Source organism: Pseudomonas sp. UFMG81, assembly GCF_015354575.1.
Taxonomy (GTDB): Bacteria; Pseudomonadota; Gammaproteobacteria; order Pseudomonadales; family Pseudomonadaceae; genus Aquipseudomonas.
The window spans coordinates 57672-114592 of sequence record NZ_JACAFQ010000017.1 but is presented as its reverse complement, the minus strand read 5'-3'; the positions used below and the strand labels follow the sequence as shown (position 1 = coordinate 114592).

Below are 56921 nucleotides of genomic sequence, written 5' to 3'. Positions count from 1 at the left end.
ATCGCCAATGGATATTCACCCATCAACAAAACCCACACGCTAAAAATCGACCTCGACCTCGACCTCGACCCGAACCTACTCCCCCGGCACCTTGCGAAAGGCAAACATATGCCGCACATAGTCCGCCTTGCCCAGCGCCACCCCCTGGCTACGCAAGATGTCGTAAGCCGTAACCAGGTGAAAATAGAACTGCGGCACCACCCAGTTGACCACGTACTGCTCCTTGCTCATCTCGAATACCAGGTCGCCCGGCAGGGTGATGGTCAGTGGCCGCTCGGGCGCATCGTCGATAGCCAGTCGATCAGCCTCGTGCAATGCCTTGCGCGCCCGCTGAATCAGCGCACGCGCCTGGGCAAAGTCGGTGGGGGCATCCACCGGTAGCAGGGCCTGGCCGCTGAGGCGGGTGACGGCCTCCATGGCCTGGGTACAACTGAACTGTACCTGCGAAGCCAGCGGGTGCATGTCCGGTGCCAGGCGCGCCTGCAACAGGGCATTGGCATCGCCCCCCTGCGCCAGCACATGGTGCTCGCCCTTTTCGAGAAACCCCTCCAGGGCCTCGAGCATCTGGGCGAACGCAGGAATGGTGGCGGCGAAGATCGACATGGCGGGCTCCAGTCCGAAGGGCATGACTGGCAGTGTAGCCCCCGCTATTGCAGGCGGCCGAACAGGTCGTCGAGCGGTTCCAGGCTGGCGAGCCTGCCTTGTAGCTCGGCGATGCACTGCTGATGCCAGGCGATGCGCGCGCGGTGCTCGTCGATCTGCGTTTGCACGCTGGCCGCATCGTCCTCACTTGCCGGGTCGCGGGTGCTGCCCAGCAGCCGGCTCAGCTTGCCGGTCAGGGCGAGTTTGCGTTCCACGGCCAGGCGCGCCGGTTCGTCCATCAGCGCCACCAGCGCCTGCAGGTCGGCGGCCGCCTGGAGGGTGTGGAACTGTGCGTGCGGGTACAGGTACAGCAATGATTTCTTGTTGCGCCCGAGCAGCTCGATGACATTGCTCAGCGTGCCGGGGCTCTTGCCGTCCCAGACCATCAAGCCATAGTCGCAGTCGTCGGCCATGCGCACATCCTTGGCGGTGTGCAGCGCCCGGCCCCGGGCGCCTGCCGGGGGCTCGACGTGCAGCTGCGGCCAGCCACCGAGGTTGTGCCGCGCCGTGTCACTGCTGCAGTAGACAGTGACGGCGGCGTAGTCATGGGTGCGGAAGTAGCGCTGGATGGCGCTGTCCACGCCGGCCGCATCACCGACCAGCACCTGCAGCCCAGCGGCCCGGATGTTGTCGAGCCGGGCCTCGACCTGCGGGGCGAGCTGCTTGATGGTGATGGAGCCGGAGATGAAGACCTTGGGCATTACTGTCTCCGTGTCAGGGCGACGACCGAAATGCCGCGGATGCTAGCGCATTCGCGCAAGGCGGTACAGGCAGCCTGCAGCGACGCACCGGTGTCGAACAGGTCGTCCAGCACCAGCACATCGCAGGGAGGGGCGACGGTGTTGTTGACGGTGAAGCAACCGGCCAGCGCCTTGGCCCGCGCTTCATGGCCATCGAGGTCTTTCATCGTGCTGGTGCTCCAGGTCTTGATCAGTACCTGGTCGGTGTAGGTGCTGCCCAGCAGCGTCGCGACTTGCCGTGCGACCTCGTGTACCGGTTGGCGCGTGCGCTGGCGGCTGGCGGGCATGGGTATGACGCGGTCGAAACGCTGACCCGCCAACGCTGTGGCCACGGCCTGGGCGAGATAACCGACCTGCTGGTAGTCGTCGCGGTACTTGAGACGGAACACGGCTTCACCGACGGCGGTACGCTGGGTGTCGAACTGCATGTGGCCGTATTCGTTCGGGCCGATGGGGGTGCTGCTGATGGTGTGCTTGTCCAGGCTGATGCCACAGTCCCAGGCGGGGTTGGCGGGGAGGGGCTGGATGACCATTGCGTGCTTCCTTGTACCAGAGTCGAGGGGTGGGACGGTTGTCCCAGCGGCGCTTCGTAGGCCGCGAGGACATGTTGCGTCCGACGCTGGTTGGAATCGACTTCATGGTTTCCGTAATTGATGTAGTCCTTTTCTGAGGATCAAGGGCGGGAGGGTGGTTGCCGGGAATGGTATTGCTCGCCCGGGTTCGGCTGACAGCACCCTTGTTGATGTGGGCCACGGCATGATTCACGGCGAGGTGGGCGCGATACCAGATGTGGCATACCGGCAGTTCGCGCAGGCGCCGCAAAGTGTCCGGCGAGAACCTTACATCGCCCTCATGCGATAGCCGTCAGGCGCTTGAAAGGCATGGGGTTCAGAGCGGCCACATCAACTCACCCGCAACCAGATTGCCGAGGCGTCGTCGCTCATCTTGAAGCGCGGGTAGCGCAGGCAAGCCGCATCCTCTTGTTCGATATCGCGCAAGGTGCGCGCCAGATCGGCCAGGCCGTGGCTGTGCAGGCGCTCGAAGAAACCGGCGGGGTCACAGGCCTGGTAGGTGTCGAACAACGCGGCGAAGCCATCACTCATCAGCAGCACCTCGTCCCCCTTGGCCACTGCCGCACGGTGGTAGAGGGTGCCGGCACGAGACGCGTGTGGGTCCACGCCGAGCACCGCGCGCGGCCGTTCGCGCGCGACGCGACGGTCGGCCAGCACCGCCGGGGTGCGCACGCCATGGGCACCGGTGCCGGGGCCCAGGGCCATGGCTTCGCCGCGTTCGGTTTCGCGGTCGGGGGCGGGGGTGAGAAACGCGATACCGCTGCTGCTGCGGTGCAGCACCACGCAGTCGGCCAGGTGCGCGCACACCAGCTCTTCACCCTCCAGGGCTACGGCGGCGAAAGCGGCGCGCGGCAACTCCCAATGGGCCAGCGGCTCGCGCTGGCGTGCCTTGGCATAGTCGCTCGCCAACCTGTCGAAGACCTGCTCGCAGATCCCCTGCAGTGCCCCATCGGCACTGGCGAATGCACGCTGCGCGGCACTCGCCAGCCAGGCTGCGCCGCCCCGCTCGCCAAGCAGGCCAGGCGGGCCCAGGTCGGTGGCGCCGTCGATGACCCAGGCATGGCGCTCGGCGCAGCCGATGCGGTCGTCGTTGGCAACATCGGCTTTACCGGCCAGGCTCAGGGTCTGGATCAGGTCGAAATGCATGGTGTTCTCCGCAGCAGGATGGATCGCAGCTCGAAACGCCGACCTTGAACCTTGTGGCGCCGCGCGTCAAACCGCTTGCCGGGGCGTGGTCACTTGGGCAGCGGCTTGTCCCAGCAATTGCTGTACACCTGGCAGATCTTGTACTGCCGGTCCATCAACGCCATGCGTTGCAGGTGGGCATCGAGGGTGACCAGCGCGCCCTTGTTGTCCGCCTGCATGTAGGTCAGGAAACGCTCGACCATGCGCTGTGTCCAGGCACGGCTGGTGGCCTTGTCCAGTTTGTCCGGTGCGCTGGCCAGCCGTTGCAGTGTCTGGTCGTCGGCACGGTTGAGCTGGTCGGTGTAGGTAACGACGTAGGCGGCGCGCACGCGCTGCTTCTGGCGCAGCATGTCGGCGCGCAGGGTTTCCATGTTCTGCTTGTACAGCGCCCAGTAGTCATCGCCGACCGGCAGCTTGCGCTCCTCGCGCAGCTCGGCCACCAGGGCGTCGGTGCTGGGGGTGGCGATCGCCTTGTCCACGGTGCTGGCGACCGTGTCCCGGGCCAGGGCTTGCTCGATCCAGGCACTGCGTTCGGCGGTGGCCGGCAATACCGGGCCGAGCGGCGGAATGGGGGCTGGGGCCGAAGCACAGGCGCCCAGCAGCAAAGTGGCCGACAGGGTCAGGATGGCCGGGATGGTGCGCAACAACATGATTCCTCCTTGGAAAGTGGGCAATGCGCCATGGCGGCTGTATCGGCGCCCACACCGCGAGCTTGAGCGGTTTGTGCTTTGACCTGCGTCACCGCTCGAGGGGTTTGGCCATCTCGGCGGTGGCCATCCAGCCGAGGCCTTGATAGACCGGCCTGCCGGCATCGGTGGCATGCAGCACGGCGAACGTCAGCCCGCGCTGGCCGAACTCCGCCTCGGCCAGGCGCATCAATTGCGAGGCCAGGCCGCGGCGGCGGTGGCTGGGCTCGACATACACGTTGAGCACATAGCCGCGCTGATCCTGCTCGGGGTGGGCCGGGTGCGGGGGCCAGTCGATGGCCATCAGGCCGATCGCCGCGATGGGCTGGCCAGCATCCAGTAGCGCGAAGCCATAGTAGCGACCATCGGCCAGGCGCGGTTGCAGCCAGGGGCCGAAGTGCGTGGTCATGGCCCGCAACCGCGCGGGGTCGCCGCCGGCCTCGAGGAACATCGCTTCGCGGTGGGCGCAGATCATCGCCTGGTCGGCGGGGTGCAGGCGGCGCACGGTCAGCGCGCCGAAGTCGAGATTGCCGGGGATCGCGTGCATGGTGGGTCACCTGGACGGAGCTGTCGATGCTAGGCCCGCGGGCACGCGCACGGCAGACACAGATCGCCCCCGTTTACGCCATACAGTGCGCTTGTCGGCGTGAACGATTGCAGTGATGATCCGCCAGCAAAGGCCACTCACATCGACGAGGTCAGCATGCCCATTGCCTTGCTTCTGCGTTGCTCCGAACTGGAAAGTACCCGTGCCTATTACCGCGACGTGCTCGGCTTCAGCGTCAGCGACACTGCGCAAACGACCCTCACCGCGCGCCTGCACGATTGCAGCCTGGTGTTCACCGCCGAGGACCTCTGGCAACAGCCGGTGGCCTGCTCCGGCACGTTCTATCTGATCGTCGAGGATGTCGATCGCTATTACCAGCAAGTGCGCGATCGTGCAGAGATTATCTGGCCGCTGCAGGACATGGACCACGGTTCGCGAGAGTTCGGCGTACGAGACTGCAACGGTTACCACCTCGCCTTCAGCCAGTTACGGGACCAGTGACAGCCCACTGGTGCTGGTCGCCTCAGGTCGAGGCGCGCAAGAACGATCAAGTCGGGTGCGGCCACCCTTGCTAGGGTAGCCCTGCTGACTGAGGAGCAATGGAATGCGTGGTATCGAGCACATCCTGTGGTACATCGAATCGGCCCTGGACACCGACCTGGACCTGGGCCGTGTCGCCCGGCATTTCCAGCTGTCACCCTTCGCCTTGTCGCGGCAGTTCGCCGCCGCCACTGGCTGGCCGGTGATGCGCTACGTCCGTGCCCGGCGCCTCAGCCGCGCCGCGCAAGCCCTGCGCAGCGGCAGCCCGGACATCCTGGCAGTGGCGCTGGCGGCGGGCTACGGCTCCCATGAAGCCTTCACCCGGGCCTTCTGCGACCTGTTCGGCATGGCGCCGAGCCAGGTGCGCGGCCAGCCCCACGACCCGATTGCCCTGCTGGAGCCTTTGCGCATGAAAACCCTGGACTTCATCCCCCTCGCCGAACCCCGCTTCGAACATCGCGGCGACTTCATCATCGCCGGCCTTGGCGGGCGTTTCACCTTCGAACGCAACGAAGGCATCCCAGGCCTGTGGCAGGTCTTCGACCCCTATGTCGGGCGCGTGCCCGGCCAGGTTGGCGGCGCCACCTTCGGGGTGTGCTGCAACCCTGGCGATGACGGCAGTTTCGAATACATCGCCGGGGTCGAGGTGGCCCGCAGCGACGACCTGCCGCCGGGCTTTCGCTACTTCAAGGTGCCCGCGCGGGACTATGCGGTGTTCCGCCACCAAGGGCATGTGTCGATGATCCACCAGACGGTGCATACCGTGTTCCACCAGTGGCTGCCCGCGTCGGGCCACCAGGCGGCCGATGCGCCCGAGTTCGAGCTGTACAGCCCGGATTTCGACCCGCTGCGCGGCCTGGGCTACGTCGATTTGTGGATCCCCCTGGCCAGCCGTTGATCGCAGGCGGCGGTCGAGGCGGGCAGGGGGGCTAGACTCGTGGGACCCCGGCAACCCCAGGAGCCCGCACATGGCCCCGAAGAACAGCATCTGCCTCTGGTTCGAGCATGACGCCGAACAGGCCGCCAACTTCTACGCCAGTACCTTCCCCGACAGCCGCGTGACGGCGGTGCACAAGGCCCCCGGCGACTACCCGTCGGGCAAGGCGGGGGATGTGATCACCGTCGAGTTCACGGTGATGGGCATCCCCTGCATCGGCCTCAACGGCGGCCCTATGTTCAAGCACAGCGAGGCGTTCTCGTTTCAGGTGGCCACTGACGATCAGGAAGAAACCGACCGCTATTGGAACGCCATCGTCGGCAATGGTGGCGAGGCCAGTGTCTGCGGTTGGTGCAAGGACAAGTGGGGGCTGTCGTGGCAGATCAGCCCGCGGGTGCTCACCCAGGCTGTCGCCGGCAACGACCGGGCGGCGGCCAAGCGGGCATGGGACGCGATGATGGAGATGGGCAAGATCGACATCGCGGCGATCGAGAAAGCCATCAGGGGCTGAGCACCTGGCCACTGGTCTGAATTCGCGCGGGCGGCCAATAAAAACATATTTTGCTGCTTAAATTACCCTTGTTGGGTCATCCACTTCGAGGGTGTCGTCATGAACATCAAGATTGCAGCAATCGTGCTGCTCGCCCTGTGCGCGCAGCCTGCCTGGAACCAGGCCCTGGCCGCCACCAGCAGCGCACCCGCCACGGACGCAGCGGCGTTGACCACCCGCCTGGCACTGCGCGACCTGTGGGTCGAGCATGTCTTCTGGGTTCGCAACTACGCCGTGGCCAACCAGGCGGGTAATCGGCCGCAGGCCGACACGGCGGCCAAGCAGGTGGTGAGCAACGCCACCCTCATTGCCAACAGCATTGCGCCGTTGTATGGCCAGCCGGCCGCCGACCAGCTGTTCAAGCTGCTGGGCGGGCACTGGGGGGCGGTCAAGCATTACAGCGATGCCACCGTTACCAAGGACAACGCCGCTCAGCAGGCGGCGGTCAATGAGCTGTCGGCCAATGCCAAGGCCATCGCCGCGTTCCTGGCCAAGGCCAACCCCTACCTGCCCGAACCGACTCTGCTGACCCTGCTCAGCGCCCACGGCGGTCACCATGTGGCGCAGGTCGACCAGCTCGCTGCCGCAGACTACACCGGCGAAGCGCAAACCTGGCAGATGATGCGCCAGCACATGCTGGTGCTTGCCGACGCCTTGGCCGGGGCGCTGGTCAAGCAGTTCCCCGACAAGTTCTGAACTGGAGGGCCATGGCGATGCTCGAAGGATTGGGCCGTACCCAGCGCGACCTGCTCTACGCGCTTTTGCGTCAACCTGCGGGCATGAGCATCGACGACCTGGCCCAGGCGCTGGCGATCACCCGCACCGCGGTGCGACAGCACCTGGCGGCGCTGGAGCGTGACGGCCTGGTCGAGCGCGGCGCCACCCGGCCCACCGGGCGTCGACCGGAGCAGTTGCACCAGCTTACCGACCACGCTCGGGAGCTGTTCCCACGTCAGTACCCGTTGCTGGCCAATCTACTGATCGATCAGGTTGCCGGGTTGCTCGGCAACGACGCGCTACTGGCCTTGCTGCGTGGCCTGGGGCGCAAATTGGCCGCGGACCTGGAGCAGCAAGTGGTCGATGAGGCGCGGATCGTCCAGCACATGAACCAGGCCGGTTATGAAGCGGCGGTGTTCTTTCGCTCATCCGGTGAACCGGAGATCGTTGCCCACAATTGTGTGTTCCATCATCTCGCCAAGGTCCACCCGCAGGTGTGCGAGCTGGACCTGGCGCTGATCGGCACCCTGGGCGGCGGCGAGGCCCAGCATCTGGAGTGCATGCTGCGTGGCGGGCAGGTGTGCCGTTTTGCGGTCAGGCGCTCGCTCGAGGCTGGCGAGTCGCCTGCCAGCACAGCAGCGAACCCAGGGTAACCAGCAGTGCGCCCTGCCAAAACTGCAAGGCCAGATGCGCACCCAGCCACAGCGCGGCAAAGGCCGAGGACAGCACGGGAGCGAAGTACGAGGCAGTGGCCAGCAGGGTCAGGTTGCCGCGCAGGATGCCGAGGTTCCACAACGCGTAGCCACCGGCCATGGCCAGGCCTGCGGCCAGCAGTTCGAGGCTGGCGCCGGAGGTGAAGGCCGGTAGGGCTTCGGGGCTGAAGGTGTACTTCACCCACAACACCCCGGCGGTGAGCAGGAAGAACAGCGTCACATGGTTCTGCCCGTCGGCGTAGCGGCGGGTGACGTTGCAGTACAGCGCGAAGCTGACCGCACAGGTGGCCGCCAGACCGTAGCCAAGCGGATTGGAGTGGACATTGGCGAGCACGCTGTGCAGCGCCAGGCCGTCGCTGCCGACCACCCAGAGAATACCCAACAGCGCCAGCGCCGTGCCGGGCACGATGTACCAGCGCGCCGGCTGGCGGTTCATCACGATCGCCAGCAGCACGGTCAGGCTCGGCCACAGGTAGTTGACCACCATCAGCTGGATCGCCTGGGTACTGTCCAGGGCGTAGCCCAGGGCCAGCGACAGGCAGATCTCGTAGGTGACGAACAGCGCCGAGCCGGTCACCAGGTAGAAAGGCGAAGCCTTGCGCAGGCGAGGGCGCCCCAACAGTACAAGTAATAGCAAGGCGCCGAGGCTATAGATCAGTGCCGCGCCGCCGATCGCGCCGAAGTGCTGGCTGACACTGCGGATCAGGCCCGAAGCGGTGCTCCATAGCAGGATGGCGGCGAGGCCGCAGAGTGTGGCGTTGCGTGCGGTGATCCTGGCCATGGTCGATATCCGCTGGAAAAAGTGCGGAGTCTAGCCGGATAGACAGTTTGTATACAAGGCGGGAGGGGCGCGTCCATGCGCCAGGAGGCGGGTCAGAAGCTGTACTTGGCGGTCAGCATGAAGTTGCGTGGGTCGCCGAAGGTGTCGCCACCGTAGTCCACGGACTTGGAGATCGACGAGTAGTAGTGCTTGTCGAACACGTTGTTGGCGTTGAGCTGCAGGTCCAGATTCTGGCTGACCTGGTAGCCGGCCATCAGGTCGGTGACCGCATAGGCCCCCTGGATCAGGCGGTAGCTGCTGCCGTCGTCCAGCGCGATGTCGTTGTACATGCGGCTCTGCCAGGTCACGCCGCCGCCGACGCGCAGTTTTTCCAGCGGGCCCTGGAAGCGGTAGGTGGTGTACAGCTTGAACTGGTGCTCGGGGGTGTCGCTGTTGAGCGGCTTGTTGATCTTGCTCGGGTTGTTGTCGTCCTTGATGGTGTGCACGCGGGCGTAGGTGTAGCCGCCACCGACCTGCCAGTGATCGGTCAGTGCGCCCTGCAGTTCGAAGTCGATACCCTGGCTGCGCACTTCACCGGAGGCCTGGAAGCAGGACAGTTGCGGGCAGTCCGGCAATTTCACCTCGACCTGGCGGTTCTCCTGGTCGATGCGGAACACCGCCAGGCTGGCGTTGAGCGCGCCATCGAAGTACTCGCCCTTGATGCCGATCTCGTAGTTCTTGCCAACGATCGGCTTCACCGGCTTGCCCGAGCCGTCGCGGCCGTCCTGCGGGGTGAAGATGTCGGTGTAGCTGGCATACACCGAGTGGTGCTCGTCCAGGTCGTAGATCAGGCCACCATAGCGGGTGACGTTGCGGGTCACCTTGTAGTCGCCTGCGTCGTTGTCGCGCTGGTCGTAGTCGTACCAGTCCAGGCGCCCGCCGAGGATCAGCTTGAGCGGGTCGGCCAGGCTCAGGCGGGTGGTGGCGTACACGCCTTCCTGATTGATCAGGTAGCGGTTGTTGCTGGTGTGCACGAAGTCGGGCTTGCCGCCATTGAGCGGGTAGTTGGTGTCGTACGGGCTGTAGTTGTCCTCGTTCATGTCGTACAGCCGCTTGCTGGCGCCGACCACCAGCTCGTGGGTACGGCCCAGGGCCTCGAACGGGCCACTGGCGAAGGCATCCAGGCCCAGCTGGTTCTCGTCGTGCTTGGACTGGTAGACCGTGCGGGTCAGGGTCTTGGCCGCGTTCCAGCGCGACTGGTACGAGCCGCGGAACAATGCGTTCTGTTCGCTGTAGTTGGCGTTGACCTGCAGCTTCCAGTCATTGGCCAGGCGGTGGCGCAGCTCGGCGAACAGGGTGTTGATCTCCTGGTCCTTGTTCTCCCAGTCGGTGCCCGGGTTGTACGAGCGCGACACGTCCAGGTGGTGGCCGGTGAGGTCGGTGGGGATGGCGCCCCAGAAGAAGTTGGTCTTGTCCTTCTGGTGGGAGAAACCGAGGGTGAGGGTGGTGTCTTCGCTCAGGTCGGCTTCGGTGACTGCGTAGAACAGGCCGTGGTCGTCTTCCTGGCCGTCACGAAACGAGTTGGCGTCCTGGTACGAGGTGACTACCCGGCCGCGCAGGGTGCCGCTGTCGTTGAGCGGGCTGGAGGCGTCGACCTCGCCACGGTAGTTGTCCCAGCTGCCGGCGGCGCCGGTCAGGGTGACCTTCTGCTCGGCCAGCGGGCGCTTGCGCACCAGGTTGATGGCCGCCGACGGGGTGCCGGCACCAGTGACCAGGCCGGTGGACCCGCGTACCACCTCCACGCGGTCGAACATCGCCAGGTTGGGCTGGGCGCCGACCACCCAACCGGTGTACGAACTGGGGATGCCGTCGTACATGATGTTGTCGACGTCGAAACCGCGGGCGGTGTAGGTCTGCCGGCCGGGGCCGTTGGACTGGTTGAGGAACAGCCCAGGGGTGTACCTGGCCACGTCGTTGATGCTGGTCATGTTCTGGTCGTCCATGCGCTGGCGGGTGATCACCGTCACCGCCTGGGGCGTTTCGCGCATGGTCAGGGGCAGTTTGGTGGCAGTGGACATGGCGCCGGTGGTGTACGACTGCGAGCCTTCGGTGGTGCTGCCCAGGCGGCTGTCGTTGATGGCCGTCGCCCCCAGTTCGAGCACCGTCGGTGCGTCGGCTTGGGCCTGTTCGGCGGCGATGGCCGGGCTGAGTGTCGCCATGCAGATGGCCATGGCCAGCAGGTTGCGCGGGGGCGTGAAGCGGTGGGGTGAAGGAAGCGGTGACATGCCGGGCTTTGTCCTTATTGCTAGTGCTTATGAGAACGATTAGCAATAAGTGTGTCAGGATTCGTCGCGCCGTAACAGTCTGGTATGCCAGATTTCTCACAAATTTTTCACATTTATCTGACAGAGCGATGGGCCGGTCACCCCATCGCCATCAGGCCTGGCGCGGTCTCTGCGGGCTGGCTTGCCTGCGATTGAGCGGCATCAACGCTTGGCGACGATCCGCTTGCCACCGAGCAACCCTACCGCCAACGCCTGCCCATCGCGCTGCTTGCCCTGGCGCGCCTGGCCGACCAGTTCGGGAATCAACGGCCCCTCCGGCAGGTACCGCCAGAACCGGCCCGGCAAGTGCTGGCGCAGGGCATCGGGGTTGAGGCGGGCAGGGTTGAAGGTGTGCCGGTAGTAGGTGAGCCACAGCTCGGCGCCGGGGTCTTCGGCATTGCGCGCCCATGCCTGCCAAGCCTCGGGGCAGTGCCGTTGATAGTCGAGCGTTTGCCCGTCGTGGCGAATCCCGTCACGTGGTGTCGCGATCAGCCAACGCTGCTTGCCCAGGCGTTCGGCGAAATGGCCACTGGCGCAGTCGAGAATGTCGTGAGCGGGCTCGTGATAGGCCACCAGGTCCAGTTGCAGCTGATCCGCCAGCGTTGCCGGCAGTGGCACGAAACGCACGAAGGCGTGCAGGTGGTGGGCCTCACGCTGTACCTGCTTGATTCGCCGTTGCAGCTCGCTGCCCAGGCGGTCGCCGGCGAGCATGGCGGTGCGGTCGCCGTGGGCGACGCGCCAGAGCACTTCGTACAGCAGGTTCCAGCGTTGTTCGCCGCGGTAGCGACCGGCCTGTTCCAGTTGCGCCAGCAGCGCTGCCGGTACCCGCGCGTGGAACGGCCCCGGCCCTTCGGGCAGTGCGCCGGGCATGGCCAGCAGGTCGCCGATCGGGCCTTGGCCCCAGGTCACTTCGGCCGGGTCGATGCCATGGCCGAGCAAGCGGCGGGCTTGCTCGCGCCAGGTGGCGAAGCAGTCATCGCAGTCGAGTGCGATCATCCCCACAAGCCCATCTGCACAGGCGCCTGGGGTTCGCGCAGGCGGGCGCGCAGCAGGCCACTGCGCAGTTCGGCCTGGGCCGGGCGGTAGTCGCTGGTGACGATGAACGGGCGAGCCTTTTCCAGCACGCAACGCAGCTGGATCAGGTCGTCGTAGCGGATCCGCCGTTCACGGCGCAGGGCGACCATGCGCTGCACGCTGCGCAGGCCGATGCCGGGGATGCGTGCCAGCAGCGCAGGCTCGGCGCGGTTCACGTCGAGCGGGAACACCTCGCGGTTGGCCAGTGCCCAGGCCAGCTTGGGGTCGATGTCCAGCGCCAGGTTGGCGTGCTCGGCCAGCAGTTCACCGGCCTTGTAGCCATAGCCGCGCAGCAGGAAGTCGGCCTGGTACAGGCGATGCTCGCGCAGCAGCGGTGGGGCGGCCAGGGGCACGCTGCCGGGGCTGTCGGGGATCGGGCTGAAGGCGGAGTAGTAGACGCGCTTGAGGCCGTAGCCGTGGTACAGCGACTCGGCATTGCGCAGCAGGGTGCTGTCGTCGGTGGTGTCGGCGCCGACGATCACCTGGGTGCTCTGCCCGGCGGGGGTGAAGCGCGGCGCACGTGGCTCGCCGGCCACCGCCTGCTGGCCCTGGTGGATCACGGCCATGGCCTGGCGGATGGTGCTGGCCTGTTTTTCCGGGGCCAGGCGCTTGAGGCTGGCGTCGGTGGGCAGTTCGATATTGACGCTGAGGCGGTCGGCGAGGCGCCCGGCCTCTTCGATCAGCAGCGGGTCGGCGTCGGGGATGGTCTTGAGGTGGATGTAGCCACGGAAGTTGTGCTCCTCGCGCAGCAGCCGCGCGACACGGATCAGTTGCTCCATGGTGTAGTCGGCCGAGCGGATGATGCCGGAGCTGAGGAACAGCCCGCTGATGCAGTTGCGCCGGTAGAAATCCAGGGTCAGGCGCACCACCTCCTCGGGGGTGAAGCGCGCCCGTGGCACATTGCTGGAGCGACGATTGACGCAGTACTGGCAGTCGTACAGGCAGAAGTTGGTGAGCAGCACTTTGAGCAGGGAGACGCAGCGGCCATCGGGGGTGTAGCTGTGGCAGATGCCCATGCCGTCGGTGGCGCCCAGCCCGTCGCGGCCGCGCGAGCTGCGCTTGGGTGCGCCACTGCTGGCGCAGGAGGCGTCGTACTTGGCGGCGTCGGCGAGGATGCCGAGTTTGGCGATCAGTTGCATGGGGGTGGCTCGCAATGCTGTGTATTCATACAGTATTTGCAGATTCGTCCTAAGGCAAGTGCGCTCGATCTCAAGAGCACTGCAAAACTGTCGGCGAGCACCTTGTGGCCCATACACGAACACTTACCCGACCCTTTCAGTCGACTAAGCTTGATTCCAGTTTGTTCGAGCAAAGGGAGCGCACATGAAGATCCTCAGCAAGTCCCCCTGGGCCCTTGCGGCCCTGTGCCTGGCCATGGGCATGGCCCAGGCTGCCGAAAGCAAGAAGGTCGACGTGATGCTGGTGGGCGGCGGCATCATGAGCTCGACACTCGCCGTATGGCTCAACGAACTGGAGCCAGGCTGGTCGATGGAGATGGTCGAGCGCCTGGACAAGGTCGCCGAGGAAAGCTCCAACGGCTGGAACAACGCCGGCACCGGGCACTCGGCCCTGGCCGAACTCAACTACACCCCGGAGAAGGATGGCAAGATCGACATCAGCAAGGCGGTGGAGATCAACGAGTCGTTCCAGATCACCCGGCAGTTCCTCGCCTGGCAGGTGAAGCAAGGGGTGCTGAAGAACCCGCGCTCGTTCATCAACACCACGCCGCACATGAGTTTCGTCTGGGGCGACGACAACATCCGCTTCCTCAAGAAGCGCTACGAGGCGCTGCAGGCCAGCCCGCTGTTCAAGCCCATGCAGTACTCCGAGGACCACGCGCAGATCGCCAAGTGGGTACCGCTGATGATGGAAGGGCGCGATCCCAACCAGAAGCTCGCCGTAACCTGGACGCCGATCGGCACCGACGTCAACTTCGGCGAGATCACCCGCCAGTACGTGGGCTACCTGCAAACCCGGCCCAACTTCGACCTCAAACTGTCCACCGAGGTCGAGAACATCACCCGCAACGACGATGGCAGCTGGCACGTCGAGTACAAGAACCTCAAGGATGGCAGCACCGCCGCCACCGACGCCAAGTTCCTGTTCATCGGTGCCGGTGGCGCGGCGCTGCCGTTGCTGCAGAAGTCCGGCATCGACGAGGCCAAGGACTACGCCGGCTTCCCGGTGGGCGGCTCGTTCCTGGTCACCGACAACCCGGCTCTCGCCCAGCGCCATATGGCCAAGGCCTACGGCATCGCGGCCACCGGCGCGCCACCGATGTCGGTGCCGCACCTCGACACCCGGGTGCTCGATGGCAAGCGCATGATCCTGTTCGGGCCGTTCGCCACCTTTTCCACCAAGTTCCTCAAGCAAGGCTCGCTGTTCGACCTGATGGCCAGCATGTCGCTGCACAACACCTGGCCGATGGTGCGGGTCGGGGTGCGCGAGTTCGACCTGGTGCAATACCTGATCGGCCAAGTGCTGCAATCCGACGATGACCGTTTCGTCGCCCTGCAGACTTACTTCCCCGAGGCCAAACAGCAGGACTGGCGCCTGTGGCAGGCCGGGCAGCGGGTGCAGATCATCAAGAAGGACGAGAACCAGGGCGGAGTACTCAAGCTGGGCACCGAAATCGTCGCCTCGAAGGACGGCAGCATCGCCGGCCTGCTGGGCGCCTCGCCGGGGGCCTCGACCGCGCCGCCGATCATGCTCGACCTGCTGGGCAAGGTGTTCAAGGACAAGCTGGCCACCCCTGAGTGGCAGGCCAAGGTCAGGCAGATCATTCCGTCGTACGGGATTCGCCTGAACGAGCACCCGGACAAGGTGCAGGAGGAGTGGACCTACACCAACGAGTGGCTGCAGCTGGCGCCGGCCAGCGAGTGATGCCGGCTGCTCAGCCCATTGCGCGGCGATGGCGCTTGTTGCGGTACATCGCGTCGTCGGCATGGCTGAGCAGGGCGTCGGCGTCGCTGCCGTCGGCGGGGTAGCAGGCCACGCCGATGCTGCAGCTGGGCATGCCGATGCCGTCGAGCTCCGGGCCCAGTGGTTCGGCCATGGCCGCGAGGATCTGCGCGATCTTTTCCGCGACGGCGGCGGGCGAGGCGATATCCGGCAGCAGCACGGTGAACTCGTCGCCGCCCATGCGCGCCACCGTGTCACTGCCATCCACGCAGCCTTGCAGGCGCCGGGCCACCGTGCACAGCACCCGGTCGCCCGCCGCGTGCCCGTGCATATCGTTGATGCCCTTGAAGTCATTGATGTCCAGGAACAGCAGCGCCAGCTGGCGACCGTCGCGTCGGGCCGCATCCAGTGCCGATTGCAGGCGGTCGTTGAACAGCGAACGGTTGTACAGCTTGGTCAACGGGTCGTGATGGGCGAGGTAGCGCAGCTCCTGCTCGGCGTGGGCGAGGGCGGTAATATTGCGTGCCACGCCAATCCGCGCGCCGACTTCGTCGGACCAGAACGCCGCCCAGAGAATGTGCACCACACCGCCATCCTTGCGGATGTAGCGGTTGCGAAAATCGAAATGGGCATGGCCGTTCATGATGCGGATGATCGAGGCCCGGGTCGCTTCCAGGTCGTCCGGGTGCATGTAGCGGGTGATCGGGGTGCCGGTGAGTTCGTCGGCGCGGTAGCCGAGCAAGGCTTCGCAGGCGTTGCTGACGAAAACGATGGTGTTGTCCCGGTCGACCACGAACACGGTGTCCAGCATCAGCTGGATCAGCTTGGGGTAGAGCGCTTGAAGGTCAACGGGCATGGGTCGGGGAGTCCGCTACGGTGGGCTCGGTCGCGAGGGCTGCGGCGGGGGTGCCAGGCAACGGTTCGCGGCGCCAGCCAGCATACACAGTGGTTAGCGGCTGTCACCAGTAGCGGTGGAGGAAATGGACGGGCGTGCGCACGTGCGTGACGTTCACGATGGGGGCGTGCAGGGCGGGACAGGCCAGGACACTCGTAGGTACCCTGGCCTGGATCATCAGGCGGGTACGCCGAGGATGATGTGCGAGGCTTTGATCACCGCGGTGGCGCTGACGCCGGGGGCCAGGCCCAGCTCCTGCACGGCATCGCGGGTGACGATGGCGTAGACCTGGGTGCCACCGGCGAGCTCCAGGGTCACTTCGGCGTTGACCGCACCCTCGGTGACCTTCACCACCTTGCCGTTCAGGCAGTTGCGAGCAGACAGGCGAATATCGCTGGCTTCAGTCATCAGCATCACCCAGGGCGCCTTGATCAAGGCCAGCGCTTCGGCGCCGGGCTTGAGCCCCAGGCTGCTGACGCTCTGCACGGTGACCACCGCCACCAGCGTTTCGCCGCCGGCCAGCTCGAGGGTGACCTCGCTGTTGACGGCACCGGGCTGCACATCGCGCACCTTGCCTTTGAAGACGTTGCGGGCACTGACTTTCATGACATTCTCCATAACGATGAAAAAACCTGACCACGGTGTTAGGTTTCGTTGTATAGATACCACCGCAGCGCCACCATTTGAGTGTTTTTTGTATACAGGAATCTGCAATTCTGCTTACATTGTTCCGCGCCTACGACAGCGGCACTCGCCGATGCGTATTGCGACGGTCCAACACCATGCTACACCCACAGCGGCTCGACCCCATCGAGCGATATGCGCCCAACCCGTTCAACGCCGATACACCACTGCGCGTACCCACGAACGACGGATCCGCCTCCCTGCCGTTACCCCCTGACACCCGTCGGAGCCTTTCGCCGCCCTTGGCCCGTGCCTTGCGCCGACTGGGTTCACCCGGTGCGCGGTATCGCCTGGCTGCACAGACACACTGAATTCATCCGCCTGGTCGCTCGACCGCATCGCCCCTGGCGAAACCGGCGGCCTGTGCAACCCTCAAGTTGAACGCAAACCCCAAGCGGGGAGAGGAACACCCATGCCCAAGACATTGCTGGTCAAGAACGCCGAACTGCTGGTGACCATGGACGGCGAGCGCCGCGAGATCAAACGCGGCGGCCTGTATATCGAAGACAACATCATCAAGCAGGTCGGCCCCAGCGACACCCTGCCACAGACCGCCGACGTGGTCCTGGACATGACCGGCAAGGTGGTCATCCCCGGCCTGGTCAACACCCACCACCACATGTACCAGAGCCTCACCCGCGTGGTGCCGGCAGCCCAGGACGGCGAGCTGTTCAATTGGCTGACCAACCTGTACCCGATCTGGGCGCGGTTGACCCCCGAGATGATCGCGGTATCGACCCAGACCGCGATGGCCGAGCTGATCCTGTCCGGCTGCACCACCTCCAGCGACCACCTGTACATCTACCCCAACGGCTGCAAGCTTGACGACAGCATTCATGCCGCCGGCGAGATCGGCATGCGTTTCCACGCCGCGCGCGGCAGCATGAGCGTGGGCCGTAGCCAGGGCGGCTTGCCACCGGATTCGGTGGTGGAGAAGGAGAGCGACATCCTCAAGGAGTCGCAGCGCTTGATCGAGGACTACCACGACGCCAGCCATGGTTCGATGCTGCGGGTGGTGGTGGCGCCGTGCTCGCCGTTCTCGGTGAGCCGCGACCTGATGCGCGAAGCCGCGGTGCTGGCGCGCGAACATGGCGTGTCGCTGCACACCCACCTGGCCGAGAACGTCAACGATATCGCCTACAGCCGCGAGAAGTTCGGCATGACCCCAGCCGAGTACGCCGAGGACCTGGGCTGGGTCGGGCATGACGTATGGCATGCCCACTGTGTGCAGCTCGACCAGCACGGTATCGAACTGTTCGCCCGCACCGGCACCGGCGTGGCCCACTGCCCCTGCTCGAACATGCGCCTGGCCTCGGGCATAGCGCCGATCCGCAAGATGCGTGACCACGGCGTGCCGGTGGGCTTGGGCGTGGATGGCTCGGCCTCCAACGACGGCGCCAGCATGATCGGTGAGGTGCGCCAGGCGCTGCTGCTGCAACGGGTCGGTTTCGGCCCCGATGCGATGACCGCCCGCGAGGCGCTGGAAATCGCCACCCTCGGCGGTGCCAAGGTGCTCAACCGCAATGACATCGGCGCCTTGGCCCCGGGCATGGTCGCCGACTTCGTTGCCTTCGACCTGGGCCATGTGGCTTACGCCGGCGCCCTGCACGACCCGCTGGCGGCCCTGGTGTTCTGCACCCCTACCCATGTCGACACCAGCGTGATCAACGGCAAGGTGGTGGTCGAGAAAGGCCGCATCACCACTGTGGACCTGCCTCTGGTGCTGGAACGGCACAACCAGCTGGCCCGCCAGTTGGTGCTCGGCGAGTAAAGCGGCAGGCCATTGCGCCCGGGTGGGGCGCAATGGCATTGACCTGAGCCGCGATGCGCCGCCCTTGCGCAGGGCGCAACGTGGCCCATGTATCATCACCGCACATTTCATCAGCAAGGATTCAGGCATGCCATTGACTGGCGACATTCACCGGTTCGATGCCACGGACAATGTGTTCATGGGCCTGGCACTGGCCCAAGGCAGGCAGGCGCTGCCGAGCTGTCTGCCCAACCCACCGGTGGGCTGTGTGATCGTGCACAAGGGGATGGTCGTTGCCAGCGGTTTCACCCAGTCACCTGGGCAGCACCATGCAGAGGCAATGGCCCTTGCACAACTGCAGGCCGGCCTCGATAGCCTGACGGCTTATGTGACGCTGGAGCCTTGTTCGTTTGCAGGCCGCACACCTTCATGCGCCTTGGCCTTGGTAAGCGCGGGCATCGCACACGTGCATGTGGCGATGCTCGACCCCGACCCCCGCAACGCCGGCGCAGGTATCGAGATCCTGCGCAAAGCCGGCATCAAGGTAACGGTTGGCCTGCTTGACGAACAGGCTCGCCACGACCTGCACCCGTACCTTCATGGCGCGCCCTGAAGAGGCAGTCTGCGAACCTAGCCGACGCGCGCGCGTGCTTCAGCCATGGACGGGAGCACGCGGGGCAGGCTGACTTCGAACATCATCCCGCCCTGCGCGCCACGCCGTGCGGTGATCTCGCCGCCATGGGCGGTGCAGATGGCCTGTGCGATGGAAAGCCCCAGCCCGCTCCCGCCCGCGTGGCGGCTACGTGACGGCTCTTGCCGCCAGAAGCGCTGAAACACGCGCTGCAGCGACTCCTCGGACAACCCCGGACCGCGATCACTGAAGACCAGGCCGATGCGTTGCGGATCCACGAACCCATGAATCTCCAGGTCGCCGCCCGCCGAGGCGTAACGCAGGTAGTTGTCCAGCAGGATGTTGATCAGCTGGCCGATGCGATTCCGGTCAGCGCTGACCGGTTCCGCTGGCAGCTCGCTCACCCTGACCTCACGTCCAGCACCGGCCAGTTGTGGCCTGAACCAATCGATGCGCTCTTGCAGCAGCTGCCAGAGGCTGAACGGGGTTTTGCTCAGGGGTAATTGCCCCGCCTGGGCCAGGGACAGCAAGAGCAAGTCATCGACCAGCAGGTTCAGGTGCTCGAGTTGATGCAGCACCAGGCCCAGTTGCTGCGCATCGGTGGGGAACACCGCGTCCATCATCCCGTTCACCCGGCCCATGGCGGCATTGAGGGGGGTGCGCAGTTCGTGGGCGAGCACGGCGCTGGAGGCCTGCACCTCCTGTTCGTACAGCCTGAGCCGGCGGGTCATGCTGTTGAAGTCAGAGGTCAGGCGCTGCATCTCCAGCGGCATGCTCTCGCTGACAGGCAGGTTCACATGAAGGTTGCCGCCAGCGACCTTTTGCGCGGCCGCGGCGATTTCGATCAGGCGCCTCGACAGCGGGCGTACCAGCAAAAAACCGGTGACGACCATCAGCGGCAGCGCGGCGGTGAGCAGCAGCGCCACGGTCCACCAGTCGGCACCGGTGATGCCGGGGCGGATGTCTTCTGGGTGGTAGTACTGCGAGAGGTAGGCCCACAGCTCGGCTTCCCGGCCGGTGGGGTGCTCGATGAGTGAGGCGAACTGCTCCCGCACCTGCTGGGGAATCGTGGCGTTGACCTCATGCTGCCACCAGAGGTAGCGGACCCACATGATCATCGCCATCGACACGACGGCGGTGCCGGCGATGATGCCCATGCGCCAACCGACCCATTTCCAGAAGCTGACCGGCTTTTTCATGGCAGCCTTCACTGGAAGCGGTAACCGATCGAGCGGACCGTCACCAGCACATTGCTGATCCCATGCGGCTCGAGTTTGCGGCGCACATTGTGAATGTGCGTGTCGACCACGCGCGTCAGGGCATCGCTATCCGGCAGGCAGCGGGCCAGCAGGTCTTCGCGGCTGAACGCCTTCTGTGGCGAGCCCAGGAGGATGGCCAGTAAATTGAACTCGGTTGGCGTCAGCTCGACGGGCAGGTCCGTGCCATCTGCCTGAACCACGCCGACCGCACGGCTGTCCCGGTCCAGCCACAGGGCCTGGAAACGCAGGCGCGCCTCGGCCTTGACGCTGGGTTGGGCCCGACGCAGCACCGCCTGGACGCGGGCGACGACCTCTTTCGGGTTGCAGGGTTTGACCACGTAGTCGTCCGCACCATACCTGAGGGCGCCGAGCTTTTCCGGCTCGTCGCCGATGGCGGTGACCATGATCACGGGCGTATCGCCACGCTGGCGCAGGGTCTTGAGCACCTCGGGCCCGCTCATCAACGGCAGCATCATGTCCAGCAGCACCAGGTCTGGTTTGAGCCGGTGGTGAAGCTCCACCCCCATCAGGCCGTCGCGGGCAATTGCTACATCGAAGCAGTCTCGTTTCAGGTAAGCCTCGAGGATACTCGCGCTGTCGGCGTCATCTTCGACGATGAGGATCAGTTTGCTGGTCATGCGGGCCTCGAAAGCATTCCTTGCCGGGGCGTCGGCTGGCGACGGCAAGGTGCTGGCCTGCCGTCAAAACGCGTAGTTTACACCGACATAGCTCAAGGCCGTGGTGTCCTTGGTAACGATCGGGCTGTCGCGGACCTGGTCGGTGTAATGGGTCAACTCGATGCCAACGACGGTCGACCAGTGCTTATCGAACGCGTGCAGCCAGGACAGCTCGGAGGAGTAGGCGTAGATGCCCTGGTCGGCCTTGTAACGGGTAAAGCGAGAGGTGGCGCTCTGCTGGTCGGTCACGCCGAAGTAGGTCTGGTTGAAGCGCGCGTTGCCCGCGTGCGCATCGAAGCCCCAGGTGATCGTGTCGCGATCGGTATCGAGCAGTTTGCCCTCCAGGCCCAGGGCGTACTGATCGCCACGCTGTTCGCCACCCATGCGCAGCTCGGCCCTGGCCCTGACCGCCAGCCAGGTGGTGAGCTGCTGTGCGGCGTGCAGGTTGAGCACGGTGGCACCGCCGATCTCGCCCATGCCTTTCAGTTTGTCCGAGCCTGTGCGGTAGCTGCTGTCGCCGTCGGCGCGGCCGGCGTCCTGGCCGATCGAGGCACTGGCGCTGAAGCCAGAGGGCGATTGCCATTGCAGGCCCAGGCCGTCCTTGACGTCCAGGAAAAAGATGCCGCGTTCGATGCGCAGCATCGGCATGGCCGCCGCGGTGGAGTTTTCCGAACCCAGGTAGCGTGGGCCATAGGTGGCACCCAGCCCCAGGTTGACGTGGGTGGTATCACCCCAGATGTCGCCATCATCGGATCGCTGTTCTTCAGCGTGCACCAGAGCGGCGGTGAGAGTCAGGGGAAAGACCAGGCCTTTATTTAGTCCATTGATGACGCGCACGCGGGTATTCCTTTGGATTCAGGGGGACGTTGAAACGGCTGCCGAGAGGGCGCTTGTTCGGTTCGGTCTGTCGCTGGAACGAGCAGACGAGCAGAGGTTACGGGCGCATTCACAAGGCCTGTTCAAGGCTTTTTCAAGATTTGATCAAGATGGGCAAAACAATCAGGTTTGGTGGCCTGATGCGGGGGCTGCGCCCAGAGCGGGTGATTTTTTTCGAGCCGTGCATCCAGATTGCCAGCTGGCGGGTAGTGCTTATGGGCGGCCAATGGCTGCCCAGCCAAACGACCTGTCAGGAGCACTGCCCATGAACATCAAGTCCACCGCCTGCCTGCTCGCCTGCGGCCTCGCCCTGGTATTGCAGCCTGCCCACGCCCAGTCCACGCTGCCGGATGCCGTCAAGGTCCCCGATGGCCACACGGTCATGCTCGAAACCGTCGGCGTCGGCGAGATCACCTACGCGTGCCGCGACAAGGCCAACGCCCCCGGCCAGACCGAATGGACCTTCGTCGGCCCCAAGGCGGTGCTCAACGACCGTGCCGGCAAGCCGGTGGGCCAGTACTTCGGCCCGCCAGCCACCTGGCAGGCCAAGGATGGCTCGACAGTGACCGGCACCCAGCTGGCGGTGGCCCCGGCAGCCAAGGGCGACTTGCCCTACCAGCTGGTCAAGGCCAACCCAGCCGAAGGGCAGGGCGCCATGCAGGGCGTCAGCTATATCCAGCGCCTGGCCACCCGCGGCGGCGTGGCGCCGACGAGCGACTGCACGGCACAGAACAAGGGCGCGCAGCAGATCGTCAAGTACCAGGCCGACTATGTGTTCTGGACGGCCAAATGACGCGGGCCTGAGCAGACACCTTGCACTCGGTCATCTACGCTGGTTGGCAAGCCCCCGGCCGGATGGCCGGGGAACCTTGCCGGATACAAGGAAGCCGCACACGTTGAACTCGCCTGTCGTTGCCTTCGACTACCAACGCTGCCTGGCGGCTTGCGCGCAGGGCGACCGGCGAGCCTTGCAGGCGCTCTACGATCATGAAGGCGCACGCCTGCTGGGTGTTGCCCGGCGCATCGCCCGTGACGATGGCATGGCGCAAGATATCGTCCACGACGCGATCATCCGCATCTGGACGCGCGCAGCGAGCTTCGACCCCGCACGCGGCACGGCCCGGGGCTGGATCTACAGCATCACCCGCCACCTGGCGCTGAACGCGATACGCGATACCCGCCGTGAAAGCCTGCTCGACGAAGCAGGCATCGATGCGTCCTCCTTCGTGCACGCGGCACCCGACGAAAGCGAACTCTGGTCAGGCTCGGCGAAGCTCTACCGTTGCCTTGACCAACTGCAGCCCGCACCGCGGCGCAGCATCCTGCATGCGTATGTGGACGGCTGCAGCCACGCCGAGATCGCCGGCTTGCTGGGTGCGCCACTGGGTACCGTCAAAGCCTGGATCAAGCGCAGCCTCAAGGCGCTGCGGGAGTGCCTGGAATGAAGCCGGATGCTGCCGAAGAATTGGACACCCTGGCCGGGGAGTATGTGCTGGGGGCTTTGCCGGCGGATCAGCATGCCGAGCTGACAGCGCGGCTGGATACCGACCCAGCCCTGCGCGCCGCCGTGGATGCCTGGGAGGCCCGCTTGCTGGAGTTGAATGCGCTGGTTTCTCCCGTGCCACCGGATGCCCGCCTGTGGCGCCGTATCCAGCGCAGCCTTGACGAGCTGCCCGCACCGTCCACACGGGCGCAGGTTGGCGGGTGGCAACGCCTGGGCCTGTGGCAAGGGCTCAGTGCCGCAGGGCTCGCCGCAAGCCTGGTGCTGGCGTTCATCTTGCTGGCAACGCCCGCTCCTGCGACCCGGTACGTGGTGGTACTGGTGGCGCCGAACAGCCAGGCCCCCGGTTGGGTGGTGCAGGCCAGCGACAGCCGCATGATCGAGCTGATTCCGCTGGGGCTGGACGCGGTCCCCGACGGCATGGCCCTGCAGTTCTGGACCAAGGGCGAGCAGTGGCGCGCGCCGGTTTCGCTGGGCCTGGTCAAGCCTGGCGAGCCCTATCGCGTTCCGCTGCAGAGCTTGCCACCGCTTGAGGCCAACCAGTTGTTCGAGCTGACCCTGGAGAAAGCCGGCGGTTCACCCACCGGGCTGCCGACTGGGCCGGTGAAGTTCATCGGTCGCGCAGTGAAAGTGATCTGACGCTCAAAGCGGCACACTGGCCGCCTTGAGCTGGCGCAGCACGAAGCTCGAAACCGAATGCCGCAGGCCAGGGATCTTGTACAGCTTCTCGCGCAGCAGCCGCTCATAATCGCGGGTGTCCTTCACCGCCAGGCGCAGGCAGTAGTCGTATTCACCGGACACCAGGTAGGCCTCCATCACCTCGGGAATTTCGGCCAGCACCCGCTCGAACATGTCGAGAATCTCGTCGCTGTGGTGCTCGAGGGTGAGCATGACGATCAGCCCGTCGCCGTAGCCGAGTTCGGTCAGGTCGATGCGCGCCCCGTAGCCCTGGATGACCCCCGCTTCCTCCATCCGCTTGATCCGTTGCCAGCAAGGGCTGGGCGATAGCCCGACCTGCCTGCCCACCTCCTGCATGCTGGCGCGGCCATCCTTGCTCAGCACCTGAAGAATGCGGCGATCCATGTCGTCAAGATTGTTTTTTTGCATATTTTGTTTTCTACGAAAGGATTTGCTGAATGTTAGGGCGATTCTCCTGAAATTCAAAAGCACATTCGGCGTTGTACCGATCAGAATGAACTTCTGCCTTCGCGATCAACACCGATCGCAACGCGGCGCCGGAGCGATTCGCCGGCGCGACGTCAGGGAGGCTGATGCCGATGAGAGAGCGCCATGTACCAAGTGAAATACGAAATGCCCGAAGCGCAGACAAGCCTGGAGTACATCCTCGAACAGGTCATCCACGGCGCCGAGATCATTATCGTCCGTCACGGTATCGAGGTTGCCCGCATCACCGCTGCCCAGGGCCTGAGCAAGGGCGCGACCACCGTGATGAGCACCCCCTATGAACAGCGATAAGCCAACACCGCTTGCGGTGTGCACCCAGCAACGGCTTCAGCCCGGCGCCTATCCGCGCCACAGCGTCGTGGATGACCTCTACGGCTTGTTCATCGGGGTGTCGCTTGCCGCCACTGGCATCGCCATCCTCGGCAAGAGCGGCCTGATCACGGGCGGCATCGCCGGTATGGCACTGCTGGGCGCGTACATCGTGCCGCTCACGCCGTCCGTGCTGGTGCCGCTGATCAATATCCCGTTCCTGCTGTTTGCCTGGTTCACCATGGGCCGCGCGTTCACCCTCAAAAGTATCGGAGTCAGCATTTCGCTGGGCCTGGGTGTCGGCTGGGTCAGCCCCATGCTCAACCTGTCAGGCATCGCCCCCGGGCATGGCTGGCTGTTGGGGGGCACGCTCCTGGGCATGGGCATCCTGTGCCTGGCCCGGCATAACGCCTCCATGGGCGGCACCGGTGCCCTGGTGCTGTGGGTGCAGCGGCGGTTTTCCATCAACGCGGGCTTGTCGCAGCTGGCCTGTGACGCCGTACTGTTCTTGTTGGCCAGCCTGAGCCTACCGCTGGACAAGCTGTTGTGGTCGTTGATCGGCACAATGGCCATGAACGCCATCCTGATCAGCTGGCACAAGCCGGGGCGCTATCGCGGTTGAGCGCCCGGGGCTGCGTGCACGGCCGTAGCGCCGGCAATCGCGCGGTTTGTTGAGAAAAGGGTCGCCGCTGAAGGTGACCCGATCAGCTCGCAGTGCCTTGACCTTGGACATCTCCATGCGCCTTGCTGGGTGTGGAGCCGGGGTAGCTTTCGCGCATGATCAGTGCCAATACCAAGGCAGCGGCCAGGGCGATCAGCAGCGGTTCGGCGGCATACTCGGCCAGTGCCAGGGTGTGCTCGGCCAGGCCCGCACTTTCGCCGGAGACCACGCGCGCGCCAGGGGCGGCGATCATGAAACCACCGGCGATGAAGGCCAGGCCGTTGACGAAGGCGGCCGAGGTACCGATCAACTGCGGTGGCACCACATCGGCGGCCGAGCTGAAGGTGAGCATATGTGCCGAGTTGGCGAAGCCGAACACGAAGTTGATGGCCATCGCCAGCGGCACCGGGATGCCGGGCACGTACAGCAGGGCCGCCGCGCAGGCCAGCTGCACCAGGCAGCCCACCACGATCAGCGGCTTGCGCCGCCGGGTGCGGTCGGACAGTGCCGGCAGCACCAGGCAGCCGGCGGCCAGGCCCAGCCACAACAGCGACGAACTGAACGCCGCCGTGCCGGCGCTGGCGCCCAGTGTCAGCATCAGTTTCGGCGTCCACACCACGCCCGCCGCCAGCAGGCTGCCGAACAGCGCCGAGCAGATCAGCGCGCTGAGCCACACATGGGGGATCTTCGCCACCTCCAGCAGTGCCCCGAGTACCGAGCCGATGAAGCGTGCGGCGCCACCGCCATCACCTGCATCCAGCGGGGTGGGGTTGCGCAGGAACAGGAAGGCCAGCACCGTCAGGCCGATACCGGCCACGCCCACATAGTTGAACAGCTCGCGCCAGGGCAGGGCGCCCAGGGCGTACTGCAGGGCGTTGACCGAAAACGCCGAGGACAGCGAGGCGCAGAACTGCACCAGGCCGAACATCAGGCTGAACTTGGCCATGCCGAACCACTGCCCGCCGATGTAGCCGGCGCCGACGAAGCCGGTGCAGGCGCCCAGCGCCATGACGAATTGCGAGGCGATCAGCATGCCGTAGGAGGTGGCGTTGGCGAAGATGAACACACCCAGGGTCACCAGCGCCACCGAGGCCGGCAGCACCTTGTGCGCGCCGAGACGGTCGAGCAGCGCGCCACCGAAGAACTGGCAGATGGCGAATACCCAGGTGTAGGTGGCGGCGATGGCGGCCACCTGGGTGACCGACAGCGCCACGCTTTGCTGGATGTTCGGGTTGACGATCGAATAGCCGGTCTGAACGCTGAACAGATACACCACGAATACGACGGCGAGTGCCCACACCCACCACGCTCTCGCGCCGCCTGGCTGGAATGCTGAATTGGCCACGGGGTTCCCCTACCTTTTGTCCATACATGAGTCCAACCATGTACGTCGGGGTAAGGGGCCATCGTCAATGCCTGAGCATCCTTACTCACACCATGGGCTGTTTGCCACTGGCGATGAGGCTAGCAGAGAAACCGGCGCTTCCAAGTCGCCGACGGTGTCACAGTGTGCCGATGCGCAGCAGTTCGCGTTGCAGCTGCTCGCGGTCGAGCGCCCCGAAGGGCAGGGCAAGGAATGCCCGGCAACGTAGCTCGATGCGTGCCAGCGTGGCGCGGAACGCGGCATCCACTCGCTGTTCATCGCCCACTGTCTCGGAGGGGTCTTCAAGCCCCCAGTGAGCCTTGAGCGCCGGGCCGAAGTACACCGGGCACGCCTCGCCCGCGGCCTTGTCGCACACGGTAATGACGATATCCGGCGGGTTGTCTTCGAAGGCTTCGTTGCCCTTGCTGCTCAAATCATCGGTGGCGATGCCCGCCTGTTGCAGGGTGGTCAGGCTACGCGGCAGCACTTGCCCCTTGGGGAAGCTGCCGGCGCTCACCGCCGTCATGCCTGCTGGCGCCAGGTGGTTGAACATGGCCTCGCTGAGGATGCTGCGGCAACTGTTGGCCGTGCACATGAACAGGACTCGCATGGGGGCTCCTTGGGGTGGGTGGTTTCACAGGCTCAGGCGTAGTGCCAGCGCCGACAGGGTGATCAGCAGCACGGGCACGGTCAGCAAGATGCCGACCTTGAAGTAATAGCCCCAGCGGATGCGCACGCCCTTGCGCTCCAGCACATGCAGCCACAACAGGGTGGCCAGGCTGCCGATGGGGGTGAGCTTCGGTCCCAGGTCGCAACCGATGACGTTGGCGTAGATCATCGCCTCGCGAATCACGCCCTCGGCGCCGCTGGCCTGGATCGACAGCGCGCCGACCAGCACGCTGGGCATGTTGTTCATCACCGACGACAACCCGGCCGCCAGCAGCCCGGTGCCGAGGGTGGCGCTCCACAGGCCCTGCGCCGCCAGCTGGTCGAGCAGGCGGGCGAGCAGGTCGGTCAGGCCGGCGTTCTTCAGGCCGTACACCACCAGGTACATGCCCAGGGAGAAGATCACCACCTGCCAGGGCGCCTCGCGCAGCACACGGCGGGTTGAGATACGCCGGCCCCGTGCGGCGACCGCGAACAGCAGCGCCGCGCAGGCACCGGCCACCACGCTGACCGGTATCCCCAAGGGTTCGAGGATGAACAGGCCGGCCAGCAACAGCAGCAGGGTGCAGCCGCCGACGACGAACGTGGCCGGGTCGCGCACCGCCGTGCGCGGGTCGGGGACCGCCTCGCAGGGGTAGCGCGCAGGCAGGTCGCGACGGAAGAACAGCCACAGCACCAGCAGCGTGGCGGCGATGCTCACCAGGTTCACCGGCACCATCACTGCGGCGTAGTCGGTGAAGCCCAGGCCGAAATAGTCCGCCGAAACGATGTTCACCAGGTTCGACACCACCAGCGGCAGGCTGGCCGTGTCGGCGATGAACCCGGCGGCCATGACGAACGCCAGGGTCGCGGCGGGGGAGAAGCGCAGCGCCAGCAACAGCGACATGACGATGGGGGTGAGGATCAGCGCCGCGCCATCGTTGGCGAACACCGCCGACACCAGCGCCCCCAGCAGGATGCAGAAACTGAACAGGCGATAGCCGCTGCCGTTGGCCCAGCGCGCTACGTGCAGGGCGGCCCAGGCGAAGAAACCAGCCTCGTCGAGCAAGAGGCTGATGATGATCAGGGCGATGAAGGTCGCCGTGGCGTTCCACACGATGGCCCATACCACGGGAATGTCATGCAGCGACACCGCGCCCACGGCCAGGGCGATCAGTGCGCCCAGCGCGGCGCTCCAGCCCACGCCGAGGCCCTTGGGTTGCCAGATGACCAGGACCAAGGTGAACAGGAAAATGGCAATAGCGACCAGCATGGCGACCTCGTGAGGTGGGTGTTCAGCAGCAGGAGGCCGCGCGCACCGGGCGCCCGTCCATATCGAGCAGGCGCGCGGTGCTCACCTGCAGCCAGGCGGTGTTGGCATGCGCGGTGACTTGCAGCACCTCGTCCACCCAGGCAGGCAGTTGCGGGTTGATACGGTAGTACACCCACTGGCCCTGGCGCCGGTCCAGCAGCAGGCCGCTGCTGCGCAACTGGGCGAGGTGGCGGCTGATCTTGGGCTGGCTTTCGCCCAGCGCACACACTAGCTCGCAGACGCACAGCTCGCCCTGGTGAGCGATCAGCAGTGTGGCGCGGGCGCGGGTTTCGTCGGCCAGGGCCTTGAACAGTGCAGGAGGGGTGAGCATGGGGCGTTTCGGCTGAATATATGGATTGGCGAATATATGGTTTTTCGTATGTATGGGCAAGCACCTGCCGGATTTTGCCCGTGCCCTTGCAGGTGCAGCCGCCGCCAGTGGTGCGCGCAGGCACTAATTGGTAGGCTCGTGCTTGCTCAGCAGTCAACAGCGGAACGCACCATGACCTCCGTGAACGGATTCCCTCCTCAGACCCCTTCCACCCTTGCCACGGCTACCCCTGCCGAATCGTCCGATATCGACCTGCTGCACGGCATCAGCGTCGCCCTGATCGGCGAACAGGACAGCGCGGCCCTGTACGGCCGTATCATCGATGCCGCCATCGCCATCACCGGTTCCCATTTCGCCACCATGCAGTTGCACAGCCCTGAGGGCGGCGGGTCGCTCAAGCTCCTGTGCTCCCGCGGCCTGGCGGAGGACGCGGTGCGCTTCTGGCAATGGGTGAGCCCGACCGCCCTGAGCAGTTGTGCGCTGGCACTGCGCCAGGGCCGGCGGGCGGTCATTGCCGACTTCGAACAATGGGCCGAGATCGCCGGCACCGAAGAGTTGCAGGCGTTCCGCCGTGCCGGTATCCGCGCCGCGCAGACCACGCCGCTGCTGTCACGCGACGGCCGTCTGCTGGGGATGATCTCCAACCATTGGCGCGAACCGCACCACCCTTCGGAGCGGGTGCTGCGCCTGCTCGACATCCTGGCGCGCACCGCCGCCGACCTGCTCGAACGGACCATCGCCGAAGAGCAGCAGCGCCGCACGGCGGCTGAACTGCGCACGCTCAATGACACCCTCGAACAGCGCGTCACTGAGCGTACCCGCGAGCTGATGCAGGTCGAGGAGCGGCTGCGCCAGTCGCAGAAGATGGAAGCCGTGGGCCAGCTGACCGGTGGCCTGGCCCACGACTTCAACAACTTGCTGGGCAATATCTCTGGCGCGCTGGAACTGCTGCAGCAGCGCCTCGCCGAGGGGCGCGCGGGTGAGGCCGGGCGTTACCTGGGCGAAGCCCAAGGCTCGGTACGCCGCGCCGCGGCGCTGACCCATCGGTTGCTGGCGTTCTCCCGGCGCCAGACCCTCGAGCCACGCCCACTCGATATCAACGCCCTGATGCATGGCCTCGGCGAGATGGTCCAGCGCACCATCGGGCCTGGCATCGTCTTGGAAACCATCGACAACACCGCGCTATGGCCGGCCCTGGTCGATGCCGGGCAGCTGGAGAACGCGCTGCTCAACCTGTGCCTGAACGCCCGCGACGCCATGCCCGAGGGCGGGCGCATTACCCTGCGGGCGGTCAACCGCTCGCTGGCCGACAGTGTCGATGAGCTGCCGGCGGGCGACTATCTGTGCCTGAGCGTGGCCGACACCGGCAGCGGCATGCCGCCGGAGGTCCTGGCCCATGTGTTCGAACCCTTCTACACCACCAAGCCGATCGGCCAGGGCACCGGCCTTGGGCTGTCGATGATCTATGGCTTCGCCCAGCAGTCGGGCGGGCAGGTGCGCATCGAGTCGCGGGTGGGCGAGGGCACCACGGTGTTTCTCTACCTGCCTCGGCATCAGGGTGAGGCGCTGGTGCCTGTGCCGTCGGATGAAGCGGCGGTACAAGCGGGGCGGCAGGGGCAGACCATCCTGCTGGTGGAAGACGAACCAACCCTGCGCATGCTCACCGCCGAGGTGCTGCGCGAGCACGGCTATCGGGTGCTCGAAGCCGGTGACAGCACCCTCGGTTTGCAGGTGCTGCGCGGTACCGAGCACCTCGACCTGCTGCTGACCGATGTCGGGTTGCCGGGTGGCATGAACGGCCGGCAGCTGGCCGATGCCGGGCGCGAACTGCGGCCTGGGTTGCGAACGCTGTTCATCACCGGGTACGTGCAGCACACCGTGGGTGAGGATGGTTTGCTGGCGCCGGGGATGCAGGTGTTGACCAAGCCGTTTTCGCTGGAGGCTCTTGTCAGGCGGGTGGGGGTGATGTTGGTGGTTGATCACGGTGGGTCTTGAGGACATCGGGTTATCGCGTGAGGGCGGCTATGGGCTTGTCGAAAATTTTGTGGCGCCCTTGAGATCGAGCGCCGCCCGCGCGGCGCATCGCTGGCAAGCCAGCTCCCACATCTGTTTCGGGCCAGTTATTCCTGGCCCATCTCCACTGTCCGCCCTGTTTGTACGACGCTGTTTCTGTGTGGACGCTACCGTCGCCCCACATGACTCAAGGCATGCACCAAGGCGGACAGTGGAGACCTCACAGACATAATTGGCCCGAAACAGATGTGGGAGCTGGCTTGCCAGCGATGCGCCGCNCGNGCGGCGCTCGATCTCAAGAGCACTACAAGAGCACCGGCAAGCACCAAGCGGCTCATACGCACTAGCCCCACGCCCCCTCACTTGCTCACCAACAGCTCCGGCCCCAGGTAATCATTGACCTGCTCGATATCATCATCCCCCAGGCTGCCCACCGAAGACGCCAGGCGCAGGCGCGACATCAGGTAGCGCAGCTTGGCCTCGAACAGGTCGTGACGGGCCACGAACAACAACTCCTCGGCATTGAGCACATCGGCATTGGTGCTGGTGCCACCCTCCTTGAACCCCTTGCGCGTCGACAGCAGCGAACGCTCGTTGGACGCCACGGCCTTCTCCAGCGCGCGCACGCGCAGGGCGCCACTCTGCACCCCGCGGAACTCGCGGGTGGTGCCGGTGATGACTTCCTGGCGGGTGGCGTCGAGCTCGTCCAGCGCCTTCGAGCTGTTGGCGCTGGCCTGGCGGCTGAGGGCGCTGACCCCGCCGCCGCTGTACAGCGGGATGTTGATCTCAAGGCCAATGGAGCTGTAGTGGTTGCGCTGGTTCAGCTCTGACAGCGACTGGCTTTCGCCGGCGGTGTAGCCGGCGACGAAATCCAGGGTCGGCCAGTGCCCGGCCTTGGCCCGGCGTACTTCTTCCTCGGCGATCTCGTAGCTATGGCGCCGGGCATGGATCAGCGGGCTGTCGGCCTGAGCCTTGACCAACCAGTCCTGCAGGTTGCCGGGCAGCAGCGGCGGGGTGGCGAAGCCCGGTTGCAGGGTGGTCAGCGTGTCCGGGGTTTCGCCGATGTACTCGGCAAGCTTGCGCCGGGCATTGACCAGGTTGTCCTGCGCCTCGATCAGCTCGGCCTCGGCCAGGTCGCGGCGAGCGGTCGCCTCGTCGATGTCGGTGATGGTGCCGGCGCCCAGTTCCATGCGCCGCCTGGCCGAGGCCTGCTGCTCTTCGAAGGCGTCCAGCTTGGCCTTGGCCAGGCTGATGGTCTCGCTGGCCAGCAGCACGTCGAAGTAACTGTCGGCCAGGCGCACCGCGGCGTCCTGGCTCTTGGCGTCGAACACCGCCACGCTGTAGTCGGCGCGCTGCTGGCCCTGCCGGTACTCGGCCATCTTCTGCTTGTTGAACAGCGGCTGGCGCAGGCGCAGGTTGGCGCCGGTTGAGTTGTAGTCCAGGTCGTTGTCGATGCCGTTCTGGCGCTGGTTGCCATTGACCCGGTTGGTGTAGGCCGAGGCATTGACCTGCGGCAGCAGGCCGGCCTGGCCGATGGCACGGTTCTCGACGCCGGCCTGCTGCTCGTGCACGGCGGCCTGGTACACCGGGCCTTGGTATTGCAGCAGGTCCCAGGCCTGCTTGAGGTCCATGGCGCTGGCCGGCAGGGTCACCGCCAGCAGGCCCAGGCACAGGCAACGCGGGTTCATCTCATTGCTCCTTGAACGCGCTGTCGACGCGTTCGAGCATGGGTTTGAGCAGGTAGCTGAGCAGGTTGCGCTCGCCGGTCTTGATGGTGACGCTGGCAGGCATGCCGGGGCGGATATGGTTGCTGCCCAGCAAGTCCATGCCGGCGGCAGTGACCTCCACCTGGGCGAGGTAGAACGGCTGCTTGCTTTCTTCATCCATCAGCCGGTCGGCCGAGATGGTCTTGACCCGCCCGGGGATGTTGGGGGTGTGGGCATGGTTGAACGCCGGGAAGGCGAGGTCCACGTCCAGCCCCGGGACCATCTTGTCGATGGCCTGCACCGGGATCATCGCGTCCACTTGCAGCGGCTCGTCCAGCGGCACCACCTCCATGATCTTCGCCCCGGGCTGGATGATCCCGCCCACGGTGGCGATGCTCAGGGCCTGGACCATGCCGTCGATCGGCGAGCGGATCACCGTGTGGTTCACTTCGTAGTCCAGCGCGCGCAGGCGGTCGGCCAGGGTGGTGTTCTCGCGGGCGGTGTCGGTCAGTTGCGACTGCACCTCCTTGAGGTAGTCGTGCCGACGCTGCAGCACGCGCAGCTTGATCTCGGTGGTCTGGCTGCGGGCGCGGGCGATGTTGTTGAGGTTCTCGGCTTGCCCGGCGGACAGGTCGGCGTGGCTGCGCTCCAGCTCCAGCAGGCGGTTGCGTGGCACATAGCCCTCGGCCGCCAGGGTGCGGGTGCCCTTGAGTTCCTGGTCGAGGTAGCCGATCTGCGAGGCGCGCGCGCCATACACCTGCTGCAAACCCTTGAGTTGCACCGTCGACGCCGCGAGGTTTTCTTCAAGAATGTCGATTTCGCCGGCCAGGCCGGCACGGCGGGTGTCCAGCAGGTGCTCCTGCAAATCCATGGCGGCCAGCAGGCGCGGGTCGCCGGCGTAGCGAGCCAGCAGCTCGGGGTCGTAGGTCACCGTATCGCGGTCGTCACGCTCGGCCTCCAGGCGATTCTCCACGGCCTTGCCGACGATGTACTGGGCGCTGACCGCGCCTTGTTCGGCGACGGCGCGCAGGGCATCGAGGCGCACCAGCTCCTGGCCTTTCTTCACCCTGTCGCCTTCGCGTACCAGGATCGCTTCCACGGTGCCGCCGGTAAGGTGCTGCACGGCCTTGCGGTTGCTGGTGACCTTGACCGTGCCGGTGGCCACCACGCCGGCATCCAGCGGCGCCAGCCACGACCACAGCAGAAACCCGCCAAAGCCGGCGAGCACCAGCCACAGGCCGCAACGCGCGGGTTTGCCAGCGTCGAGGTCGATCGTGGCGTTGCTGTCGATGGGGATCAGTTCGCTGTATTGGCTGCCTGGCATGATCGCTCACTCCCGTACCTTGACCGAGGCCAACGGCGCCGCCGCGCCGGCCGGCATCACACTGGCCTTGCGCAGCGCGGCGAACACTTCGTCGCGGCTGCCCAGCATCTGCACGCCGCCGTCGCGCAGCATCAGCACCTTGTCCACCGCGCACAGCACGTTGGGCCGGTGCGAAATCAGGATGACCGTGGCGCCACGGCCCTTGAGCTCGGCCAGGGCATCGACCAGGGCCTTTTCACCGACGTCGTCGAGGTTGGCGTTGGGTTCGTCCAGCACCACCAGCGCGGGCTCGCCGTACAGCGCCCGGGCCAGGGCGATGCGTTGCTTCTGGCCACCGGACAACGGGCTGCCATCGGCGCCCAGGCGGGTGTCGTAGCCCTGGGGGAAGCGCAGGATCATCTCGTGCACGCCGGTGATCTTGCAGGCGCGGATCACCGCGTCGCTGTCCACCTCGCCAAAGCGCGCGATGTTGTCGGCGATGCTGCCCTCGAACAGCTCCACGTCCTGTGGCAGGTAACCCAGCCACGGGCCCAGTTCGGCCTTGTTCCAGTTGAAGATGTCGGCACCGTCCAGGCGCACTTTGCCGGCCTGGGTGGGCCATACGCCGACCAGCAGGCGGGCGAGGGTGGACTTGCCCGAGGCGGACGGGCCGATGACGCCCAGGCTCTCGCCCGGCGCCAGGCTGAAGCTCACACCACGCAGGATGGTGTTGCCGCTGCCAGGCGCACCGGCGAACACGTTCTCCACCGCCAGCATGCCACCGGGGCGTTGCAGGGCCATGCTTGGCGGGCGCTGCGGGTAGTCGTCGAGCAGCGCGTTGAGCCGGCCCCAGGCCAGGCGGCAGCCCAACAGCTGCTTCCAGGCGCCGATCAGCTGCTCCACCGGGCCCAGCGCCCGGCCGGTGAGGATCGAGCAAGCGATCATCATGCCCGGGGTGATCTTGCCCTCGATCGCCAGCAGTGCGCCGGTGCCGAGGATCAGCGACTGCAAGGTGATTCGCACGAAGCGTGCGCTGCTGCTGATCAGCGCGGCGCGGTCGGAGGCCAGGGTCTGCATCTGCAGGATGCGCAGGTGGCTCTGGTACCAGCGCTTGCCGATCGCCGGCAGCATGCCCATGGCTTCGATCACTTCGGCGTTGCGCAGGTTGTTGTTGGCGAAGCTGCTCGAGGCCAGCGCGGCCTGGTTGGCTTCGGCCAGGGGTTTCTGCGTGGTCTTCTCGGTGAGCCAGGTCAGGCCCACCAGGATCAGCGAACCGATCAGCGTGACCAGCGCCAGCAGTGGGTGGATCAGGTAGGCCACCAGCAGGTAGATCGGTGTCCAGGGCGCGTCGAAGAAGGCGAACAGACCATTGCCGGTGAGGAACTGGCGGACCTGCGCCAGATCCTGCAGGGCCTGGCCCGGGCTGCCGCCGGCACGGCTCAGGTTACGCTCGAAGGCGGCGCCGAAGATGCGCCGGTTGAGCGCCATGTCCAGGCGGTTGCCCACCCGGATCAGCACCCGGGTACGCAGCATTTCCAGGGCCGACATCAGCAGGAACAGCCCCACCACCAGCACCGTCAGCATGCCCAGGGTGGTGACGTTGCGGCTGACCAGCGCGCGGTCGTACACCTGCAGCATGTACACCGAGGGCGTCAACATCATGACGTTTACCACCCCGCTGAAGGCGGCCAGGGCGTAGAAGCTGCGTCGTAATTGAAACAGTGCGTCGGCGAGTTCGGATCGGGTGCTGGTGTGTCTGGCCATGGCGGGCGCCTCCCACTTCGAAAAAAGCCTGTCGCCGTTGCGGTGGTCAGGCTCAAACCCTTGTGGCATCTGGTTCGCAGGCGGGCTGGTCGCTCTGTTGGCGGGTTGGCCGAATACGCTGCGCAGGTGCTCACAAGCAGCAGCGTAGGTTGTACCGAAACATTCTGTAATATCTTTTTGCTCTAATTATTCCTTCAAGTTCCTATTAGAAACAGTGGGTTGAGAAGCGTTATCGCCTTCTCACCTTTTTTATCGCCGTAATATTGACAAGCTTTTTCTCTACAACTTTAGTCTTAATCAATTCGCGGGAACTTCCGCCGCCGGCCTGCTGTCGGCCGGCCCCCGCGAGTTTCAGCAGACATTCCTGTAGGAGCAGAACATGACCAGCCTCTTGTTCTTGTGCCGAGTGAATGGGCTCTACAGGAAGTTCGCCTCCACCACCGGCAGCCATGGCCCACCCATGACCCGGGCTCGTCGCCACTGACCAGCCCTGTGCCCCCGCGAATGCCAGGCACGTAGCCCACACAGGGCAACGGCGTTGCGCGTCCGTGTTCGCCACAAAAAAACCAAACAACGACCGTGCACGCCATCGACCGGGCGCGGCGGGCGCCTGCGCCCCGCACCCCGTCCCCAGATATCCCCGAGGTCCAGCACCATGGCCAATTTCAGCAAGTCCGACCTGGAATTCATCCTCAAGCAGATCTTCATCGCCGAAGCCCACGCCGCTGGCGCCAGCCTCATCGACCTGCTGCCCAACAGCCAGGTGCCGTATGGCCTGCGCACCGTCGACGGCAGCTACAACAACCTGGTGAACGGGCAGAGCGAGTTCGGCGCCGCCGACAATTCGTTCCTGCGCCTGCTCGATGCCCAGTACCGCGCGGCCTACGCTGGCAGTGGCACGGTGGTCGACAGCCAGCCGCGCACCATCAGCAACCTGATCGTCGACCAGACCGCGCATAACCCGGCGGCGGTCGAGGCCAACGGCGGCGCGGCGGCGGTGATCAGCCCCGGCGCGGACGGTGTGTTCGGCACCGCCGACGACAAGCAGGTGTTCTTCATCCCCAACGAGTCGGCGGACGCCGGCCTGAGCGCCGGCTTCAACGCCTGGATGACCTTCTTCGGGCAGTTCTTCGACCACGGCCTGGACCTGGTCACCAAGACCAGCAGCGCCGTCGTGTTCATCCCCCTGCAAGCGGACGACCCGCTGTACGTGCCGGGCGGACAGACCAACTTCATGGTGCTGCCACGCGCCGCGCACACTGCTGGCGCCGATAGCGTGCTCGGTACCGCCGACGACGGCCAGCTCAACACCACCTCGCCGTTCGTCGACCAGAGCCAGACCTACAGTTCGCACCCCTCGCACCAGGTGTTCCTGCGCGAATACGCCCTGAATGCCGACGGCGACCCGATCGCCACCGGCCGGCTGATCACCAATCGCGACCTGGGCGCCGACGGCAAGTTCGGCACCGCCGACGATGGCAGCGGCGAGCACGGCGGCATGGCCACCTGGGCGGTGGTCAAGGCCCAGGCCCGCGACCTCCTCGGCATCAACCTGACCGACGCCGACGTGCACAATGTGCCGTTGATGGCCACCGATGCCTATGGCAACTTCCTGCGCGGCCCCAACGGCATGCCGCAGGTGGTGATGCGCGTCAGCAATGGCGCCGATGGCATCGCCGGCACCGCCGACGACGTGACCCAGCTGGTCGAAGGCAACCGCGCCGCGCCCATCAGCCTGGCCAACGCGGTGAGCACCGGCCATGGCTTCCTCGACGACATCGCCCACAACGCCGAACCCGTGGTGGTCGGCGGGGTACTGCAGGCCGATAGCGACAGCGCGGTCGGCAATGCGCAAACCGTGGGAGCTGGCGGCAACAACCTGACCTACGACAACGAACTGCTTGACGCCCACTACATCGCCGGCGACGGCCGCGCCAACGAAAACATCGGCCTGACCGCCGTGCACCATGTGTTCCATGCCGAGCACAACCGCCTGGTGCAGCAGACCAAGGACACCATCCTTGCGTCCAACGACCTGGCCTTCCTCAACCAGTGGCTGGCCACCGACGTGGCCGCGCTACCGACCACCCCCGCGCAGGTCGCCGCCCTGGTGTGGGACGGCGAGCGGCTGTTCCAGGCCGCTCGCTTCGGTACCGAGATGCAGTACCAGCACCTGGTGTTCGAAGAGTTCGCCCGTACCATCCAGCCGCAGGTCGACGAGTTCCTCGCCCCCAACGGCTATGACACCTCGATCAACCCGGCCATCCTCGCCGAGTTCGCCCATGTGGTGTACCGCTTCGGCCACTCGATGCTGACCGAGACCGTCGACCGCTTCGACCCGGCGTTCAACCCGATCCTCAGCGACCCGAACAACCCCGACCAGCAGCTGGGCCTGATCGCCGCCTTCCTCAACCCGCTGGCCTTCGCTGGCAGCGGCGCCACCGCCGACGCGGCGGCCGGGGCGATCATCCGTGGCGTGACCCGCCAGCTCGGTAACGAGATCGACGAGTTCGTCACCGAGGCGCTGCGCAACAACTTGTTGGGCCTGCCCCTTGACCTGCCGGCGCTGAACCTGGCCCGCGGCCGCGACACCGGCATCCCCAGCCTGAACCAGGCGCGCCGCGAGTTCTACCATTCCACCGGCGACAGCCAGCTCAAGCCCTACATCAGCTGGGCCGACTTCGCCGAGCACCTCAAGCACCCGGCCTCGCTGGTCAACTTCATCGCCGCCTACGGCAGCCACAGCAGCATCACCTCGGCCACCACGCTGGAAGACAAACGTACCGCCGCGCTGTCTCTGGTGTTCGGCGGCAGCGGCGCACCGGCCGACCGCCTCGACTTCCTCAACGGCACCGGGGCCTGGGCCAACGTCACCCTGGCGGGCAAGGATGGCGTGCTGGGCAGCGCCGACGATGTCACCGGCGTGACCATCACCGGGGTCGACAGCATCGACTTCTGGATCGGCGGCCTGGCCGAACAGAAGATGCCGTTCGGCGGCATGCTCGGCTCGAGCTTCAATTTCGTCTTCGAGACCCAGCTCGAAGCGCTGCAGAACGGCGACCGCTTCTATTACCTGTCGCGCACTGCCGGCCTGGACTTCGGCGCGGAGCTCGAGAACAACTCGTTCGCCAAGCTGATCATGCTCAACACCGATGTCACCCACCTGTCCAACACGGTGTTCCTCACCCCGACCTTCACCCTTGAAGTGGACCAGGCCAACCAGTACACCGGCCTTGGCGCGGACGGCCGCGCCGACCCTACCGGCGGGCTGATGATCAACGGCATGGAGATCGTGCCGCTGGTGATCCGCGACAACCCCGACACCGTCGGCGGCGACAGCCACTACCTGCACTACACCGGTGAAGACCACGTGGTGCTCGGCGGCACCGCCGGCGACGACATCATCATCGCCGGCGAAGGCGACGACACCGTCTATGGCGACGGCGGCAACGACCGCCTCGAAGGCGGCGCCGGCAACGATGCGGTACTGGGCGGCGCGGGCGACGACATCATCACCGATGCGTTCGGCGACAACCGCCTGGAAGGCAATGCCGGCAACGACGTGATCATCGCCGGCAGCATGCTCGCCGCCGGCAACCTGATCCTGGGTGGCGACGGCCAGGACTTCATCGTCACCACCGAGGACATCACCACCACCTTCGGCGGCAAGGGCGACGACTTCATCCTGGGCGCCAAGACCAACCTGCCGCCCACCGGCAACGAAGGCGACGACTGGATCGAGAAGGGCACCCAGGACGGCGCCCCGGGCGACAACTTCGCGCCGCTGCTCACTGACGACGTGATCGGCAACGACATCTTCGTCGGCGGTGGCGGTTTTGATGAAATGATCGGCGAGGGCGGCGACGACATCTTTGTCGGCAGTGACGCCCAGGACAAGATGGACGGCATGTCCGGCTTTGACTGGGTCACCTACAAGAACGACAAGGTGGGTGTGACCGCCGACCTGAGTCTGGCCGCGCTGGCCCAGCCCCATGGCAATGCGCCGAACCAGAACGCCGGGGTGTTCAACCCGGTCGGCGCCTCGCCGGCCTCGATCCTCGACCGCTTCGCTGAAGTGGAGGGGTTGTCCGGCTCGAAGTTTGCCGATGTGCTCAAGGGCGACGACGTCGATGCGGTGACCATCCTCAACCATGGTGGCGCCACCGGCAGCGCATTGACCAACGTCGCACTGATCCGTGGGCTGCAACAGTTCCTCGCCGACGCCGGGCTGCCGACCACCGGCTTTGCCACCGGCAACATGATCCTGGGGGGTAACGGCAGCGACCTGATCGAGGGGCGTGGCGGCGACGACCTGATCGACGGCGACAAGTGGCTCAACGTGCGCATCGCGGTGTACGCACCGGGCGACGTGAACCATACCGGCCCCGAGATCGCCAGCTTCGACAGCATGGTCGAGATGATCCCGTTCATGCTCGACCGCACCTACAACCCCGGCCAGCTCAAGGCGGTGCGCGAGATCCTGCCGGGCACTTCGACCGGCGGCGCGGCCTTCGACACGGCCATCTTCTCCGGCCTGCAAGCGGAGTACGTGGTCACTCAGAACACCCGTGGCACCGCCGACACCGCGGACGACGTGTGGACCGTGGCCGACACCGTGGCCGGCCGTGACGGCACCGACACCCTGCTGCACATCGAGCGCCTGCAATTCGCCGACGGCCAGCGCGTGCTGGTGCAAGGGCTCAACGCCCAACCCACTGGCAGCCCGACCATCAGCGATGGCAACGGCGGCGCGATCACCGTGGGCGACCTGCTCACCGTGAGCGTGGCCGGCGTGCGCGACGCCAACAACGTCGGCGCCGGCAACCCACTGGGCACGCTGGCCAACAGCTCGGTGTCGTACTACTGGCAGTTCGAGGCCGACCCGGGCAGCGGCGTGTTCCAGGACATCATCCTGCTGCCGGCCGGCGACCTGGCGTTCCAGAGCGCCGACGGCACCGCGTTCAAGGTCTCGCCCGACCTTGAAGGCCTGTCGCTGCGGGTCAAGGCGATCTACCAGGACGCCCATGGCACCACCGAAGTGCTGTTCTCCCAGCCCACCACCGTGGTGGCGCCGGGCGCGCCGGTAACGCCGACACCCGCCACCCCGGTGGTGGATGCCAAGGCCGGCGGCGCCGGCCTGCACATGGTGCGCTCGGACCTCAACTTCATCCTCGAGCAGATCAAGATCGCCGAGGCCGACGCCCATGGCCAGGACATCCTCTCGCTGATCCCCAACATTCGTGCGCCGCTGGGCCTGCGCGCGGTGGACGGCTCGAACAACAACCTGCTGAACCTCAACGGTAACAACCACACCGAGTACGGCGCCGCCGACAACGTGTTCCCGCGCCTGACCGACCCGGTGCTCAACCCCGCCGAAGGTGCGCCGGCCGGCTTCTTCGGCCCAGGCTCGCCAGCCATTCCGGGTTCCTCCTACCAGCAGACCAGTGGCTACGTGTTCGACTCGCAGCCGCGTACCATCAGCAACCTGATCGTCGACCAGACCTCGCACAACCCGGCGGCCTACGCCACCGCCTACGACCCCGGTGCCAACGGCAAGCTCGACTTCGGCGCGGCAGGCAGCGACGACGTGCTCAAGGACGGCGTGCGCATCGTCGCCAGCCCCGGCCTGGACGGCCAGTTCGGCACCGGCGACGACCATGACGTGTACCTGTTCGAGAACACCGCCCCGGATGCCGGCCTGTCGGCGCCGTTCAACGCCTGGATGACCTTCTTCGGGCAATTCTTCGACCACGGCCTGGACCTGGTGACCAAGGGCGGCTCGGGCACGGTGTTCATCCCGCTGCAACCGGACGACCCGCTGTACGTGCCGGGCGGGCATTCCAACTTCATGGTCATGACCCGCGCCACCAACCTGCCCGGGGCCGACGGCGTGCTGGGCACCGCCGACGATATTCACGAGCACACCAACACCACCACGCCCTTCGTCGACCAGAACCAGACCTACAGCTCGCACCCCTCGCACCAGGTGTTCCTGCGCGGCTACCAGCTGACCAGCGATGGCCCCATCGCCACCGGCCGCTTGATCACCAACCGCGACCTGGGCGCCGACGGCAAGTACGGCACCGGTGACGACAGCGAGATCGGCGGCATGGCCACCTGGAAGGTGGTCAAGGCCCAGGCCAACGACGTGCTGGGTATCCACCTCACCGACGCCGATGTCGACAACGTGCCGCTGTTGGCCACCGACGCCTACGGCAACTTCATCAAGGGCCCGCATGGCTACCCGATGGTGGTGATGAAGGGCCTCGACGGCCTGGGCGGCACCGCCGACGATGTGCTGGTCGAAGGCAACCCGCTGGCCCCCATCGACTTGACCAACGCCGTGCGCACCGGCCATCAGTTCCTCGCCGACATCGCCCACAATGCCGTGCCGGTGTTCAGTGGCGGCGTGCTGGCGCCCGACGCCGACCACGCCATCGGCAACGCCGTGCCGGTCAACCCGCAGACCGGCGCCAACACCGCCTACGACAACGAACTGCTCGACGCCCACTACATCGCCGGTGACGGCCGGGTCAACGAGAACATCGGCCTGACCGCGGTGCACGCGATCTTCCACTCGGAACACAACCGCCTGGTGGCGCAGACCAAGGACACCGTGCTGGACGCGGGCGATGTGGCCTTCCTCAACGAGTGGCTGCTCAAGCCGGTCACTGCCTTGCCTGCCAGCCAGGCTGAAGTGGATGCGCTGGTGTGGAATGGCGAGCGGCTGTTCCAGGCCGCCAAGTTCGGCACCGAGATGCAGTACCAGCACCTGGTGTTCGAGGAGTTCGCCCGCACCATCCAGCCACGGGTCGACCTGTTCTTCGCCCCGACCCAGGTGTACGACGTCGACCTCGACGCCTCGATCGTCGCCGAGTTCGCGCACACCGTGTACCGCTTCGGCCACTCGATGCTGACCGAGACCGTCGACCGTTACGACGCCGACTTCAAGGTGATCGGCGACCCGAGCAGCAGCGACCCCGACCAGCAACTGGGGCTGATCGCGGCGTTCCTCAACCCGCTGGCCTACGTCGCCAGCGGCGTGACCCCCGAGGACGCCACCAGCGCCATCGTGCGCGGGGTGACGCGCCAGGCGGGTAACGAGATCGACGAGTTCGTCACCGAGGCGCTGCGCAACAACCTGCTGGGGCTGCCGCTGGACCTGCCGGCGATCAACATCGCCCGTGGCCGCGACGTTGGCATCCCGTCGCTCAATGCGGTGCGCCGCGACATCTACAGCCAGACCGGCGACACCCAGCTCAAGCCCTACACCAGCTGGGTGGACCTGGTGCAGCACCTCAAGCACCCGGAATCGCTGATCAACTTCATCGCCGCCTATGGCAGCCACAGCTCGATCACCGCGGCCACAACCCTGGAAGGCAAGCGTGCCGCAGCCATGGCACTGGTGTTCGGCGGCGCTGGCGCACCGGCCGATCGCCTGGACTTCCTCAACGGCACCGGGGCTTGGGCCAACGTGACCTTGCCCGGCAAGGATGGCGTGCTGGGTACCGCCGACGACCTCAAGGCGGTGACGGTGACCGGGGTGGACGCCATCGACCTGTGGATTGGCGGCCTGGCCGAGAAGAAAACGCCGTTCGGCGGCATGCTCGGCAGCACCTTCAACTTCGTGTTCGAGAACCAGCTGGAGAAACTGCAGGACGGCGACCGCTTCTACTACCTGGAGCGCACCGCCGGCCTGTCGATGAACGCCGAGCTTGAGAGCAACTCGTTCGCCAAGCTGATCATGGCCAACACCTCGGCCACCCACCTGCCGGGCCTGGTGTTCTCCGACCCGGGCTTCTACCTGGAAGTGGACCGTTCCAAGCAGTACAACGACGGCCTGGGCAATGCCGACCCGCTGGACGCCGCCGGTCACCAGGTGGTGTTCCGCGACAACCCGCTCACCGCCGGGCCCGACAGCCACTACATCCGCTACACGGGCGACGAGCACATCGTGCTCGGCGGCAGCAACGCCGACGACATCCTCATCGCCAGCGAGGGCGACGACACGGTGTGGGGCGATGGCGGCAACGACCGCATCGACGGTGGCGATGGCAACGACCAGCTGCGTGGTGGCGACGGCGACGACATCATCACCGACACCGGCGGCGACGATAACATCCAGGGCGGCGACGGCAACGATGTGCTGCACGGCGGCAATGGCGTCAACCTGATCATCGGCGGCTTCGGCAACGACTTCATCGTCACCGGCGAGGATGCCAGCGAAGCCATCGGCGGGCAGGGCAACGACTTCATCCTCGGCAGCAAGGCCAACGAACAGGACATGGGCAACGAGGGTGACGACTGGATCGAGAAAGGCACCTCGGACGGCGCGCCCGGCGACAACTTCGACCCGCTGGGCAACGACCCGGTGATCGGCAACGACGTGTTCATCGGCGGCAACGAGAACGACAAGTTCAACGGTGAGGGCGGCGACGACATCATGGTCGGCAGCCTGGGCTTCGGCGACCGCTACATCGGTGGCTCGGGCTACGACTGGGCGACGTTCAAGGATCTTGCCCAGGGCGTGAGCATCGACTTCACCGACCGCTTCTTCGATGTGCCCAAGGTGCCCGGCTCCGGTGCCTCGGCGCTGGTGCGCTTCGACATCATGGAAGGCTTGTCGGGCTCGGCCCACGGCGACTTCCTGCGCGGCGACAACGAGGATGCCACCTCGCTGCCCACCGCCGGGGCCACCGGCAGCGTGCTGACCAACATCGGCTTGATCGCCGGCCTGGCCGACTTGCTGGCCGCTGGTGCGACCTTCTACGACGGCGGCAACATCATCCTCGGCGGCAGCGGCAGCGACTTGATCGAGGGGCGCGGTGGCGACGATATCCTCGACGGTGACAAGTGGCTGAACGTGCGCATCAGCGTGCGCGCCAACCACGACGGCACGGGCCCGGAAATCGCCAGCTTCGACAGCATGGAGCCGATGGTGCCGCTGATGCTCAACGGCACCTACAACCCTGGGCAACTGGTGATCGTGCGCGAGATCCTGAGCGGCGACAACAGCTACGACACCGCGGTGTTCACCGGCATCGCCACCGACTACCGCATCAGTATCGAGGGCGATACGGTCATCGTCACCGACACCGTGGTGGGGCGTGACGGCGTCGATCGTCTGAGCCATATCGAGCGGCTGCAGTTCGCCGACTCGTCCCAGGCCACTGGGGTGGGTACGGCGGTCAACAAGGGGCCCTCGGGCCACCTGGCAATCCTCGACGATGCCAGTGGCGCCCGCGCCGATGCGCCGGTCGCCGGCCAGTTGCTGCGGGTGAGCAACCGTGGCGTGCACGACGCCGACAACGTCGGCGCGGGCAACGCGAGCGGTGCCGTCACCGGGCCGGTGGCCTACTACTGGCAGGTGGAGACCATCCCCGGCACTGGCGTGTACGAAGACATCACCTTTGTCGCCGCCGGTGAAGCGTCTCGGGCGACCGGCACGACCTACCGGGTGACGGACGATGTGGCGGGGCTGAACATCCGCGTGCGGGCGGTGTACCAGGATGCCAAGGGCACCCTGGAGATCGTCGACTCATCAGCCAACAGCGCACCGAGCGCCGGGCCGACGGTGACCGGGCTGGCGGCGCAAAACCAGGTGCTGACCGCCAACCTGGCCACGTTGGTCGACGCCGATGGCCTGAGCAACCCGCAGTTCAGCCTGCAATGGCAGTCAAATATCGGTGTGGGCTGGGTCAACATCGCCGGTGCCACCGGCAGCACCTTCACCCTCGGGCAGGCCCAGGTGGGGCAGCAGATCCGCTTGCTGGTGAACTATGTGGACGACTTCGGCGTGGCCGAAAGCGCAGCCTCCGACCCGACGTTGCCGGTGCTCAATGTCAACGATGCACCCACCGGTGCGGTGCTGATCAGCGACACCACGCCGGACCAGGGCCAGACCCTCACCGCGCTGACCGGCAGCATCGCCGACCTGGACGGGCTGGGTACCTTCAGCTTCCAGTGGCAGCAGGGGCAGGGCGGCACCTTCAGCGACATCGCCGGGGCCACCACCGCCAGCTTCACCCCGGGCCTGGCCCAGGGCAACCAGCAACTGCGGGTGGTGGTGCGCTATACCGACGGCTTCGGCAAGCAGGAGACCGTCACCTCGGCGGCCACTGCGGCGGTGGCGGTGATCGCCGGTATCGTGCTGCAGGGCACCGCTGCCGCCAACACCCTCAACGGCACGGCGGGCAACGATGTGCTGCTGGGGCTGGGCGGTAACGACACCCTCAATGGCCTGGCCGGGTTCGACCAGCTGTTCGGCGGTGTGGGCAACGACATCCTCAACGGCGGAGACGGTGACGACGTGCTCAATGGCGAGGACGGCAACGACACCCTCAATGGCGGGCTGGGGGCCGATGCCATGAACGGCGGGGCTGGCAACGACACCTTCGTGGTCGACAGCCTCGGCGACAGCGTCACCGAGGGGGCCGGCGGCGGCGTCGACCTGGTGCAGACCAGCCTGGCCAGCTACCTGCTGGGCAATGAGGTGGAGAACCTCACCTACACCGGCAGTGACAACTTCACCGGTAACGGCAACGCCCTGGCCAACGTCATCACCGGAGGTGCCGGCAACGACACCCTCAATGGCGGCGCCGGGGACGACCGGCTGGTGGGTGGCGCCGGCAACGACACCTACGTGATCGATGCCGGCAACGATACGGTGGTGGAGGCGGCCGGTGGCGGCATCGACACCGTGCTCACCTCACTGCCCAGCCATACCCTGGCAGCCAACGTCGAGAACCTGACCTACACCGGGGCCGGCAACTTCATCGGTACCGGTAACGACCTCAACAACATCATCACCTCGGGGGCGGGCAACGACACCCTCAACGGTGCTGGAGGCGACGACACGCTCAACGGCAATGCCGGTAACGACACGCTCAACGGGGACAACGGCAACGACCAGCTGTTCGGCGGCCTGGGCAACGACATCCTCAACGGCGGTGGCAACAACGACACCCTCGATGGCGGTGCGGGCGACGACGCGCTCAATGGCGGCAATGCCGATGACGTCCTGCTGGGCGGGCTGGGCAACGACAACCTCGACGGCGGTGTGGGTGTCGACCTGCTGGACGGCGGCGACGGCAACGATACCGTGCTCGGCGGTGGCGGCAACGACACCTTGCTGGGCGGGGCCGGCGATGACTTCCTCGACGGTGGCGCGGGCAACGACACGGTCACCGGCGGGGCGGGCAACGACTCGATGGTGGCGCTGGACGGCAACGATGTGTTCGTGTTCGCCGCCGGCTTCGGCACCGACCAGGTGTTCGGCTTCGACGCCGCCCCGGCAGGCGGCCAGGACCGGTTGGACATCTCGGCGATGAACATCAGCGCGGCGACCTTCGCCGCCAGCGTGACCATCGCCGATGTGGGGGCCGATACGTTGGTCAGCTTTACCGGGGCCACCGACACCATTCGCCTGGTCGGGGTGGGGGATGCGACCAGCGTGACGGCGGCGGACTTCATCCTGACCTGATGGGTGGCGGGATGTGAGGGCAGGGATGCCCTTGGTGAGTACGCGGCCCATCGCCGGCAAGCCGGCTCCCACAGATACAGCGCCAAACTCAGTACCTGTGGGAGCCGGCTTGCCGGCGATGGGCTGCGCAGCAGCCCCGATCGTCATTCCTGACGGAACGCCTCTTCGATAAACGCCTCCAGCGCCTGCGTCTCGATGATCTCGATGGAAAAATGCCCGAAGCGCTTGGGCAGCCAGATGATCCGCGCCCCCGATGGCGTCAACAGGTCGCCCCGCGCCAGCGGCTGGCCGTTCTCGTCCTCCGGCTGCACCCCCTTGGCCACCAGCTGGTCATAGGCCACTTCGATATCCGGCGTCGAATAGCAATGGCGGTAGATCATCCCTTCGCCATGTTCGTCCAGCAGCACCTTGAGGTTGCCCGCCAACGGCTGCACCAGCATGAACCGCTCCTGCCCCATGCGGGCGACGGCGTAGCGCACGTGCAGGCCACCGCGCTGCCACACCTGGGTGGTGGAGATCTCGGCGCCGAGGATCTGTTGGTAATAGGCGCAGGCCTGTTCGAGCTGGCTGACCAGCACGTCCACATGGCTGAAGGTGAGCTGCATCGCGACATTCCTTTGGCTGAAGGCCAGGAGCATAACCCAGCCTTTGCAGGGCCGGGGGCTGTGATGCGCACCCCCTGGTTTCTCAAGGTTGTTACACTGCCTGCCCGACGATTCGATGAGATGGATTTCATGCATTTGTATGTGGTGCGGCACGGGGAAACCTGGGCCAATGCCGAACAGCGTTACCTGGGGGCACTCGATCCGTCGCTGACCGAGCGGGGCCGGGAGCAGGCGAAATCGCTTGAAGGCCTGTTGCCTCGCTCACTGGATGTACTGGTGGTTTCCCCGCGCCTGAGGGCCCGAGAGACCGCCAGCATCATCAACGCCGGGCTTAACCTTGAGACCGAAATCATGGACTGCTTTCGAGAGCGGGATGTAGGTGTATTCGAAGGGTTGACGCAAAGCGAAGCCAAGGCGCGCTATCCGCAGCTATGGTCGCAGAACATCACACGCCAATGGGCGCTTGGGCCAACGGACGGCGAGTCGATTGCCGACGTTGTGCAACGGGTGAGTGAAGGTTTGCTGGAGCTGCAAGCGAAGTACCCGGCGAAGAACGTACTGCTGGTGGCCCACGGTTTCGTCGCGAAGACCATCCGCGCGTTGGCCAGGCGTGATTTTTCAGACTTCTACGACTGGCAGCTCGCCAATGGCCGCCTGTTGGCCTTGGAAAACTTCGAAGCGCCGACGGTCGATGTGGAAACGTTGCGCAGCTCACTGCCGTTTCAATGAGGCCGGCCACCGCCGTATTTCACCCGTTCGTCACAGGGCATCTACCGATGCCCGACAGTGAGCGGGCAGAAATGGCCAGAGGGTCAATACTGCTTCGAGCACTGACCCTACGAGGATAAAGGCATGGGCACCCACCTTGCGCTTCTGGCCGCAGCCATGTGCAGCACCCTTGTGCAGGCCCAGGCGATCGAAACCGCCAAGACGCCGATCGGCGACATCCAGTTGCAGTTCGGCTTGCCGGCCAACCCAGCCGAGGAACGGCGCATCTACGATGAAATGGACTTCCAGCGAGCGACCCAAGGCTATATCTGGGCCATTCCCTTCGTGGCCATGGCGCAATGGAAGGACGCCCACCTCCACCAGATCGGTGCAGCCGAACTGGAGACCGTGCTGTACGAGAAGTTCGCCGACAAACAAGGGATTCTCACGGCCAACCTGACCACGCCCTACCTCATCACCTTCGGCAACCTGGCAAAGGGGCCGGTGGTGCTCGAAATGCCCATTGGCAGCACGGCAGGCATGGTCATGGACTTCTGGCAGAGGCCGATGACCGACCTTGGCCAGGCGGGGCCGGACCAGGGCAAAGGTGGCAAGTACCTGCTGGTGGGCCCTGGCCAGAAAGCGCCTGAGACATCCGAATACCGAGTTGTGCAGGTGCGCACCAACAACTTTTTCGCCGGTGTTCGCGTGCTCGACCCGGGTGCAGACAAGATCGCCGCCGCTCGCCAGGCGTTCCGCTTCTACCCCTATGCCCAGCGTGGCAATCCCCCCGTGCAGCTCAGCCGAAACGTCGACGGCAAGCACTGGTCCCAGGTGCAGCCCCGTGGGCTGGCTTACTGGGAGCGCTTCAACGAGTACATGCAACAGGAGCCGGTGGAGGAGCGCGACCGGATGATGACGGCCATGCTCGCGCCGTTGGGGTTGGAAAAGGGCAAGCCGTTCCAACCCGGTGAGCGGGAAAAAAAGCTGCTGACCGATGGCGCACTGATGGGCGAACTGATGTCGATGAACATCTCCTACGCCAAACGCTTCCCCGACGCCTACTACCGTCCGGATGCGAAGTGGGCCTACGTGATCATGTTCGATCCCGGCCAGGAAACCGCCCATTACTCGCAGCTCGATGAGCGCACCGACTACTTCTACGAAGCGGTCACCGCCGCCGCCGGCATGATCAGCACCACGCCCGGCGTGGGCTCGGCCTACCTGGGCGCCTACAAGGACAAGCACGACCACTGGTTCGACGGCAGCAAGACCTACCGCTTGCGTGTGCCGCCAAACCCACCGGCGAAGAACTTCTGGTCGCTCACGGTGTACGACACCTACAACCGTGTGCAACTGGACAACCCTACCCAGACGGCCGATATCTCGTCACGCAAGCAGGCCCTGAAAAAGAATGCCGATGGCTCGGTTGATCTGTACGTTGGCCCCAAGGCCCCTGCGGGGTGGGAGCAGAACTGGATCGAGACCTTGCCTGGCAAAGCCTGGTTCGCGTACTTCCGCTTTTATGGGCCTACCGAAGGGTATTTCCAGCGGACTTACGTGTTGCCGGATTTCGAAGAGATAACCCAATGACCGATTGGATCGACAAGGAAGCTGCAAGATGATCACCACCCTTCGCCCTGCCACGTCCAGCGATATCGAGCTGCTTTTCGATATCCGCACCAGCGTCACGCAGAACCACCTCTCGCGTGAACAGCTGCATGACATGGGCATTACCGCTGACGCACTCGCCGATGCCATCGGCAGTAGCCCTTGCGCCTGGATTGCCGAATGGCAGCAGGAGGCGGTCGGTTTCGTGATGGTCGACCCTGACGAGGGAGAAGTCTTCGCCCTGTTCGTGCGCCCACGGCATGAGGGCAAGGGGGTAGGGCGGTTGCTGCTGGAACGGGCGGAACAAGCGTTGTTCCAGCAGCATGAGGTCCTGCACCTGACCACCGACGGTAATGAGGCCATCCGGGCCAATGGCTTCTACCAACGGTTGGGTTGGGCCTGTGCCGGAGCGGTCGATGAGCGGGATGTGCGCTATGAGAAGCACCGGGCTGAGTGAACAGTACCGCTGCGCCCGATTACAGTGCGTACTGCGCCACGCCATGCCCGAACGACCAGTTTTCCTTGTGCACCTCGACCAGGTTGATGAACACATCCTCCATGCGTACCCCCGCTTCTTTGTTCAGCCCCTCGGCGATGGCCAGGTACAGCGCTTTCTTCTGCTCGACGCTGCGCCCTTCGCTGAGGGTGATCTGTATGAACACCTGCCCGTTGCTGCGCTGGATGCCCAGGTACTGCGGGTCGTTCACCAGGCGGTCATTGTCGTGCTCGGTCAACACCTGGAAGTTGTCGTGCTCGGGCACGTTGATCGTGCGCCTCATGGCGGCGTAGACGACCTGGCCGACTTTGGGCAGGTGAGTGGGGTCGGGGTGGCGCTTGATATCGATGCGTACCAGAGGCATGCGGGGGCTCCTTGGATTGTCTCCAGCGAGGGTGCAAAAACCAGTACTGCGCGCATCAACATAGTGCGCATAATCCCGTTGCACAAGCGACCCTATCCCCGAGGAGCCTGGCCATGACCGACGTGCTCTATCTGCAAGACCTGACCGTGGGTGACACCTTTACCAGTGGCGAGCACGCGCTGGATACCGAGCAGATCATCCGTTTCGCCCACGAATTCGACCCGCAGCCGTTCCACCTCGATGACCAGCAAGCCCAGGGCACCTTCTTCGCAGGGTTGGCCGCCAGCGGCTGGCAGACCAGCGCCATCACCATGGAGCTGCTGGTGGGCAGCCTGCCGCTGGCCGGCGGTGTGATCGGGGCGCATGTCGATGTCAGCTGGCCGCAGCCGACCCGGCCCGGGGATGTGCTGCGGGTGACCAGCACGGTCGTCAGCGTGGCACCTTCGCGCTCGCGGCCGGACCGGGGCATGGTGGTGCTCGAGTGCATCACCGCCAACCAGCGGGGCGAGGCGGTGCAGCGCATGACCTCCAAGGTGCTGTGCTTCAGGCGGGAAGGGTAGGAGCTACGCTTGCGCGGGCGCCCGCGCAAGCGCAGTGAATTAGGTCATTTCAAGGCGATGGTCTTGACCACGGTTTCGCCTTCGGTACCCCCGGGCCAACACAGATCGACCGTGACCGATTCACTGTCGGTGACATGGAAGATGGCGAAATTCTTGCTTACCGAGTGGCTGAACAGATGCGTGAACTGGATGTTGTCATTGCCGCTCAAGGTCCCGGATTTGGCGATGCCGGGCGAAGCCGTTAGTCCGACAGGCATCCGCGAAATGGCACTTGACGTGACCTGGAAGACATTCGCCTTGCGATAATTACGATGCTGCAGCCTGAAAGCCGCCGCGCAATGAACATCGCCGCTAATAAACACCAGTGTGCGGCCATCAGCGTCCAAGACCTTGAAGATCTCTTCGAACAGGTAGTTCCTTTCGTCATGGTTGGTGGGGTGGTCCCATTCATCCATCGCATCGTCCTTGAAACTGTCGATCAGCGAAGCGGCTGTCAGCACGATGGACCGCCAGTGGACGAAAGGCACGGGGCTCACCACGAACACGAGCCTGGATTTCATCACCGGTTCGGTCTTCAACCAAGTCACGAAGCGTTCCACTTGCGCATCGCCCAGCAGCCTGTTCCTGGGCTTTTCCACGTCGTGATGCCCGCGAAGTTCAAGCACGTAGAAGGGGTTCTTGCCCTTGATGAAGTTGTAGTCCCAGATGCAATCGTCGGCTTTCTTCAGCACCTTTTCGTCAGTGCCGGTGGGAGGGTTATGGCTGTGCGCATATTCGAAGTAGGTTTGTCGTGCAGCCAGCCACATGGCATCCACAATTTCCTGATCGACCACCGGATCATCGGCCTTGAAGTACCTGGAGAGAATGTCCAGGCGTTCCGCGACGGTGTGCGAGCCCCAGCCATCCATGATTTCATGGTCATCCCAGACCATGTACTGGGGAACTTTCGAGAACAGCTCCTGCATGTGCGGGAACTTCCAGTACACGCGGTAATACCAGCGGTAGAGATTGCGCAGGTACTCCTCAAGATTGGGGCCATCGAGGATGCCGTCTTTCCAGTACGTGGCGATCAGATCGTCCTTGTTGTCTTGGAGCCACTCCCAGGCATCGGGGAAAAACTTGTTGTCCTGGCAATCGACATACACTTGGTCGCCTCCGCCAATGGCAAACCGGATATTGGCGTCGAAAGCGCGGCTAACGAACAAAGGCCATGCGCCCTCGCTGTTGTGGTCATTGAACGGGTCGTGACAACTGTAAAAGCCAAAGCTGAAGTTCGGCATGGATAGCGCCATGGTGGTAAAGGACAGGCGCTTCTGGAAGCCGATTTCCGTCCGCCTCCACATGCTCTTGCTGGCGAGCTTAGGGCTCATCAGGTAGTAGTAGTACGTGGTGTTCGGCGTGAGGTCGGCTATGTCGAAGGTGTGGGTGAGATCCGTTTTCACGTCGAAGTTGTGCGTCTTGATGTTGAGGGGGTTGCCTGCGTTGCTCTTCAGGAACTGCTCGATGGTTTTGTCGTCCAGCGAGTTCAGGTCACCGGTCAGTGGCGTTTCGGACCAGACCAGCGACCAAGGCCCGGCTTTGTAGACGCGGATCCACACCCGCGCACTGGTGGTGTCGACATGCCCCACGATGCTGGCTGAGCCCAGTTTGCTCACGTCATATTCATTGTCCCGCGGATCGACCAAAGCCATGGTGCTCTCCTTTATCCCATGTGGTGTGCTGGGGTGACACTGTTTTGGGCAGGGCACGGGTCGACAGCGTTTTCTGACGAGTCCCTTCGCGTGGTGACTATTGGGCCAATCATCGGCCTCTGAATTAGGGTTTCTTCGGACGCTGGGTAGATGCGTCTTGCTCTCCAATCACGGTAGTGACCATAAGCACGCCTCAGTCGGCTTTGTCGAGCTCGAGGTTGCGGCGGTTGACCACGGCCTGCAACCCTTCCAGTAGCCTGTCTGGTGCCGCGTTGGTTTTTTCGGCATCGAGCAGCAGCACTTGGACCTGATGACGGGAGCGTCGGTTGATACGGAAGTTGGACTCGAAGTCCAGGGCCGCCAGCAAGGTCGTCATCACCGCTGCCGTGCCGGCGAGCATGGATGACCAGTCGGCCGAGAGCTCCTCATCCAGGAACGAGAGCTTCGAAACGATCGCGGCTGCCGATGCCAGCAGGGCTGACACCACCAGCAAGAAGCGATAGCCGAATTTCCAGCGCATGGCGGAGCGACGGTATTTACCTTCTTGCGTGGCAAGGATCGCTTTGGTGCGTTGCAGATGTTCGTCAGACATATCCAGGCCTCTTCCTTGATGTGACGCACGTGTGATTGTAGATGGCCATTACGCGCATCGTGGCTTCACGACGAACGTTCTCGCAGCCTCTCAGTGTCCCTTCCCGTGCGACTCAGGAGGCGGCAGGGGTACATAGGTCAGCGGGTAGGGCATCACCTGCTTGATCTCGGGGTAGTTGGCCTTGAGCCGGTCGATCAGCGCGTTCTCGTCTTGCACGCGAATGAGCTGGGGGCGGCTGGGTTCATTGCCGAAGAAGTCCTCCCAATGCCCATACACCATTAGCCGTGGCTTGATCACGTCGAGCAGGGCGTCGGGGTAGAGCTGCACCTGATCGGTGGACGCTGCGCAGATGATCGCGATATCGATGCGCTTGCCGTCCTGCAGGATGGGTGGGAATCCGTAGGGTGGGTTGCTCGCTGAATCCTGGTAGTGAATGCGGTAGACCGGCTCGCCCTTTTCGTCCAGCAGGTCTATCAGCCAGGCGAGGGTCTGGCCGCCTGGCCAACGGCGCACGTAGGTGGGCAATTGGGTCAGGTCCTCCCGGTAGCGAGTACCTTCCAACAGATTGATCCCGGCGATGTGCGGCGCATGCTGGCTCTCGATGGCCATGAAGCGGAACGCGCCGTTGGGCTCCCATCTGTCTTGCGTAACGATTTGGGGTTTGGCGCGGTTGCCGCGCCTGACCGTGACCATCTTGGGCTGCATGTTCACGAACCTGGATTTCAAGCCCGCCCCCGCCAGCAGATGCCCCGCCTCTTCGTTGCCATAGGCAATCGCCTGGGGTGCCTGCTTGCGCATGATGTGTGGCACATCGAGCAGATGGTCGTAGTGCGCGTGGCCGATCAGCAGTACCTTGGCGTCGCGCGCGTCAGGCATGAGGTCGTCGATACGCTGTTCATTGGCCTTGACGAACACGGGTGGGAAGGCGGGGTTGCTGAAGGACGGGGCAAGCAGCAGCGTTTCGCCGCGCCAGTGCAGCAGCCAGCCGCCGACGCCCAGGTATTGCAGGCTCGGCCCGGAGGGCTTCGGTGCCTGAGTGGTGGGCTCCGTGCCGTTGAGGTCCTTGGCGCAACCGGCCAGGCATAGCAGCACGAGCAATAGGGCGACGCGCATGGGTGTGTCCCCGCTCTGGTGATAGCCAAAGGCTAGCCCAGGGTTCGGCGGCATGCGATGGCCAAACTGGTGGGTTTGCACATTCCCTGTAGGGAATCCCCCAGCCCTGTGGGAGCGGCTTTAGCCGCGAAGCAGACGACGCGGTGGATGGCACCGGCTCTGCCGGTGTTCGCGGCTGAAGCCGCTCCCACAGCGACCTCGTTGAATCAGAGACTTACCATTTGTTCCATGAGCGCGGCGCATGCCATTACGTGCCTTTGAGCAACCGCGTAAGGCTCGACAGGATCGAGGCCGCGTCATAGGGCTTGCGCACCACCGGCACTTTGAGCAGATGCTCCGGCAAACTGACGCTGTCGCCGTACCCCGTGGCGAACACGAAGGCAATGCCGCGCCGGCTCAGCTCGTCGGCCACGGCGATCGAGGTCCCCGTGCCCAGGTTTACATCCAGCACCGCCACGTGCGGCGCGCGGCTTTCGATCAGACGCAGGGCCTCGCGTTCCGAGCTGGCGGTGAACACATCGTCGATCCCGGCATCGGCCAGGATCTGCTCCAGGCCCACTGCGATCACCAGCTGGTCCTCGACGATCAGCACGCTCAGCCGCGCCAACGCTTCGCAGCTCTCGACCGCCGCAGCGCCTTGCGCTACCGCTGCCGGCGAGGTGGTAATGGCGGCTAGCGCCACATGCCTGGCCGGGATCATGAACTGCCCGCGCACGCCTTCGGGCAGGTACTCGACGCTGCTGGTGCCGCCCAGGTCGAAGGGGATGCTGCGGTCGATCAGCACCGAGCCAAAACCACGGCGGCTCGGCGGGCGCACCGTCGGCCCGCCGCTTTCCTGCCAGCTGATGTCGCAGGCGTTGCCCGCGCTCAGCGTCCAGCCAACCTGCAACGTGCCCCCCGCAGCCGACAACGCGCCATACTTGGCCGCGTTGGTCGCCAGCTCATGCAGCACCAGCGCCATCACCGAGTAGGCCTGGGCATCGAGGATGATGTCAGGCCCGTCCAGCGCGATCTTGCCGGCCGAGGCTCGGTAAGGCGACAGCTCGGCCTCGAGCAGGGTCGCCAGGTGGCCGCCGCCGTCGCCGCGCACCACCTGGTCGTGGGCGTGGGACAGCGCCTGGATCCGGCCTTTGAGCGTGGCCACGTAGTGCTTTAGGGTCTGGCTTTCGTCCGTCGGGTGGGCCACCAGCACGCCGATCAGCGAGAGGATGTTCTTCACCCGGTGGTTGAGCTCTTCATTGAGCACGCGCTGGCGCACCTCGGCCTTGGAGCGTTCGCTGGCGAGCAGTTCGCTGTTGTGCAGGGCCACTTCGACGATGGCGGTACGAATGGCCTCGCCGAACTGGCGGTCCTGCTCGCTCCAGGGCAGCGACTGCTGGTGCACGGTTTCCTTCCAGATGGCGAAGCTCTTGCGCGGCGTGAGGCGCTCGCCCAGGGCGCCGGTCGCGTAGGTCTTGTTCGGGTCGCCGGCCCAGTCGAGGGTTTCGATGACTTCCTTGCGAAACAGCAGGAGGTAGTCCCGCGGGTGCTGCGACATCGGGATCACCAGCACACCGGACACCTCCGCGGCATAGGCCTGGGCGGGCGNCGGGTGGGCCATGGGCAGGCGATTGGAGGCCCAGGTCTGGCCTTCGGCGACGCTCTCGGCGAGGCGCAGCAGGTCGGGGATGGCCGCCCTGGGCGGGGTGAGGCCGGCGCAGGACCAGCGCCCCTGCAGCGACATGCCGATGCCGTCACAGGGCACCAGTGACTGGAACTCACCCAGGCGCGCGTGGAAGAACGCGGCGATGTCCGGGGCCTGATTGGCGTTGCGCAGCAAGGTATCCAGGGCGTTGTGCATGTGCTGGGCGGCTTCGAGCTTCTGCCGGCTGCGCAGCGTCTCGATATGCAGCGAGAAGAACTCGCCGAACATCTCCGCCGCCACCCGTTGGCCCATGGCCAGGGTG

48 protein-coding genes (1 of these 48 only partly in view) are annotated in these 56921 nt (G+C 65.3%); 19 read left to right on the top strand and 29 right to left on the bottom strand.

Features of this window, described 5'->3' with window-relative positions:
- Window positions 1-75 precede the first annotated feature (75 nt).
- The 6 genes from IX761_RS15230 to IX761_RS15205 form a co-directional block, all read right to left on the bottom strand.
- Window positions 76-603, bottom strand: coding sequence for a DUF1993 domain-containing protein (locus IX761_RS15230; protein WP_194790396.1), 528 nt, complete (start codon window positions 601-603; stop codon window positions 76-78).
- Between the two features lie 44 nt (window positions 604-647).
- Complete coding sequence (locus IX761_RS15225) at window positions 648-1343, bottom strand: hypothetical protein (RefSeq protein ID WP_194790395.1); 696 nt, start codon at window positions 1341-1343, stop codon at window positions 648-650.
- The gene (locus tag IX761_RS15220) at window positions 1343-1915 is read right to left on the bottom strand and encodes a ComF family protein (RefSeq protein WP_194790394.1); all 573 of its coding nucleotides are present in this window, start codon (window positions 1913-1915) and stop codon (window positions 1343-1345) included. The genes IX761_RS15225 and IX761_RS15220 overlap by 1 nt, the downstream gene beginning before the upstream one ends.
- Before the next feature lie 369 nt (window positions 1916-2284).
- Window positions 2285-3100, bottom strand: coding sequence for a protein phosphatase 2C domain-containing protein (locus IX761_RS15215; protein WP_194790393.1), 816 nt, complete (start codon window positions 3098-3100; stop codon window positions 2285-2287).
- Window positions 3101-3189: 89 nt separating this feature from the next.
- Window positions 3190-3789, bottom strand: coding sequence for a hypothetical protein (locus IX761_RS15210; protein WP_194790392.1), 600 nt, complete (start codon window positions 3787-3789; stop codon window positions 3190-3192).
- An 88-nt stretch (window positions 3790-3877) separates the two neighbouring features.
- Window positions 3878-4372: a GNAT family N-acetyltransferase gene (locus IX761_RS15205; protein ID WP_194790391.1), complete on the bottom strand. Its 495-nt coding sequence runs from the start codon at window positions 4370-4372 to the stop codon at window positions 3878-3880.
- Window positions 4373-4528: 156 nt separating this feature from the next.
- On the opposite strand from IX761_RS15205, the gene IX761_RS15200 reads away from it, so the two are divergent.
- From IX761_RS15200 to IX761_RS15180, 5 genes are all read left to right on the top strand, one after another.
- Window positions 4529-4873 (top strand): VOC family protein, encoded by a 345-nt coding sequence (locus tag IX761_RS15200; protein ID WP_194790390.1) that lies wholly within the window; start codon window positions 4529-4531, stop codon window positions 4871-4873.
- A 103-nt stretch (window positions 4874-4976) separates the two neighbouring features.
- Window positions 4977-5810, top strand: coding sequence for an AraC family transcriptional regulator (locus IX761_RS15195; protein WP_194790389.1), 834 nt, complete (start codon window positions 4977-4979; stop codon window positions 5808-5810).
- A gap of 70 nt (window positions 5811-5880) precedes the next feature.
- Window positions 5881-6360, top strand: a complete 480-nt coding sequence (locus IX761_RS15190) for a VOC family protein (RefSeq protein WP_194790388.1) — start codon at window positions 5881-5883, stop codon at window positions 6358-6360.
- A gap of 99 nt (window positions 6361-6459) precedes the next feature.
- Window positions 6460-7095 carry a hypothetical protein gene (locus IX761_RS15185; RefSeq protein ID WP_194790387.1) on the top strand — a complete coding sequence of 212 codons (636 nt, stop codon included), beginning with the start codon at window positions 6460-6462 and terminating at the stop codon, window positions 7093-7095.
- A gap of 17 nt (window positions 7096-7112) precedes the next feature.
- Window positions 7113-7769 (top strand): helix-turn-helix transcriptional regulator, encoded by a 657-nt coding sequence (locus IX761_RS15180; RefSeq protein WP_194790386.1) that lies wholly within the window; start codon window positions 7113-7115, stop codon window positions 7767-7769.
- On the opposite strand, the gene yddG is transcribed toward IX761_RS15180, so the two are convergent.
- From yddG to IX761_RS15160, 4 genes are all read right to left on the bottom strand, one after another.
- Entirely contained in the window at window positions 7711-8610 is a 900-nt protein-coding gene (gene yddG / locus IX761_RS15175) for an aromatic amino acid DMT transporter YddG (protein WP_228533581.1), read from the bottom strand. The genes IX761_RS15180 and yddG overlap by 59 nt on opposite strands.
- A gap of 92 nt (window positions 8611-8702) precedes the next feature.
- Window positions 8703-10874, bottom strand: a complete 2172-nt coding sequence (locus IX761_RS15170; RefSeq protein ID WP_194790385.1) for a TonB-dependent siderophore receptor — start codon at window positions 10872-10874, stop codon at window positions 8703-8705.
- 201 nt (window positions 10875-11075) lie between these two features.
- A complete protein-coding gene (locus tag IX761_RS15165) occupies window positions 11076-11915 on the bottom strand; it encodes a TIGR03915 family putative DNA repair protein (RefSeq protein ID WP_194790384.1) in 840 nt (279 codons plus the stop codon).
- Window positions 11906-13126: a putative DNA modification/repair radical SAM protein gene (locus tag IX761_RS15160; RefSeq protein WP_194790383.1), complete on the bottom strand. Its 1221-nt coding sequence runs from the start codon at window positions 13124-13126 to the stop codon at window positions 11906-11908. The genes IX761_RS15165 and IX761_RS15160 overlap by 10 nt, the downstream gene beginning before the upstream one ends.
- A 184-nt stretch (window positions 13127-13310) precedes the next feature.
- Here IX761_RS15160 and mqo point away from each other — a divergent pair, with 184 nt between their 5' ends.
- Window positions 13311-14870: a malate dehydrogenase (quinone) gene (mqo, locus tag IX761_RS15155; protein ID WP_194790382.1), complete on the top strand. Its 1560-nt coding sequence runs from the start codon at window positions 13311-13313 to the stop codon at window positions 14868-14870.
- Window positions 14871-14880: 10 nt separating this feature from the next.
- Here mqo and IX761_RS15150 read toward each other — a convergent pair whose 3' ends face one another.
- Both IX761_RS15150 and IX761_RS15145 read right to left on the bottom strand, forming a co-directional pair.
- Window positions 14881-15744 (bottom strand): sensor domain-containing diguanylate cyclase, encoded by an 864-nt coding sequence (locus IX761_RS15150; RefSeq protein WP_194790381.1) that lies wholly within the window; start codon window positions 15742-15744, stop codon window positions 14881-14883.
- Window positions 15745-15960: 216 nt separating this feature from the next.
- Window positions 15961-16389 (bottom strand): TOBE domain-containing protein, encoded by a 429-nt coding sequence (locus tag IX761_RS15145; RefSeq protein ID WP_194790380.1) that lies wholly within the window; start codon window positions 16387-16389, stop codon window positions 15961-15963.
- A gap of 490 nt (window positions 16390-16879) precedes the next feature.
- On the opposite strand from IX761_RS15145, the gene IX761_RS15140 reads away from it, so the two are divergent.
- Complete coding sequence (locus IX761_RS15140) at window positions 16880-18238, top strand: 8-oxoguanine deaminase (RefSeq protein ID WP_194790379.1); 1359 nt, start codon at window positions 16880-16882, stop codon at window positions 18236-18238.
- A 133-nt stretch (window positions 18239-18371) separates the two neighbouring features.
- A complete protein-coding gene (locus IX761_RS15135) occupies window positions 18372-18830 on the top strand; it encodes a bifunctional diaminohydroxyphosphoribosylaminopyrimidine deaminase/5-amino-6-(5-phosphoribosylamino)uracil reductase RibD (RefSeq protein ID WP_228533578.1) in 459 nt (152 codons plus the stop codon).
- A 17-nt stretch (window positions 18831-18847) separates the two neighbouring features.
- Here IX761_RS15135 and IX761_RS15130 read toward each other — a convergent pair whose 3' ends face one another.
- The 3 genes from IX761_RS15130 to IX761_RS15120 all read right to left on the bottom strand — a co-directional run bounded on the left by IX761_RS15130 (window position 18848) and on the right by IX761_RS15120 (window position 21621).
- Window positions 18848-20047: an ATP-binding protein gene (locus IX761_RS15130; RefSeq protein WP_194790378.1), complete on the bottom strand. Its 1200-nt coding sequence runs from the start codon at window positions 20045-20047 to the stop codon at window positions 18848-18850.
- An 8-nt stretch (window positions 20048-20055) separates the two neighbouring features.
- Window positions 20056-20745 (bottom strand): response regulator, encoded by a 690-nt coding sequence (locus IX761_RS15125; protein WP_194790377.1) that lies wholly within the window; start codon window positions 20743-20745, stop codon window positions 20056-20058.
- A 63-nt stretch (window positions 20746-20808) separates the two neighbouring features.
- Window positions 20809-21621, bottom strand: coding sequence for a MipA/OmpV family protein (locus IX761_RS15120; protein ID WP_194790376.1), 813 nt, complete (start codon window positions 21619-21621; stop codon window positions 20809-20811).
- Window positions 21622-21925: 304 nt separating this feature from the next.
- Here IX761_RS15120 and IX761_RS15115 point away from each other — a divergent pair, with 304 nt between their 5' ends.
- The 3 genes from IX761_RS15115 (at window position 21926) to IX761_RS15105 (ending at window position 23800) form a co-directional block, all read left to right on the top strand.
- Window positions 21926-22453 carry a DUF3455 domain-containing protein gene (locus IX761_RS15115; RefSeq protein ID WP_194790375.1) on the top strand — a complete coding sequence of 176 codons (528 nt, stop codon included), beginning with the start codon at window positions 21926-21928 and terminating at the stop codon, window positions 22451-22453.
- Window positions 22454-22556: 103 nt separating this feature from the next.
- A complete protein-coding gene (locus IX761_RS15110; protein ID WP_194790374.1) occupies window positions 22557-23105 on the top strand; it encodes a sigma-70 family RNA polymerase sigma factor in 549 nt (182 codons plus the stop codon).
- The gene (locus IX761_RS15105; protein WP_194790373.1) at window positions 23102-23800 is read left to right on the top strand and encodes an anti-sigma factor domain-containing protein; all 699 of its coding nucleotides are present in this window, start codon (window positions 23102-23104) and stop codon (window positions 23798-23800) included. The genes IX761_RS15110 and IX761_RS15105 overlap by 4 nt, the downstream gene beginning before the upstream one ends.
- A 3-nt stretch (window positions 23801-23803) precedes the next feature.
- On the opposite strand, the gene IX761_RS15100 is transcribed toward IX761_RS15105, so the two are convergent.
- Window positions 23804-24268 carry an Lrp/AsnC family transcriptional regulator gene (locus IX761_RS15100; RefSeq protein ID WP_194790372.1) on the bottom strand — a complete coding sequence of 155 codons (465 nt, stop codon included), beginning with the start codon at window positions 24266-24268 and terminating at the stop codon, window positions 23804-23806.
- A gap of 183 nt (window positions 24269-24451) precedes the next feature.
- On the opposite strand from IX761_RS15100, the gene IX761_RS15095 reads away from it, so the two are divergent.
- Window positions 24452-24637, top strand: a complete 186-nt coding sequence (locus tag IX761_RS15095; RefSeq protein ID WP_194790371.1) for a type II toxin-antitoxin system Phd/YefM family antitoxin — start codon at window positions 24452-24454, stop codon at window positions 24635-24637.
- A complete protein-coding gene (locus IX761_RS15090; RefSeq protein ID WP_194790370.1) occupies window positions 24624-25277 on the top strand; it encodes a YitT family protein in 654 nt (217 codons plus the stop codon). Before IX761_RS15095 ends, IX761_RS15090 begins: the two co-directional genes overlap by 14 nt.
- A gap of 82 nt (window positions 25278-25359) precedes the next feature.
- Here the strand turns inward: IX761_RS15090 and IX761_RS15085 are convergent, their stop codons facing one another.
- The 4 genes from IX761_RS15085 to IX761_RS15070 all read right to left on the bottom strand — a co-directional run bounded on the left by IX761_RS15085 (window position 25360) and on the right by IX761_RS15070 (window position 28967).
- Window positions 25360-26616, bottom strand: a complete 1257-nt coding sequence (locus IX761_RS15085) for an MFS transporter (RefSeq protein WP_194790369.1) — start codon at window positions 26614-26616, stop codon at window positions 25360-25362.
- Between the two features lie 202 nt (window positions 26617-26818).
- The gene (locus tag IX761_RS15080) at window positions 26819-27289 is read right to left on the bottom strand and encodes an arsenate reductase ArsC (protein WP_194790368.1); all 471 of its coding nucleotides are present in this window, start codon (window positions 27287-27289) and stop codon (window positions 26819-26821) included.
- Between the two features lie 24 nt (window positions 27290-27313).
- On the bottom strand, window positions 27314-28597 hold the full coding sequence (locus tag IX761_RS15075; RefSeq protein ID WP_194790367.1) for an arsenic transporter: 1284 nt from the start codon (window positions 28595-28597) through the stop codon (window positions 27314-27316).
- A gap of 22 nt (window positions 28598-28619) precedes the next feature.
- Window positions 28620-28967 (bottom strand): metalloregulator ArsR/SmtB family transcription factor, encoded by a 348-nt coding sequence (locus IX761_RS15070; RefSeq protein ID WP_194790366.1) that lies wholly within the window; start codon window positions 28965-28967, stop codon window positions 28620-28622.
- Between the two features lie 171 nt (window positions 28968-29138).
- Here IX761_RS15070 and IX761_RS15065 point away from each other — a divergent pair, with 171 nt between their 5' ends.
- Complete coding sequence (locus IX761_RS15065; RefSeq protein WP_194790365.1) at window positions 29139-30962, top strand: ATP-binding protein; 1824 nt, start codon at window positions 29139-29141, stop codon at window positions 30960-30962.
- Between the two features lie 377 nt (window positions 30963-31339).
- Here the strand turns inward: IX761_RS15065 and IX761_RS15060 are convergent, their stop codons facing one another.
- The 3 genes from IX761_RS15060 to IX761_RS15050 are packed head-to-tail and all read right to left on the bottom strand — an operon-like array spanning window position 31340 to window position 35753.
- Window positions 31340-32668, bottom strand: coding sequence for a TolC family outer membrane protein (locus IX761_RS15060; protein WP_194790364.1), 1329 nt, complete (start codon window positions 32666-32668; stop codon window positions 31340-31342).
- A gap of 1 nt (window position 32669) precedes the next feature.
- Entirely contained in the window at window positions 32670-34010 is a 1341-nt protein-coding gene (locus IX761_RS15055) for an HlyD family type I secretion periplasmic adaptor subunit (protein WP_194790363.1), read from the bottom strand.
- A gap of 6 nt (window positions 34011-34016) precedes the next feature.
- Window positions 34017-35753 (bottom strand): type I secretion system permease/ATPase, encoded by a 1737-nt coding sequence (locus tag IX761_RS15050; RefSeq protein WP_194790362.1) that lies wholly within the window; start codon window positions 35751-35753, stop codon window positions 34017-34019.
- A 655-nt stretch (window positions 35754-36408) separates the two neighbouring features.
- On the opposite strand from IX761_RS15050, the gene IX761_RS15045 reads away from it, so the two are divergent.
- Window positions 36409-47235 carry a peroxidase family protein gene (locus IX761_RS15045; protein WP_194790361.1) on the top strand — a complete coding sequence of 3609 codons (10827 nt, stop codon included), beginning with the start codon at window positions 36409-36411 and terminating at the stop codon, window positions 47233-47235.
- Between the two features lie 143 nt (window positions 47236-47378).
- On the opposite strand, the gene IX761_RS15040 is transcribed toward IX761_RS15045, so the two are convergent.
- A complete protein-coding gene (locus IX761_RS15040) occupies window positions 47379-47840 on the bottom strand; it encodes a VOC family protein (RefSeq protein WP_194790360.1) in 462 nt (153 codons plus the stop codon).
- Between IX761_RS15040 and IX761_RS15035 the strand changes: the two genes are divergently transcribed.
- The 3 genes from IX761_RS15035 (at window position 47820) to IX761_RS15025 (ending at window position 50616) form a co-directional block, all read left to right on the top strand.
- Complete coding sequence (locus IX761_RS15035) at window positions 47820-48569, top strand: histidine phosphatase family protein (RefSeq protein WP_228533576.1); 750 nt, start codon at window positions 47820-47822, stop codon at window positions 48567-48569. The genes IX761_RS15040 and IX761_RS15035 overlap by 21 nt on opposite strands.
- A 123-nt stretch (window positions 48570-48692) precedes the next feature.
- A complete protein-coding gene (locus IX761_RS15030) occupies window positions 48693-50141 on the top strand; it encodes a DUF1254 domain-containing protein (protein WP_194790359.1) in 1449 nt (482 codons plus the stop codon).
- A 28-nt stretch (window positions 50142-50169) separates the two neighbouring features.
- Window positions 50170-50616 (top strand): GNAT family N-acetyltransferase, encoded by a 447-nt coding sequence (locus tag IX761_RS15025; protein WP_194790358.1) that lies wholly within the window; start codon window positions 50170-50172, stop codon window positions 50614-50616.
- 19 nt (window positions 50617-50635) lie between these two features.
- On the opposite strand, the gene IX761_RS15020 is transcribed toward IX761_RS15025, so the two are convergent.
- Window positions 50636-51019 carry a tautomerase family protein gene (locus IX761_RS15020; RefSeq protein ID WP_194790357.1) on the bottom strand — a complete coding sequence of 128 codons (384 nt, stop codon included), beginning with the start codon at window positions 51017-51019 and terminating at the stop codon, window positions 50636-50638.
- A gap of 113 nt (window positions 51020-51132) precedes the next feature.
- Between IX761_RS15020 and IX761_RS15015 the strand changes: the two genes are divergently transcribed.
- Window positions 51133-51579 carry a MaoC family dehydratase gene (locus tag IX761_RS15015; protein WP_194790356.1) on the top strand — a complete coding sequence of 149 codons (447 nt, stop codon included), beginning with the start codon at window positions 51133-51135 and terminating at the stop codon, window positions 51577-51579.
- Between the two features lie 44 nt (window positions 51580-51623).
- On the opposite strand, the gene IX761_RS15010 is transcribed toward IX761_RS15015, so the two are convergent.
- From IX761_RS15010 to IX761_RS14995, 4 genes are all read right to left on the bottom strand, one after another.
- A complete protein-coding gene (locus IX761_RS15010) occupies window positions 51624-53270 on the bottom strand; it encodes an alkaline phosphatase D family protein (RefSeq protein ID WP_194790355.1) in 1647 nt (548 codons plus the stop codon).
- A 193-nt stretch (window positions 53271-53463) separates the two neighbouring features.
- The gene (locus tag IX761_RS15005; protein WP_194790354.1) at window positions 53464-53862 is read right to left on the bottom strand and encodes a hypothetical protein; all 399 of its coding nucleotides are present in this window, start codon (window positions 53860-53862) and stop codon (window positions 53464-53466) included.
- A 90-nt stretch (window positions 53863-53952) separates the two neighbouring features.
- Complete coding sequence (locus IX761_RS15000) at window positions 53953-54975, bottom strand: MBL fold metallo-hydrolase (RefSeq protein WP_194790353.1); 1023 nt, start codon at window positions 54973-54975, stop codon at window positions 53953-53955.
- Window positions 54976-55222: 247 nt separating this feature from the next.
- Window positions 55223-56921, bottom strand: the 3' portion of a protein-coding gene (locus IX761_RS14995) for an HWE histidine kinase domain-containing protein (protein ID WP_194790352.1). It continues 848 nt past the right edge of the window; only the last 1699 of its 2547 coding nucleotides appear in the window; its start codon lies off the right edge, out of view; it ends in the stop codon at window positions 55223-55225.

What these genes read in the sequence shown, in the direction of transcription:
- IX761_RS15130 (WP_194790378.1), bottom strand. Translation starts at nt 20,047, where the DNA reads ATGAAAAAGCCGGTCAGCTTCTGGAAATGGGTCGGTTGGCGCATGGGC.
- IX761_RS15050 (WP_194790362.1), bottom strand. Translation starts at nt 35,753, where the DNA reads ATGGCCAGACACACCAGCACCCGATCCGAACTCGCCGACGCACTGTTT.
- IX761_RS15020 (WP_194790357.1), bottom strand. Translation starts at nt 51,019, where the DNA reads ATGCCTCTGGTACGCATCGATATCAAGCGCCACCCCGACCCCACTCAC.
- IX761_RS15025 (WP_194790358.1), top strand. Translation starts at nt 50,170, where the DNA reads ATGATCACCACCCTTCGCCCTGCCACGTCCAGCGATATCGAGCTGCTT.
- IX761_RS15205 (WP_194790391.1), bottom strand. Translation starts at nt 4,372, where the DNA reads ATGCACGCGATCCCCGGCAATCTCGACTTCGGCGCGCTGACCGTGCGC.
- IX761_RS15210 (WP_194790392.1), bottom strand. Translation starts at nt 3,789, where the DNA reads ATGTTGTTGCGCACCATCCCGGCCATCCTGACCCTGTCGGCCACTTTG.
- IX761_RS15220 (WP_194790394.1), bottom strand. Translation starts at nt 1,915, where the DNA reads ATGGTCATCCAGCCCCTCCCCGCCAACCCCGCCTGGGACTGTGGCATC.
- yddG (WP_228533581.1), bottom strand. Translation starts at nt 8,610, where the DNA reads ATGGCCAGGATCACCGCACGCAACGCCACACTCTGCGGCCTCGCCGCC.
- IX761_RS15190 (WP_194790388.1), top strand. Translation starts at nt 5,881, where the DNA reads ATGGCCCCGAAGAACAGCATCTGCCTCTGGTTCGAGCATGACGCCGAA.
- IX761_RS15030 (WP_194790359.1), top strand. Translation starts at nt 48,693, where the DNA reads ATGGGCACCCACCTTGCGCTTCTGGCCGCAGCCATGTGCAGCACCCTT.
- IX761_RS15195 (WP_194790389.1), top strand. Translation starts at nt 4,977, where the DNA reads ATGCGTGGTATCGAGCACATCCTGTGGTACATCGAATCGGCCCTGGAC.
- IX761_RS15100 (WP_194790372.1), bottom strand. Translation starts at nt 24,268, where the DNA reads ATGCAAAAAAACAATCTTGACGACATGGATCGCCGCATTCTTCAGGTG.
- IX761_RS15160 (WP_194790383.1), bottom strand. Translation starts at nt 13,126, where the DNA reads ATGCAACTGATCGCCAAACTCGGCATCCTCGCCGACGCCGCCAAGTAC.
- IX761_RS15035 (WP_228533576.1), top strand. Translation starts at nt 47,820, where the DNA reads ATGGCTGAAGGTGAGCTGCATCGCGACATTCCTTTGGCTGAAGGCCAG.
- IX761_RS15060 (WP_194790364.1), bottom strand. Translation starts at nt 32,668, where the DNA reads ATGAACCCGCGTTGCCTGTGCCTGGGCCTGCTGGCGGTGACCCTGCCG.
- IX761_RS15185 (WP_194790387.1), top strand. Translation starts at nt 6,460, where the DNA reads ATGAACATCAAGATTGCAGCAATCGTGCTGCTCGCCCTGTGCGCGCAG.
- IX761_RS15055 (WP_194790363.1), bottom strand. Translation starts at nt 34,010, where the DNA reads ATGCCAGGCAGCCAATACAGCGAACTGATCCCCATCGACAGCAACGCC.
- IX761_RS15105 (WP_194790373.1), top strand. Translation starts at nt 23,102, where the DNA reads ATGAAGCCGGATGCTGCCGAAGAATTGGACACCCTGGCCGGGGAGTAT.
- IX761_RS15010 (WP_194790355.1), bottom strand. Translation starts at nt 53,270, where the DNA reads ATGGCTTTGGTCGATCCGCGGGACAATGAATATGACGTGAGCAAACTG.
- IX761_RS15115 (WP_194790375.1), top strand. Translation starts at nt 21,926, where the DNA reads ATGAACATCAAGTCCACCGCCTGCCTGCTCGCCTGCGGCCTCGCCCTG.
- IX761_RS15095 (WP_194790371.1), top strand. Translation starts at nt 24,452, where the DNA reads ATGTACCAAGTGAAATACGAAATGCCCGAAGCGCAGACAAGCCTGGAG.
- IX761_RS15015 (WP_194790356.1), top strand. Translation starts at nt 51,133, where the DNA reads ATGACCGACGTGCTCTATCTGCAAGACCTGACCGTGGGTGACACCTTT.
- IX761_RS15215 (WP_194790393.1), bottom strand. Translation starts at nt 3,100, where the DNA reads ATGCATTTCGACCTGATCCAGACCCTGAGCCTGGCCGGTAAAGCCGAT.
- IX761_RS15075 (WP_194790367.1), bottom strand. Translation starts at nt 28,597, where the DNA reads ATGCTGGTCGCTATTGCCATTTTCCTGTTCACCTTGGTCCTGGTCATC.
- IX761_RS15125 (WP_194790377.1), bottom strand. Translation starts at nt 20,745, where the DNA reads ATGACCAGCAAACTGATCCTCATCGTCGAAGATGACGCCGACAGCGCG.
- IX761_RS15200 (WP_194790390.1), top strand. Translation starts at nt 4,529, where the DNA reads ATGCCCATTGCCTTGCTTCTGCGTTGCTCCGAACTGGAAAGTACCCGT.
- IX761_RS15150 (WP_194790381.1), bottom strand. Translation starts at nt 15,744, where the DNA reads ATGCCCGTTGACCTTCAAGCGCTCTACCCCAAGCTGATCCAGCTGATG.
- IX761_RS15090 (WP_194790370.1), top strand. Translation starts at nt 24,624, where the DNA reads ATGAACAGCGATAAGCCAACACCGCTTGCGGTGTGCACCCAGCAACGG.
- IX761_RS15000 (WP_194790353.1), bottom strand. Translation starts at nt 54,975, where the DNA reads ATGCGCGTCGCCCTATTGCTCGTGCTGCTATGCCTGGCCGGTTGCGCC.
- IX761_RS15145 (WP_194790380.1), bottom strand. Translation starts at nt 16,389, where the DNA reads ATGAAAGTCAGTGCCCGCAACGTCTTCAAAGGCAAGGTGCGCGATGTG.
- IX761_RS15005 (WP_194790354.1), bottom strand. Translation starts at nt 53,862, where the DNA reads ATGTCTGACGAACATCTGCAACGCACCAAAGCGATCCTTGCCACGCAA.
- IX761_RS15065 (WP_194790365.1), top strand. Translation starts at nt 29,139, where the DNA reads ATGACCTCCGTGAACGGATTCCCTCCTCAGACCCCTTCCACCCTTGCC.
- IX761_RS15225 (WP_194790395.1), bottom strand. Translation starts at nt 1,343, where the DNA reads ATGCCCAAGGTCTTCATCTCCGGCTCCATCACCATCAAGCAGCTCGCC.
- IX761_RS15045 (WP_194790361.1), top strand. Translation starts at nt 36,409, where the DNA reads ATGGCCAATTTCAGCAAGTCCGACCTGGAATTCATCCTCAAGCAGATC.
- IX761_RS15070 (WP_194790366.1), bottom strand. Translation starts at nt 28,967, where the DNA reads ATGCTCACCCCTCCTGCACTGTTCAAGGCCCTGGCCGACGAAACCCGC.
- mqo (WP_194790382.1), top strand. Translation starts at nt 13,311, where the DNA reads ATGAAGATCCTCAGCAAGTCCCCCTGGGCCCTTGCGGCCCTGTGCCTG.
- IX761_RS15140 (WP_194790379.1), top strand. Translation starts at nt 16,880, where the DNA reads ATGCCCAAGACATTGCTGGTCAAGAACGCCGAACTGCTGGTGACCATG.
- IX761_RS15230 (WP_194790396.1), bottom strand. Translation starts at nt 603, where the DNA reads ATGTCGATCTTCGCCGCCACCATTCCTGCGTTCGCCCAGATGCTCGAG.
- IX761_RS15080 (WP_194790368.1), bottom strand. Translation starts at nt 27,289, where the DNA reads ATGCGAGTCCTGTTCATGTGCACGGCCAACAGTTGCCGCAGCATCCTC.
- IX761_RS15170 (WP_194790385.1), bottom strand. Translation starts at nt 10,874, where the DNA reads ATGTCACCGCTTCCTTCACCCCACCGCTTCACGCCCCCGCGCAACCTG.
- IX761_RS15040 (WP_194790360.1), bottom strand. Translation starts at nt 47,840, where the DNA reads ATGCAGCTCACCTTCAGCCATGTGGACGTGCTGGTCAGCCAGCTCGAA.
- IX761_RS15180 (WP_194790386.1), top strand. Translation starts at nt 7,113, where the DNA reads ATGCTCGAAGGATTGGGCCGTACCCAGCGCGACCTGCTCTACGCGCTT.